This window comes from Nonomuraea rubra, assembly GCF_014207985.1.
Taxonomy (GTDB): Bacteria; Actinomycetota; Actinomycetes; order Streptosporangiales; family Streptosporangiaceae; genus Nonomuraea; species Nonomuraea rubra.
The window spans coordinates 9828090-9885028 of the sequence record NZ_JACHMI010000001.1 but is presented as its reverse complement, the minus strand read 5'-3'; the positions used below and the strand labels follow the sequence as shown (position 1 = coordinate 9885028).

The following is a 56939-nucleotide window of genomic DNA, read 5'->3' as shown; positions in this document are numbered from 1 at the left end:
CCTGGCCGCCTTCCGCGGCAGGGCCCGCTACGACACCTCCTGGCCCGACGCCCGCCCCTGGCTGTACGGGATCGCGACCAAGGTCGTCTCCCAGCACCGCAGGGCGGAGCGGCGGCGTACCGCGGCGACGGCCAGGATGAGCGTGGAGCGCCCCGGAACGTTCGACGACCGCAGCGCCGACCGGGTCACCGCCGAGCAGCTCCAGCCCCGCCTGGCCAGGGCGCTGACCCGGCTCAGCGCGGCGGAGCGGGACCTGCTCCTGCTGGTGGCCTGGGCGGACCTGACGTACGAGGAGGCGGCGCTCGCCCTCGGCGTGCCCGTCGGCACCGTCCGGTCCCGGCTGCACAGGCTCCGCGTCAAGGTACGCAGGGCGCTCGGCGGCACCGACCCCTTCGCAGAGGAGCCCCAGCATGGATGACGAGTTCCGCGTGTTCGCAGAGGGACGGCCGGAGGCGCCGCCGTACGGGGCCGAGGCCAGGGCCCGGGCACGGGAGCGGCTGCTGGCGGAGGCGCGCGGCGGTGGCGGCCGGTTCCGGCTGCCGCGGCTGGGCTGGCAGGCCGCCGCCGCGTTCGGCGTGACGGTCGTGCTCGTCGGCGGTGTCGCCGTGGCCCTGTCGAACCAGGGGGCGGGCCCCGGCCCCGCCACCTCGGCGACGCAGTCGGCCGAGGTGACGCCCGGCGAGCTCGATCCGCGCCCCGGCCAGTTCATCCTGGTCGAGTCCGAGACGATGTACGGCTCGTTCACCATGGGCGCCGACGGCAAGGAGGCGACCCGGCACCTGTACCGCTCGCACAGGAAGATCTGGCAGTCGGTGGACGGCAGCGCGAACGGCCTGCTGATGATGGAGGGCCGCGAGCCGCGGCCGTGGCCGGGCGAGGAGCTGCCCGAGGCCGAGAAGACCGGCTGGCAGGGCACCTCCTGGGACACGCTCGCCGCCTGCCCCGGCAGCCTGGGCGAGTACCGCACCGACTACGCCTACCTGAGCACCCTCCCCGCCGACCCCGCCGCCCTGCGCGAGCGCCTCTACCGGCTGGCCGGTGGCAAGGGCCAGGACCGGGACCTCTCGGCGCTCGACCACGCCCGCGGCCTGTTCACGGAGACCTACCTGCCCAGGGCGCAGCGCCAGGCGCTGTTCGAGGCGATCAAGACCATCCCCGGCGTCCGGGTCAAGGAGGGGGTCGAGGACGCGTCCGGGCGCGAAGGCGTGGCGCTGGCCAGGCAGGGCCTCCGCGGGACCGAGACACAGCTCATCTTCGACCCGGCGACGTTCATGTACCTGGGCGAGCGGGAGGAGGTCGTCACCGAGGGCGGGGACGCGCCGAAGGGCAGCGTCCTGGCGTTGACGGCGCAGCTCAGCGTGACGGTGGTGGACCGGCTGCCGGAGGAGGCCGCTCAGGCGCGGGGGGACGCGACCTGCATGCCGCAGCCCGAGGTCACGGCCAGTACGCCACCGCAGTCCCCGGCCCCCGGAACCCCGACGGCCAGCGCGTCACCGGCGCCCGACGCGCCGGCGGAGACGGCCTCACCGGTCCCCAGCGCGCCGCCGGAGACCGCGTCACCGGTTGCCAGCGCGCCGGCGGAGACCGCGTCACCGGTTGCCAGCGCGCCCGCGGAGATGGCCTCACCGGCTCCCTACGCGCCGACGGTCAGCGCGGTACCGGAGCCTGCTCCCGGCGTCCGGACGGCCAGCCCGGTGCCGACGGTTACGGATTGACCACGGAGACGGTCAAGTTCGCGCCGTAACGGCGCGCGGCCCCGTGAACCGGAGGAGCGTCTCCCTGGACAGGGCCCAGCCACGTGCGGTGGGTGGGCCCTGGTCCGCGGTGCCGTAAAGAATCAGGCGCTCTTGAGCTCGTACAGCGCGTCGGCGAGCTGGGAGATCGCCCAGAGCAGGTCCTCCTCCGAGACCACGATCGGCGGCGCCAGCCGGATCGTCGAGCCGTGCGTGTCCTTGGCCAGCACGCCCCGCTTCATCAGTGCCTTGGACACCTCGCGCCCCGTCCCGATCGACGGGTCGATGTCCACGCCGGCCCACAGCCCGCGCCCGCGCACCTCCAGCACGCCCTGGCCGATCAGCTCGCGCAGCTTCGCGTGCAGCACCTCGCCGAGTTTCGTGGCACGCGCCTGGAACTCGCCGGTGTTGAGGATCTCGATGACCGCGTTCGCCACCGCGCAGGCCAGCGGGTTCCCGCCGAACGTGGACCCGTGCTGCCCCGGATGGATGATCCCGAGCACCTCGCGGTCGGCGGCGATGGCCGACACGGGCACCACCCCGCCGCCCAGCGCCTTGCCCAGCACGTAGATGTCCGGCACGACCCCTTCGTAGTCGCACGCGAACGTCTGCCCCGTACGCCCGAGCCCCGACTGCACCTCGTCGGCGATCATCAGGATGCCCTCGGCCGTGCACAGCGCCCGCAGCTCGCTCAGGTACCCGTCCGGCGGCACCAGCACCCCGGCCTCGCCCTGGATCGGCTCGACCAGCACGGCCACCGTGTTCGCGTCCACGGCCGCCCGCACCGCCTCGATCGAGGCGTAGGGGACGAGCCGGAAGCCCGGCGTGTACGGCCCGAAGTTGTCGTGCGCCTCCGGGTCGGTGGAGAAGCTGACGATCGTGGTGGTGCGGCCGTGGAAGTTGCCCTCCATCACGATGATGTTGGCCTGCTCGGGCTCGACGCCCTTGACCTCGTACCCCCACTTGCGCGCCACCTTGATGGCCGTCTCGACGGCCTCGGCGCCGGTGTTCATGGGCAGGACCATGTCCTTGCCCGTGAGGTCGCCGAGCCCGGTGCAGAACTGCGCGAACTGGTCGTGGTAGAAGGCGCGGCTGGTCAGCGTGAGGCGTTCGAGCTGCTCCTTCGCCGCCTCGATGATCTTCGGATGGCCGTGGCCGAAGTTGAGCGAGGAGTAGCCGGACAGGCAGTCCAGATACCGCTTGCCGTCGACGTCGGTGACCCACGCGCCGTGCGCCTCGTGGATCACCACCGGCAGTGGATGGTAGTTGTGCGCGCTGCGGCGCTCGCTCACTTCGATCAGCTCTGCGCTGGTGGTCATGATCAGTTTTCCCCCCTGATCTCCAGTGTGCAGCACTTGGGGCCGCCACCCGCCTTACGCAGCTCCGACAGATCGACCGGGATGACCTCGTACCCGCGCCGCTTGAGCTCCAGCTGAAGGTCGGACGCCTCGGCGTTGATCACCACGTTCGTGCCGTCGCTGACCGCGTTGAGCCCGAGCACCTCGGCGTCGCGCGCGTTCGCGATCACCGCGTCGGGGAACATGCGGCGCAGCACCGCGAGGCTGCCCGGCGAGAACGCGTCCGGGTAGTAGGCGACGTTGCGCCCGTCGAGCGGGAACAGCGCCGTGTCCAGGTGGTAGAAGCGCGGGTCCACCAGCGTCAGCGAGATCACCGGCCGGCCCAGGTACTCCTGCGCCTCCTGGTGGGCGACCACGTCCGTGCGGAAGCCGGTGCCGGCCAGGATGACGTCGTCGAGCGTGAGGAAGTCGCCCTCGCCCTCGTTCACGTGCGCCGGCTCCAGCGTCGGGTAGCCGCGCTCGGCGAACCAGCGCAGGTAGGCGGGGCCCTCAGGGCCGCGCTGCGGGTAGGCGAAGCGGGCGCCGTACGCGCGGCCGCCCACGACGAGGGCGCCGTTCGCGGCGAAGACCATGTCGGGCAGCCCGTCGATCGGGTCGATCAGGCTGACCTGGTGGCCGAGCTCCTCGTACGCCGCCTTCAGGCCCTCCCACTGCCGGACCGCCAGGTCGCGGTCCGCGCCGGCCTCGGGATGCATCCACGGATTGATGGCGTACTCGACCGTGAAGTACTCAGGACGGCACATGAGGAAGTGTTTGGGCATGCAGCACTCCATCGGCTGTTAAGCAGGGAAATCCCCATCTCAGGGGCTGAGCACAGCCTAAGAAACCGGTGTTTGCGCAGGCCAGGGGTTGACATTGCGTCTTGGCGCGCGTCTGTTGCGTCTCTCAGCCCGGAGTGGCGGATTCGTTGCGCGCCTCCGGCACGGCGGCGCCCGGAGGCGTGTCCACCAGCCTCGACAGCACGATCGAGCTCTTGGTCCGCACCACGAACGCCATCGCCGCGATGCGCTCGATCACCCGCTCCACGTGCCGCACGTCCGTCGCCCTGATGTGCAGCAGCGCGTCCGCCTCGCCCGTGATCGTGGCCGCCGCCACCACCTCGGGGAACCTGTTGACGGCCAGCGCGATGTCCGACGGCTTCGTCTTGCCCTGGCAGAACAGCTCGACGTACGCCTCGGTCGTCCAGCCGAGCGCCTGCGGCGACACCCGCGCGCTGAACCCCGTGATCGCCCCCGTCTCGCGGAGCCGGTCCACCCGCCGCTTCACCGCCGACGCGCTCAGCCCCACCTGCTGGCCGATCTCGGCGTAGGTCTGGCGGGCGTCGTCGACGAGGGCCGCGATGATGTCACGATCGAGCTGGTCCAGTTCCACGGGCTCTGTATACCGCCTGGCCAGTCTGGCGCGCGACGAGCGGCACGCGGGAGACTGGGCGGGACAGCCGTAACCGAAAGGCATTCGCCAGCATGAGCATCACGAGCTTCCCCGAGGGTTTCGTGTGGGGAGTTTCGACGTCGGCATTCCAGATCGAGGGGGCCACGACCGCCGACGGCCGGCTCCCGTCCATCTGGGACGGCTTCTCCGCCGACCGGGCGGAGGCGTGCGACCACTACCACCGCTATCCCGAAGACGTGCGGCTGATGAAAGAGCTGGGGATGGCCGCCTACCGGTTCTCGGTGAGCTGGGCGCGGATCTTCCCGGAAGGGCACGGCAAGCCCAACGCGGCCGGGCTCGACTTCTACGACCGGCTGCTCGACGAGCTGGCCGGCGCGGGCATCACGCCCTACGCCACGCTCTACCACTGGGACCTGCCGCAGGCGCTGGAGGACCGCGGCGGCTGGCCGGCCCGCGACACGGCCGTGCGTTTCGCCGAGTACGCCGCCGCCGTGCACGAGCGGCTCGGCGACCGGGTGGACACCTGGTTCACGCTGAACGAGCCGTGGGTGGCGGCGTTCCTCGGCTACGGGTCGGGCATCCACGCGCCGGGCCGCAAGTCGCCCGCCGACGCCTTCCGCGCCGCCCACCACATGCTGCTCGGCCACGGCCTGGCCGCCCAGGCGCTGCGCGCCGCCGGGGCCGAAAAGGTCGGTATCGTGCTCAACATCTCGCCCGTCATGACGCCCGCCCAGGTGAGCGACTTCGGCAGGGAGCTGTCGGAGGAGGACGCGGCGGCCGTGGCCAGGATCGACGCGCTGGCCAACCGGCAGTTCCTGGAGCCGGCGCTGCGCGGCGCGTACCCGGCCGAGCTGCTGCCCGTCATCGAGCGGCACGCCGGCCTCGACCACGTCCACGACGGCGACCTCGAGACCATCGCCCAGCCCGTGGACCTGCTCGGCGTCAACTACTACACCCCGCTGGTCGTCCAGGCGCAGCCCAGCGAGCCCGCCGACGCGGCCTATCCGGGCAGCGAGGGAATCCTCTTCTGCACCATTCCGACGGCGGTCACCGCCATGGGCTGGCCGATCGTGCCGAACGGCCTCTCCCTGCTCCTCGGCAGCATCTCCCGCGACTATCCCGGCCTCGATCTGATGGTCACCGAGAACGGCGCCGACTTCGTGGACGTGGTTACCGGCGACGGCATCCACGACGTCGAGCGGATCAGTTTCATCGAGGAGCACCTGCGCGCGCTGCGCGCGGCCATCGACGACGGCGCCCGGGTGCGCGGATATCTTGTCTGGACGTTGCTCGACAATCTCGAATGGGCCGACGGCTACCAGCGCAAGTTCGGCCTCGTGCACGTGGACTTCGCCACCCAGCGGCGGCGGATGAAGGACAGCGCGCTGTGGTACCGCGACGTCATCGCCCGCAACGGGCTGGCCGAGACGCGGCCCCGCAGACCCACGCTGGAGACGGTGGCCGCCCGCGCGGGCGTCTCCAGGGCGACGGTCTCCCGGGTCGTCAACGGCGAGTCGTCCGTGAGCGCCGAGGTCAGGGCCGCGGTCATGCGGGCCGTCAAGGAGCTCGGCTACGTGCCCAACCTGGCCGCCCGCAGCCTCGTGACCCGCCGCACCAACGCGATCGCCCTGGTCCTGTCCGTCCCCCGGCAGGGCGGCGACGCGCTCACCGCCGCCGTCGTCCAGTACGTCACGAGCCTCCTGGAGGGCGCCGGCAAGCAGATCACGCTCATGCTCGCCGACACGGCCGAGAGCCACCGGCGCATCGCCGCGCACGTCGAGGCCCGGCTGGCGGACGGGGTCGTGCTGCTGCCGCCCGACCGGGGCGACACGCTGGCCGAGCGCCTCTCCCGCACGGAGGTGCCGCTCGTGCTGCTGGGCAAGCCGCCGATCGCGTCGCTGGTCCCGTACGTGGACGTGGACAACGCGGGCGGCGCCGCGGCGGCCACCGAGCACCTGCTGGCCCGCGGGCGCCGCCGCATCGGCATGGTCTGCGGGCCCATGGACCTGGTCACCGTCCAGGACCGGCTGGCAGGCCACCGGGCGGCGCTCCAGCGGGCCGGCCTGACCCCGCACCTCGCGCCCGCCGACGACCTCACCCGAGCCGCCGGCGCCGCCGCCACCCTCCGCCTCCTGACGGACTCGCCGTCGCTCGACGCCGTCTTCGCCGCCACCGACCAGCTCGCCATCGGCGCCCTGGAGGCGGCCCGCGAGCTGGGCCGGCGGGTGCCCGAGGACCTGGCCGTGGTGGGCTTCGACGACGTGGACGCCGCCTCGGTCACCACCCCGGCGCTCACCACCGTGCGGGTGCCCGTCGCCGAGCAGGCGCTGGCGCTGGCCCGGCTGCTGCTGTCCCGGCTGGAGGGCCGGCACACGACGTCCGTGGTGCTGCCCACCCGGCTCGTCGTGAGGGAGTCGGCCTGACGCCGCACACGACTGTCACCTTGAGTGATCGATGAATCACTCTTAGTGTGGTCTTTGTGGTCGGGGAGAGCGGCGGTGCTCGCAGGGCGTGGTTGCCGGGTCGTTCGGGCACGGTCGCGCAGCTCGCGATGTTCGCGGTGCTGGCGGTCACGTACGGGTCGACGAGCAGCGCCAGGTGCAGGACGCGGCGCGCACCTACCTGCGCCTGGTGATCCACGAGGAGTGGTCGCTGATGGCGCGCGGAGCGTCGAGCACCCGGGCCCACGCCGCGCTGGTGGAGCTGTGGACCGTCTACACGGACATGGAGGCCAAGCAGCGCGCCAGCCCGCTCTACGACCGCTCCGTGACCCGACTCAACGAGCTGGGCGACAACAGGCGGCAGCGGCTCAACGACGCCGGCCAGAGCGTGTCGCCGCTGATGTGGGTCATGCTCTACCTCGGCTCCGTGCTCACGGTCGTCACCCTCTGCCTGTTCGACGCGAACAGCCACAGGCTGCACCTGTTCCTCACGATGACCCTGGCGGGCATGCTGACGCTCGCGCTGATCCTGATCGGGGCGCTGCGCCGTTTCCGGTCTTCCGCACCAGGCGCGAGTGGCTCGACCTGTTGCAGGGCCTCTACACCTCGTGGGGCGGCCGGTGGTTCCGCCCGCCGGGCTGATCCGTGCTCAGAGCCGCTGCTGCTCGAACAGGTGCGGGAAGACCTTGGAGACCTTGGACAGCAGGTACTCGCCGTAGGTGCCGGTGAAGTCCACCTGGCCGTCCCAGCGGCGCCCGGGGGCGTAGGGGAGGGGCGGCACCTCGCTGTCCCAGCCGGGGTCGAAGAAGAACGGGAAGCTGAGGCGTTCGTTGCCGCTGCGGTTGCGTACGCGGTGCGGGGTGGAGCGGTACTGGCCGCCGGTGAGCTTGTCGAGCATGTCGCCGATGTTGCACACGAACGTGCCCGGCACCGGGGGCGCCTCGATCCAGCCCGTGGCCGTACGGACCTGGAGGCCGCCGTTGCCGTCCTGGAGGAGCAGGGTCAGCAGCCCGTAGTCGGTGTGCTCGCCGACGCCCCAGGTGTCGGGGTCGTCGGCCTGCCCGGGCGGATAGTGAAATATCCGGAAAAGGATGGTGGGGTCGGCCGTGTAGCCCGTGCGGAAGTAGTCCTCCGCCAGCCCCAGGCTCAGCGCGATGCCGCCCATCACGGCCTGCCCCACGCCCGTCATCGCGCGCAGGTACTCCAGCACCGCGTCGCGCAGCTCGGGCACCTGGGCGGGGAACAGGTTCGGCCCGTGCAGCGGCACGGCGCCCGGTGGCTCCTCGGCCCCGAAGTAGACGCCCTCCTTCAGGTCGGGCCGCCCCGAGGTCAGCTCGCCGCCGACGGGGAAGTAGCCCCGCCACGCCCGGCCGCCGCGCTCCATGGAGATCTCGTTCTTGACGGGCTCGGGCAGCGCGAAGAAACGCCTGCTCGCGGCGTCGAGCCGCGCGATGAGCGCGGGCGGCACGCCGTGGCCCGAGACGTAGAAGAAGCCGTGCTCCCGGCAGGCGGCGCCGATGGCGCCGGCGACTGCCTGCCTGTCCTGGCCCGCCGTGAGCAGCGGGGCGATGTCGATGACCGGCAATGCGCTCATCGCACCATTGTCGCCCGGAAACGCCCGGGCGAGGGGTTCCCCGCCCGGGCGTGCCGCTGATCAGGAGGTCGCGAACGTGAACCAGTTGACGTTGACGAAGTCGGCCGGCTGGCCCGAGGAGAAGGTCAGGTACACCGTGTGCGTGCCCGTCACCCCGGAGATGTTGGCCGGGATCGTGCGCCAGCTCTGCCAGCCGCCCGTGTTCGCCAGGGCGAAGTCCCCGATGGGCGGGGCCGTCGGGCTGTCGAGGCGGACCTGCACCAGGCCGCTCACCCCGGCCGCCGCGCCGGAGGCCACCCTGGCCCTGAACTGCGTGGCCGGCGTGGAGCCGAAGTTGACGCCGTCGTAGCGCAGCCAGTCGCCGTTGGTGATCGCCCCGACGTTCTGGCCGCCGCCCGAGTCGGTGGTGGTCTCGACGATGGTGCCCGACTGGGCTTGGTAGCGCTCGGCCTGGATGGTGGAGCGGGCGTCGACGCCGCCCGGCGGGGTGGTGGGATCGGTGCCGCCGGTGCCGCTCTGCCAGACGGCCACGTAGTCGACCATCATCGGCCGCCCCGGGACGGTGGCCGCGGTCGGGGTCTGGCCGCCCAGGGCGTTCGGGAAGGCGCCGCCCATGGCCACGTTGAGCAGCAGGAAGTAGCCGGCGTGGCCGGTCATGTTGTTCCAGGTCGTGGCGTCGAACTGGGACTGGTTGACGCCGTGGAACTGCTGCCCGTCCACGTACCAGCGCAGCTGGTTGGGGCTGACGCTGCGGTCCCATTCGAAGCGGTAGGTGTGGTAGGCCGACTGGCAGGTCGAGCCGGGGCAGGCGCGGCTGGCGCCCAGGCCGGTGGTCTCGTTGCAGGGGCCGCCCGGGTTGACGCCGCAGTGCAGCACGCCCCAGACGGAGTTGATGCCGTTGACGTTCTCCATGATGTCGAACTCGCCGATCGCCGGCCAGTTCCAGTAGTTGCCCCGGTACGGCGCCCCGAGCGCCCAGAACGCCGGCCAGTAGCCGAGCGCGGCGCTGCCGGTCACGTTCGGCATCTGCAGGCGGCTCTCGATGCGCAGGATGCGCCCGTCGGCGGGCTTGAAGTCGGCGCGCCTGGTCTCGATGCGGGCGGAGGTCCACTCGCCGGACGAGCTGCGCAGCGGCGTGATGCGCAGGTTGCCGGAGCCGTCGAGGCTCAGGTTGGCGGTGCTGGAGGTGTAGTTCTGGACCTCGCCGGTGCCCCAGTTGGCCGGGCCGCCGGGGTACGAGTGGCCGGTGTCGATGATCCAGTTGTTCGACGAGGGCAGGGTGTTGGCGGCGCCGTTGAAGTCGTCGGACCAGACGAGGGACCAGCCCGACGGGGTGGACGGGACGCTGGCCGAGGCGCTGACGGCCAGATTGACGAGCAGGCCGCTGAGCGCCACGAGTGCCGCGGCGACGGCCGCCAGGCGCCGCCGGTGCCGGATCGCTGTTGTCATACTCTCTCCCGGGGGGTGCCTGAGCGCTGGAGAGAGCGCTCTCTCCAAGATCTGAGCACAGCGTTTACCGGCTGTCAAGAATGTGGCGAAGGCGCTGGAGAGCGCTCTCGAACAGCTTCCCGGAGAAAGAAATACGGCGCCGCACGGGTGTGCGGCGCCGTACGGGGGAGAGGAGGGCTCAGCCCTTCTCCGCCTCTCCTGTCGCCTGCTCCAGGGCGTCTTCGGGGGAGGCCTCCAGGTCCTGCTCGGCGTCGGCGCCCGCCTGGGCGGAGGCCTTGTCGAGGCGCACCCAGCTCGTCACGCTCTCCACCGCGAACAGCACGAACAGGTACGCCGTCAGCACCGCCAGCACCGGCGTCAGCACGCCGAACGCCGCCCCGGCACCGATGACCAGCAGCCGCAGCTCCCAGCCGAGCCCGGCCCGGAACACCCAGGCGGGCGGCCAGATGCTCTGCCGCGTCCGGTAGACGGTGTCGTAGGTGTGGTAGCCCACGACGTACACCAGCACGAACAGCAGCCACTTCGGCGCGTCGGCCGCCAGGCCGATCGCGATGACGGTGAAGAACTCGGCCGCGCGCAGCAGCGGCGGGGTGAGCCAGTCGAACCGGCCCAGGTGGTCGCGGGGCGTCGTGGGCAGCACCAGCAGCAGCACGATCGCCACGGGCAGGAGCAGGATGGGGCCGCCGGAGTCGAGCAGCCCCGCGACCGTGACGGCGACCACGGCGAGCAGGGCCACGAGCGTGGCGGGCACGGGCGGCACGCCGGCGCCGAGCTTGCCGGCCAGGAAGTGGGCGAGCGGCCCGTCGTCGCGGTAGGCGACGAGACGGGCGGTCTGGATGCGGCGGCGCTCCTCGTCGGGGTCCGGCGTGGGGGTGGCCATGGCCTGCGGCTGGGTGATCATACGAGCGACCTCATGAGGCGTCCGGTGAGGGTGTAGGCGGCGGCGACGGAGCCCCAGATCACGAGGGTGATGAAGGTGATCCGGGCGTCGAAGAGGGCGGCGGTGATCGCGATGGCCGCGAAACGCTCGCCGATGGGGAAGACGATCATCTTACGCGCCCAGTGGACCGCACGGTACTTTCCGGCCTTCGTCCACATCTTCAGCACGCCGCGCAGGCCCTGGCTGCGCTCCACCTTGCGGGCGGTCAGCTTCTGGCGCAGGTCACGGTCGTCGGGGGCGTCCAGCGGGGTGGTGGGCAGCGGAGCCGGAGGCTTGCGGCGGTTGGCGACGCCGAAGGAGAAGTCGAGCAGGTGGCGTACGGACTGCAGGCCGAGCGCGGCCAGCGCCAGGATCCAGATCTCGTCGCCGTTGCCGGAGACCACCCAGCCGACGGCCAGGCCCGCGAAGACGACGTACTCCTTGAACCGGTCGAACGTCGCGTCCAGCCAGGCGCCGAGCACGCCGAACTTGCGGGCGTAACGGGCGACCTGCCCGTCGACGCAGTCGAAGACGAAGGCGAAGTAGATCAGCACGCCGCCCAGCACCATCCAGGGACGCTCGCCGGTGGCGAAGCAGGCGGCGGCCGCCACGCCGAGGACGATCGAGATCAGCGTCACCTGGTTGGGCGTCAGCCCGCGGCGGGCGGCCCAGCGGGCGATGTAGCGGGAGTAGGTGGAGACGAAGAACGTGGTGAAGAAGCCGTCGGCGCCCTTGACCGCGTTGTTCAGCCGGGAGCGGTCCTCGTCCATCCCGGCCATCTCGGCGCCGGCCTCGTTGATCTCCTCCTGGGTGGTGACCCGGCGGTAGAACAGGTCGCGGCGGCCCCGGATGCCAACCGACACGCCGTTGCGCACCAGGCCGAACACCACGAGCTGGACGAGGTCGTCGTCGGCGCCGAACCGGTCGGCCATGGCCGCGAGCTCGCGGCAGGTCTCGGCGAGCTTCGGCGCGTTGCGCGCGCTGACGTGCAGCGGGCCGAGCGCCACGGCGTTGGGCCTGGTCACGGCGTGGCTCGCGGTGCCCGCCGAGACCACGCGCGACTTGCCGACCCGTACGCGGACGGGCAGGCCCTCCACGCGGTTCATGCCGATCTCGGGGTCGGCCTCGTCGATGGGGATGCGGTCCTCGGCGGCGTTGTCCTCGGGACCGTTCTCCTCCAGGCCGTTGTCCTCCGTCACCCCCACCCGCGGCTCTTTCGCGACGAGCGCCAGCGCACCGCGCTTGGACTTGGTGATCTGGTAGATCAGCTCGTCATGGACGACAGAGTTCTCAGGGATGATGAACAGGCTCTCCGTTGCTTGCTCGGCGACGTCGGCCAGGGCGCGCAGGGCGGTCGCGACGTTGTCCGTCGGGATCGTGGCGAAACGCGGATCCATGGCGGCGAGCTGGCTGCGCAGCCGTTCGGACACGGTGGGATTGCCGGAAAGCGCGGCCAGCCTCAGGCCGGTCGGAGAGATGTCGGGGCCGGGCGAGGCGCCCAGCAGGACCACGCGGGTCATGACTCCCTTTCGAGGCGGTAGCGGGGGGTTGAACAACGGGTAATGCGGGGACAGACGTCAAAGTCTAGTGAGAGTGACGCAAAGTCGCGTCACAAGAGCATGCCCGTAACGTTTCGTCCACCGGTATACAGGCCGGCCGTAAGATGTCCGAGTGAGTCTCTACCGTGACGAAGGCGTGGTCCTGCGCACCCAGAAACTCGGTGAGGCAGACCGCATCGTCACCATCCTGGCCAAGCGCACGGGCAAGATCCGGGCGGTGGCGCGAGGCGTCCGCCGCACGAAGTCGCGCTTCGGCGCGCGGCTGGAGCCGTTCACGCACGTCGACGTGCAGCTGCACACCGGCCGCACGCTCGACGTCGTCACCCAGGCGGAGACGATCAGGCCCTACGGGGAGGCGCTGGCCGCCGACTACCCCCGCTACACCGCCGGCAGCGCGATGCTGGAGACCGCCGACCGGCTCACCCACGGGGAGAAGGAGCCGGCGCTGCGGCAGTTCCTGCTGCTGGTGGGCGGGCTGCGCACGCTCGCCGACCGCGGCCACGAGGCCAGGCTGGTCCTCGACGCCTACTTCCTGCGCTCCCTGGCCGTGGCGGGCTACGCCCCCGCGCTGGAGGCGTGCGCGAAGTGCCAGGCGCCGGCGATCAGGGCGTTCGCCATCGTGGCCGGTGGCGTGGTGTGCGGGGCGTGCAAGCCGTCCGGCTCGGCCGTGCCCGCGGGAGAGACGATCGGGCTCATGACGGCGCTGCTGCGCGGCGACTGGGTCACCGCGGACGCCTCCGAGCAGCGCCACCGCAGCGAGTGCAGCGGCCTGGTCGCCGCATACCTGCAATGGCACCTCGAACACGGAATACGCTCTCTCCGACACGTCGAAAGGGAGCCCGCGTGAACGTACGACCTCCGTCCCCGCACCCGTCGGGAGCGACCCCGCCGCCCATCCCGCGCGAGCTGGTGCCCCGGCACGTCGCCATCGTCATGGACGGCAACGGCCGCTGGGCCAAGGCCCGTGGCCTGCCCCGCACGGAGGGGCACAAGGCGGGCGAGTCCTCGCTGTTCGACGTCATCGAGGGCGCCATCGAGCTGGGCATCCCCTACCTGAGCGCGTACGCGTTCTCGACGGAGAACTGGAAGCGGTCCCCCGACGAGGTGCGCTTCCTCATGGGGTTCAACCGCGACGTGATCCGGCGGCGGCGCGACGAGCTCAACGCGATGGGCGTGCGCGTACGCTGGGCGGGCCGGCCGGGGCGGCTGTGGAAGAGCGTCATCTCCGAGCTGCAGACGGCCGAGGAGATGACCACGTCCAACCGGACGCTGACATTGCAGTTCTGCGTCAATTACGGCGGGCAGGCCGAGATCGTCGACGCCGCCGTCAAGCTGGCGCAGGACATCGCGGCCGGGCGGGTCAAGCCGTCCAAGGTGAACGAGAAGGTCTTCTCCCGGTACCTGGACGAGCCGGAGATCCCGCCGGTCGACCTGTTCCTGCGCTCGTCGGGGGAGCAGCGCTTCTCCAACTTCCTGCTCTGGCAGTCGGCCTACGCCGAGATGGTCTTCCTCGACCGGCTGTGGCCCGACTTCGACCGGCGGGACCTGTGGGACGCGTGCGAGATCTTCGCCAAGCGCGACCGGCGCTACGGCGGCGCGATCCCCAACCAGGTCTAGCCGGGCCTCCAGCGGCCTACCCGGCGCCGAGCGCCCGGATGCTGTCGAAGCGGTCGAGGGCCTGCTCGAAGGCGGCGGGAGAGACCGAGATGCCGCCGCTGAACGGGAAGTCGAGCTGGTAGACCAGGAACAGCACCAGCCCCACCATGCCCCCCACCGCCGCCGCCATGGTGAGGTGCACCTTGCGGTTGGGGCTGCCGCAGAGGATCGCGGGCAGCAGCGCCACCAGCCCGCAGCCCGCCAGCGCCACCCACAGCAGCGGCGGCACGCCGGTGTCGGCCATCTGGGCGCGCGAGCGGCGGGCGTCCAGGACGGCCTGCATGCGGGACATGGCCTGCCCGTAGCGGGCGGACGGCCCGCCGCCGTCCGGCTGGAGGGTCTGGAAGAAGGCACGCAGCTGCTCGGAGGCTCTCCAGGCGTTCTGCGACAGGCGGTGCTGCCCGGCCATGAGTGGCCACTCCTCGCGGATGACCGTGGTGGTGTAGCCGGCGGCGAGGCTCTGCAGGGCGGCGCGCTGGGGCGCGGGCAGCGTGCGGGAGTACCAGTAGACGTCGGTCAGGTTGCTGGCCTCGGTCGCGCTGGTCTCGGTGGCGGTGTTGACCTGGTTCCACGCGGCGACGACGACCAGGCCGATGCTGACCGCGAAGAGGGTGCCGACGATGCCGGTGACCACCCCGCTGCTGTCGCGGTAGTCCTGGCGGGTCTGTGCGGGGATGACGCGGCTGGCGACGTACGCGGCGAGGCCGGCCAGCGCGGCGACCGTCGCGGCGATGAGCAGGCCGATGGTGGCGATGAACAAAGGGATCCTCACTTTCGGTGCATGAATGATCGCGCAAAGTGAGGATGGAGCGCCAGGGTGTGCGGTGACCCTAGGCGGAGAAGAGCTGGCCCGGCTCGCTCCGGTAGCGGCCGGGGGCCGTGCCGAACTCCCGCTTGAACGCCTTGGCGAAGGCGAACTCCGTGGCGTACCCCGTGCGCTCCGCCACCGCCCGCAGCGGGAGGTCGGTGTCGCGCAGCAGCCGCGCCGCCGTCGTCATCCGCCACCACGTCAGGTACGCCAGCGGCGGCGCCCCCACCTTGCTCGCGAACCGCTGCGCGAACGCCGCCCGCGACAGCCCCGCCCTGGCGGCCAGCGACTGCACCGTCCACGGGGTCGCCGGATGCTGGTGGATGGCCCGCAGCGCCGCCGTGACCGCCGGGTCGCGCAGGGCCGCGCCCCAGCCGGTGGCGGGTTCGTGGCTGTCGTACCAGGCGCGCAGCACGTACACGAGCAGGGCGTCGAGCAGCGCCCGCGTGGCCGTCTCGAAGCCCTGGGCGGGAGCGGTGCCGTCGTGCGGGCCGGGGACGGACGCGAGCTCGCGGCCGAGCAGCTCGATCGCGCCGCTGAGCGAGGGGTGGTGGCCGATCCTGGCCGGGATGTGCATGACGTCGGGCAGCTCGGTCAGCAGCGGGTGCAGCCTGGTCTGGTCGAACCGGTACGCGCCGCACAACATCTCCGTCAGCGGGCCGGGGCCGTCATGGTCGAGGCTGCCGATGGGGGAGCCGTCGTTGAACCGGGGGGTGGCCTCCACCAGCGGCGTCGTGACCGCGTCCGCGAGCCCGTGACCCAGCTCGCGCGGCAGGAACACCACGTCCCCCACCCCCAGCCGGACGGGCTCGCCGGTGGCGGGCAGCAGCCAGCACGACCCTTGCAGGATCACGTGGAAGCCGGCGCCCTGCTGCGGCTGGAAGCGCACGCCCCAGGGGCCGCGCATGCGCGTGCGCGAGGCGTGCGGCAGGCCGGTGCGCATGGCGGTGATGGCGTCACTGAGCACGTCCATGTCCGTACGGTATCCCGCTGGGCCATGACCGTGGACGATCGGACATGGTGAGCGGATCTGCGGACATGGGCGCGTGCCTCGTTTCCTCCTAGCGTGAGCTGCATAAACGAAGGAGGAAGCGATGAGGGTCGCGATTCATGGGGCGAGCGGGTTCACTGGACGGCTCACGGTGGCGGAGGTGCGGCGGCGGGGGTTCACGCCGGTGCTCGTCGGGCGGTCGGAGGAGCGGTTGCGGAGCGTCGCGGATGGCGCGGAGGCCGTCAGGGTGGCCGGGCTCGACGAGCCGGCGGCGCTCGCGGACGCGTTCGGGGACTGCCCGGTGGTGATCAACTGTGCCGGGCCGTTCACGGTGCTCGGGGAGCCGGTCATCAGGGCCGCGATCGCCGCCGGGGCGCACTACCTGGACACCACCGGGGAGCAGCACTACCTCAGGAGGGTGCTCGACGGGCTGGGTGAGGAGGCCGTACGGGCCGGGGTGACGGTCGTGCCCGCCATGGCCGACGACGGCGGGCCGGGGGACCTGATCGCGCACCTGGTGGCCGAGCGCGTGGGCTCCGCCGGGGTGGACGGGGTGGCCGAGGTGGCCGAGGTGCTCGTCGCGGATCTGCGGCGGCCCGGGGCGGCGTCGCGGGGGACGGCCCGGTCGATGGGGGAGGTGTTCGAGCAGGGGGCGCTGGCCTACACGGACGGGCAGTGGCATCCAGCGGAGCTGGAGGTGGAGGCGGAGGCGGCCGGCGGGGGCGCGGAACCTGCCCTGGCTGCCGCCTTGGGTGCCGGCTCTGCCTCGATCGGCGCATCGGGTGCCGGTCCGGCCTCGATCGCCGTGCCGGGGGAGGACGGTGAGGTGCCCGTCGCCGTGTTCGCGTTGCCCGGCGTGGTCACCATCCCCCGGCACGTGCGTGCGCGGCGGGTGCGGAGCGCGATCCGTACCGAGGTGGCGGCCATGTTCTCCGCGCTGACGCCCGACGTCGTGGACAGCGTCCCGGAGATCCCGGACGAGGCGGCCAGGCTGGCCTCGCGCTGGCTGCTGCTGGCCCAGGCGACCGGCGAGGACGGGAAGCGGGCGCGGGGCTGGGTGACGGGTCTCGACCCGTACGGGATGACGGCGGTGATCGCCGTCGAGGGTGCGCGCCGCCTCGTCGCGGACGGCGCGCCGGCGGGGGCGCTGACGCCCGCGCAGGCCTTCGACCCGGCCTCCTTCCTCGACCACCTCACCACGCACGGCGTCACCTGGCAGGTCACCCCGGCCTGATCTGCGGCCTTGCCTCCTAGCTATACGTGGGTATAGCGTCCTGTTCGTAAGAATAGTTCGCTATACCCATGAACAGGAGCTGGTCGCGATGACCATCGGACCGCTCGCCGGCCGGGAACGCCCATGAACGCCGCCCCCGGCACCGGCACCCTCGCCCGCCTCGCCCTGCGCCGCGAGCGGGGCATCGCTCCCTGGTGGATCCTGCTGGTCACGGCCATGGCCCTGACGATGGTCGCCTACATCAACCGGAACATGGCCACGTACCAGGACAAGCTCGCCTACCTGGAGGTCATCGACCGCAGCGCCTTCCTGCACGCGCTCGGCGGCGGCGTCGTCGAGCCCCGGCTGGAGGTGCTCGCCACCTGGCGCAGCGGCGGCTTCCTCTACGTGGCGGCCGCGTTCGCCGCCGTCCTGTCCGTCATCCGCCACACCCGCAGGGAGGAGGACGCGGGCAGGAGCGAGCTGGTCCTGGCGGGCACGGTCGCCCGCCACGCCCCGCTGACCGCCGCCATGCTGGTCGCGGGCGGGATCAGCCTGGCGGGCGGCCTGCTGGCGGCCGTCGCGCTGATCGCGGCGGGCCTCGAACCGGCCGGGTCCCTCACGTACGGGGCCGCCGTCACGGTCGTCGGCTGGATCTTCGGCGGCATCGCGGCCGTCGCCGCCCAGCTCGCCCGCAACGCCCACACCGCCACCACGATCGGCCTGACCGCCCTCGGCCTCTCCTACGTCCTGCGCTTCGCGGGCGACGCGGCCGGGCTGCCGTGGCTGACGTACCTGTCGCCGCTGGGCTGGGGTCACCTGGTGCGGCCGTACCAGGAGGACCGGTGGTGGCTGATCGGCCTCTGCGTCCTGGCCGCGGCCCTCCTGTACGGCGCCGCGTACCGGCTGCTCGCCCGCCGCGACCTCGGCTCCGGCCTGCTGCCCGAGCGCCAGGGCCGCGACTCGGCCCCGGAGCTGCGCGGCCCGGTCAGCCTGGCCTGGCGGCTGCACCGCGGGCTGCTGGTGAAGTGGGCGGCGGGGGTGGTGGCGTTCTCGGTGTTCGCGGGCGCGCTGAGCCCCTTGGCGCGGGACCTGATCTCCCGGCCGAGCGTCATCGTCGACAACATCACCGAGTTCCTCGGCGTCCCCACGGGCGCCACGATGCTCGGCGGGTACGTCTGGTACCTCGTCCTGATCCTCGCCTACGCCGTCGCCCTCTACCCGGTGCTCATGACGTTGCGGCTGCGCGCGGAGGAGGCGTCCGGCCGCGCGGAGGCCCTGCAGTCCACCCCGATGACCCGCCTGCGCTGGGCGGGCGGCCACCTGCTCGTCACCGCCCTCGGCACGGCGGGCCTGATGGCCGTCACCGGGCTCGTGTTCGGCGCGATCTACTCCCTGCTGGTCGGCGACCCGGCCACGGATCTGCCCGCCTTCCTGGCGGGTGCGCTGAGCACCGTCCCGGCGGCCTGGTGCGTGGGGGCGGTGTGCGTGCTGGCGTACGGGCTGGTGCCGCGCGCGAGCGTGGCGATCGGCTGGCTCGCGTGGATCCTGACCACCGGCCTGGGTCAGGTCGTCGGGCCCCTGTACGGCCTGTGGGGCGGCAGCCCGGCGGAGCCGTTCCACTACGTCGGCAACCCGATGCTGGAGCCGGCCCTGCAGCCCGCGCCCACGGCGGGCCTGCTCGCGATCACGACCCTCCTCACGGCCGGCGGCCTGCTCGCCCTGCGCCGCCGCGACTTCGGCGCCGGCTGAGCACCGTCCCCGACGCGTTGCCGGCCGGTGACGCGCTCGACGCGGGGGCGCGCCCCGGCATGCGGGTGTCCCGCGCCCTTGTAGCGTGGTGCCGGTCCAGGTGTTCCACTCAGGGGGCGGCCGCATGCGCTGGCAGGTTCACTCGGAAGAACCGCTGTACACCGATCGCTGGCTCGACGTCCGGGTGGCGGATGTGGAGCTTCCGGACGGACGGCATCTCGATCACCGCCTCATCCGGACCGCGCCCGGGGCGGGTGCCGTCGTCATGGACGATCGGCGGCGCGTACTGCTCATCTGGCGGCATCGGTTCATCACCGACACCTGGGGCTGGGAGATCCCCATCGGCAAGATCGACGAGGGTGAGGAGCCGATCGCGGCCGCCGCCCGCGAGGTCGAGGAGGAGACCGGCTGGCGGCCCGGCCCCTTGCGGCCCCTGCTCTACACCCAGCCGACCAGCGGCATCTCCGACTCCGAGCACCACATCTTCCGCGCCGACAGCGCCCGGTACATCGGACCGCCCACTGAGGCGTGGGAGGCCGAGCGGGTCGAATGGGTGCCGCTCACGGACATCCGCCGGCTGATCGACAAACGTGACCTCGTCAGCGGGACCAGCATGAACGCCCTGCTCTACGTCCTGTCGCAGCCGTAACGCCGGCCGGAGGCCTGGAATCTGATCGACGAAAATCGCAAGAAGCTTGTCGTGATGTCCTGGATCGGCAGGCGGAACTGCTGCTGCAGCACTCCCTGTCTGCGGGCAACGAGGAGATTCGTTGGGAAGCAGGTTCGCGTCCGGGGGTGCGGGGGCCGGCAGGCCACCGCCTGGGGGTGTGGGGGCGTGCCCCCACAGGGCGGAAGCCCCCCGGGCGTACGGCCTCAGGCGCGGCGGCGGGCGCGGTAGGCGGCGACGTGCATGCGGTTGCCGCACGTGCGGCTGTCGCAGTAGACCCGGGACCGGTTGCGGGACTCGTCCACGAAGACGCGGTCGCAGTCGGGGGCCGAGCAGGTGCGCAGGCGTTCCGCCTCGCCTTCCACCAGGAGGTGGGCGAGGGCGACGCCGCAGTCGGCCGCCACGTGCTCGGCGAGGGTGGCGTCGGCGGCGAAGTAGTGGACGTGCAGCGGGTGGCCGTCGTGTTCCGTCAGGCGGGGGGTGATGCGGGTCTCGGACAGCAGCGCGTTGAGGGTGCGGACGGCCGTGGGCTGGTCGGGGGCGGTGAAGACGCGGTGGAAGGCTTCGCGCACCATGCGGACCTGGCCCAGGTCGCGGGCCGTGAGCGTGCTGACGCCGCTGATCTTGCGGGATTCCACGAACGTCTGCAACTCGGGCAGGCCGGACAGGCCCTCGTCGCCGCCGGTGGAGGGCGAGGTGTTGACCAGTTCGACAACGGTGGCCAGAGAATGCACCATGTCATGGCCAAACGGCATGTTGACTCCTGTCCGCGCCGGGTTCTAGCGTGGTCGCAGCGTATCTCCTGTACGGGGTTCGAGGGGTTTCCGTGAGTGCACATCGCCGTATCGTGCTGATCGCGATCGTCGGCGCGCTCATCATCTCCACCTCCGCTCCCCTCGTGCGGTTATCAGGTGTATCGCCTGCGACCTCGGCGTTGTTCCGGTGCGCGTACGCGGTGCCGCCCATGGTGCTGCTGGCCTGGGTGGAGCGGCGCAGGTTCGGGCCGCTGCCGCGCAGGGCGGTGCTGATGTCGTGGGCGGCGGGCGTGGTGTTCGCGCTCGACCTGCTGTTCTGGCATCACGCGATCGAGTACGTGGGCGCGGGGCTGGCGACCGTGCTGGGGAATCTGCAGGTGTTCATCGTGGCGTTCGCCGCGTGGGCGCTGTTCGGGGAGCGGCCGGGCACGCCGTTGATGGTCGGGACGCCGGTGGTGTTCGCCGGGGTGGTGCTGATCTCCGGGGTGTTCGACAGCGCCGCCTACGGGAGCGATCCGATGCTGGGGGTGGCCGCCGGGGTGGCGACGTCCCTGTCGTACGCGGCGTACCTGCTGCTGCTCAAGGGCGGGTCCGACAGGGCCGCGGGGCCGCTCGCCCATGCGACGGTGGTGGCCACGGTGGCCATCGCCCTGCTCAGCCCGCTGTTCGGGGGCGCGGACCTCGTGCCGGACTGGCCGGCGCACGGGTGGCTGCTGCTGCTCGCGCTGGGGCCGCAGGTGCTGGGTTGGTCGCTGATCACGTTCTCGCTGCCGCGCCAGCCCGCCGCGCTCACCTCGCTGCTGCTGCTCGTGCAGCCCATGTCCACGGTGGCGATCTCCACGCTGGCGCTCGGCGAGCGGCCGTCGGTGCTGCAGCTCGCCGGATGCGCGGTGGTCGTGCTGGGGGTGTTGTACGGCTCCCGCCGGCCCGCCAGGGTCCCGGAAAGGGTGGAGGTCTGAGAGAGCTCCCGGAAGGGTGGACCCTTGAGAGGGCTCAGCCCGTCCGGGCCGGCGCCGTGGAGCAGGACGAGCAGGTGCCGAAGACCTCGACCGTGTGGGTGATCTCGGTGAAGCCGTGCTCGCTGCCCACCGCCTCGGCCCACCGCTCGACGGCCGGCCCCGCCACCTCCACGGTGCGGCCGCACCGGCGGCACACCAGGTGGTGGTGATGGGTGTCGGTCGCGCACGCGCGGTAGACCGACTCGCCGTCGTCGGTACGCAGCACGTCGACCTGGCCCTTGTCGGCCAGCGCCTGCAACGCCCGGTAGACGGTGGTAAGCCCGATCTTCGCCCCGTGCAGGCGCATCTCGGCATAGACGTCCTGCGCGCTACGGAAACCCTCGCTCTGGCGAAGGGTGTCGTGCACGGCATCGCGCCTTGTCGTCATGCGATCTCCTCGACGCGCAGCTGTGGTCGCTCGCTCAATGTCGACTCCTGGGTACGGCCTCGCCGTACGAATTTACCGACACCGAGGGCCAGGACGAAGCCGGCGAGCGCAAGAAGCACGATCGCGGCGCCCGGCGGGACCTTGGCGGAGTAGGTGGAGGCGAGCAGCCCGCCCACGGAGGCGATCACGCCGAACAGCATGGCCAGCCCCATCGTGGTACGGAAGCCGCGGGTGAGCTGCTGGCTGGTGGCCACCGGGATCACCATCAGGGCGCTGACGAGCAGCAGGCCGACCACCCGCATGGCGATGACGACGGTGAGGGCGGCGGTGACGGCGATGAGCAGGCTCAGGAAGCGCACCGGCAGGCCGCTGGCCTTGGCCATCTCCTCGTCCTGGCAGAGCACGAACAGCTCCCTGCCGAAGATCAGGACGACCGCGATCACGGCGGCGGCCAGCGCGGCGATGACCCAGATGTCCTCGACGGTGACGCTGGCGATGGCGCCGAACAGGTAGGAGTTCAGCTTGGCGTTGCTGCCGCCGGGCGCGATGCCCATGAGCATGACGCCGCCGGCGATCCCCCCGTAGAACAGCAGCGCGAGCGCCACGTCGCCGCTGGTGCGCCCCCGGGCCCTGACCAGCTCGATGGCCACGGCGCCCGCGATGGACACGAGCACGGCGGTGAGCACGGGCGCGGTGCCGGTCAGGAAGCCGAGCGCCACGCCGGTCAGCGCCACGTGCCCGATGCCGTCGCCCAGCAGCGACAGCCGCCGCTGCACGATGAACGTGCCGACGGCGGGCGCGCAGAGCCCCACCAGCAGCGCCGCGATGAGCGCGAGCTGGAAGAGCTCCTCCTGGAGAAGTTCGAAGATCACCTTGGTTCCCCCTGCCACCCGGTGAGCGGGCCTCCCACGGGCTCCTCACCGTGCGGATGCTGATGCTCGTGCCCCGGCCTGGCGCAGTCGCCCTCCGGGCGGGGCGGCCGGCCGTCGTGGGCGATGCGGCCCTCGCGGATCACCACGCCGCGCGTGATGATCGGCTCCAGCGGGCCCAGCTCGTGCGCCACCAGCACCACGGTCTTGCCGGCCTCGACCAGCCTGGCCAGCGTGTCGGCGAGCAGCTGCTGGGTCTCGGCGTCCACGCCCGCGGTGGGCTCGTCCATCACGTACGTGTCGGGCTCCCCGGCCAGCGCCCTGGCGATGAGCACGCGCTGCTGCTGCCCCCCTGACAGCGACTGCACGGGATCCCCCGCCCGGTCGGCGAGCCTGACGGCCTCCAGGGCGCTCGCCACGGCCGCCCTGTCGGCCGCGCTGGTCCTGCGGAACCTGCTCTGCCTGGCGATCCGGCCCGAGGCGACGACCTCGCGCACGGTCGCGGGCACGCCGCCGCCGACCTGGAGCCGCTGCGGCACGTAGCCGATGCGCCACCAGTCGCGGAACCTGCCGGGCGCTGTGCCGTACACGAGGGTCTGGCCGCCGGTCAGCGGCGTGAGGCCGAGCAGCGTGCGGACCAGCGTCGACTTGCCCGAGCCGTTGGCGCCCAGGAGGGCGACGACCTCCCCGGGACAGACGGTCAGGTCGATCCCTCGAAGGACGGGCTTGCCATCGAAGGAGACCCGGCCGCCGGTCATCGCGAAGGCCGTTTCGCTCATGCCGTACACCCCAGTGCTGTTTGTAGTGTTTTGAGGTTATCGCGCATGGCGGACAGGTAATCCCCGGAGGGCTTGCTCTCCAGCGGGTCCAGGACGGCCGTCTTGGCTCCGACCTGGCTCGCGAGCACCTCGGCCACCTTCGGGCTGACCAGGGACTCGGTGAAGATCGTGGTGACGCCCTCGGCCTTGGCCAGCTTGGCCACCTCCGACAGGCGGGTGGGCGACGGCTCGGTCTCGGGGTCGAGCGTGATGCCGACCTGCTTGAGCTTGTACCGGTCGGCCAGGTAGCCGAACGCCTCGTGCGCGGTGACCAGCGTCTTGGTCTTGCACGTGGTCAGCCCCTGGGTGAACTCCTGGTCGAGCGTCCCCAGCGTGGCGGCCGTACTGGCGGCGCGGTCGCGGTAGCCCTGGGCGTGTGCGGGGTCGGCCGTGGCCAGGCGCTCGCCGAGCTTGGTGGCGACGGTGGCCAGGCGGGAGGGGTCGAGCCAGAGGTGCGGGTCGTAGGAGAGCTCCTCGTGGCCGTGCTCCTCCTCGGCGTGGCCCTCCTCCTCGGCGTGCTCGCCGGCGGGGATGGTGGTGACGGCGGTGGCGGCGTCGAAGCTCTTCTCGGCGTCCACGGCGTCGTCCACGGCCGGCTGGATGCCCTTGATGTAGACGGTGAGCGCGGCGTCCTTGAGCTCGGTGACCTGCTGGATGCTCAGCTCCAGGTCGTGCGGCTCGACGCCGGGCGCGGTCAGGCCGGTCACGGTCGCGTCGGATCCCCCGACCTGCTCGGTCAGCCACTGCAGCGGGTAGAACGCCGCCACGACCTCGGGCTTCGCGCCGGAAGCGTCGGCGGAGCCGGAAGCGGTGGTGGTGGTCTGGGCGGAGCCGGAGCCGCAGGCAGCGGTGGTGAGCAGGGCGGCTGCGGCCAGCATGCCGACAGCGCTCGACCGGGAAAATCCTGACATCATGTGAGTCAGTATGCGTCGGAATGAAAATGGTTGTCAAAATCTGGGATTGTAGTGGGATGCCGAGCGGCGGCTGGGGGCCAGGCGCGCCGCGCGGCATCCCGTCATCACCCCGGTGATCGTGCGCGGGCAGAGCCGTTGCCGGCGCCCGAGGTGACGTCTGCGGGCCACCTTGTGGCGTACGCACAGCGGCTCGCCGCCGGCCGCGAACGGGCCGGCCGCGTGCGGGCCCCCGGTCCTGTCACAGACCCGCCGGGCGGCGCGCAGCCGGTCCGGCGGGTGCCCCTGAGCATGTGCTGGAAGAGGATGACCGCCCGGGCCGCATCCCGCGACGCGTGGCGCGCCGGTGGACGGGCCGGGTGGTCAAGAGTCATGATCCCTCCATTCGGTATGCAATCTACGGTATTCCGAGCTAGACCGCACGAACGAGATTTTCGTTCAGCAGGTCGCTCACCGCGTGGATGGCCCGCAGTGTGGGCACCTCCGCGCCGGTGAGGTCGGCCAGCTCGACCACCGCGGCCAGCAGCACGTCGAGTTCCAGCGGCTTGCCCTTCTCCAGGTCCTGGAGTGTCGAGGTCTTGTGCTCGCCCGCCTTCTCCGCGCCGCGCAGGCGGCGCTCGATGGAGATCCCCGGATCGCAGCCCACCCGCCTGGCCACGTCCACCGTCTCCCGCATCATGGCCACGACCAGCTCCCTGGCGCCGTCGTGGCGGCAGATGCCCGCCATGGTGGCCCTGGCGAGCGCGCTGATCGGGTTGAAGGCGATGTTTCCCATGAGTTTGATCCAGACGTCCCGGCGGAGATCGCGCTCCACCGGGCACTTCAGCCCGCCCTCGACGGCGGCCTGGCTGAAGGCGGTGCACCGCTCCGTCAGCGTGCCGTCAGGCTCGCCGATGGAGAAGCGGGTGCCTTCGAGGTGCCGGATGACGCCAGGCTCCTCGATCTCCGTGGCGGCGTAGACGACGCAGCCGATGGCACGATGCAGGGGCAGCGCGGCCGTCACCGCGCCGCCGGGGTCGACACTCTCGATGCGGTAGCCCTCGTAGGGGCCCTTGAGCCCGTGGAAGTACCACCACGGGATGCCGTTCTGCGCGGCGATGACGCTTGTGGTCTCGTGCAGGAGCGGCTGGATCATGGGGCCCGCGGAGGCGTAGCTGTTCGCCTTGAGGCCCAGGAAGATGTGGTCCACCGGACCGACCTCGGTGGGGTCGTCGGTGGCATGGGGATGGGCGACGAAGTCGCCCCTGGGGGTGAGCACCCGCACACCGGCGCGGCGAATTGCCTGGAGGTGCGCCCCTCTCGCGATGAGGTGCACCTCCACTCCCGCCCTGTGGAGGGCGGCCCCCACGTATGCGCCGATGGCGCCGGCGCCAAGAACAGCGACCTTCATGCTGCGCTCCGTTCTCGCGTCGGATCGTGTATCCCGTATACAGTATGGAAAAACGAGGGTCAAGGAGTGCGCCGGCGGCCTCGGTGGCGCGCGGGACGGTCGCGCGGCGGACGCGAGAGGAGATCGAACTGATCGAGTTGTCCCCTAGGGGGTAGACACACCGTTCGTAGGGGAGTAACCATTGCGTTCATACGGTATGCAGTATGCGGAAGACAGCATTTCGTCGCCGGGAAAGGGTGGCATGATGTCGGAAACGATCTCTGGCGGTCATCTCGTAGCCAAGGCGCTCAAAGCCGAGGGCGTGGACGTGATCTACACGCTCTGCGGTGGCCACATCATCGATATCTACGACGGCTGCGTCGATGAGGGCATCGAGGTCATCGACGTACGCCACGAGCAGGTAGCCGCGCACGCGGCGGACGGGTACGCGCGCATCACCGGCAAGCCCGGCTGCGCCGTGGTCACCGCCGGGCCGGGCACGACCGACGCGGTGACCGGCGTGGCCAACGCCTTCCGCGCGGAGAGCCCGATGTTGCTCATCGGCGGGCAGGGCGCGCTGAGCCAGCACAAGATGGGCTCGCTACAGGACCTGCCGCACGTGGACATGATGACCCCGATCACCAAGTTCGCCGCGACGGTGCCGAGCACGGAACGGGTGGCGGACATCGTGTCGATGGCCTTCCGCGAGTGCTACCACGGCGCGCCGGGGCCGTCCTTCCTGGAGATCCCGCGCGACGTGCTCGACGCGAAGGTGCCGATCGAGAAGGCCCGCATCCCCGCGGCCGGCCACTACCGGGCCTCGACCCGCCAGGCGGGCGACCCCGAGGCCGTCGAGCGGCTGGCCGACATGCTGGCGCACGCCGAGAAGCCGTGCATCCTGCTCGGCAGCCAGGTCTGGACGTGCCGGGCCACCGACGCGGCCATCGACTTCGTACGTTCGCTGAACGTGCCCGCGTACATGAACGGCTCGGGCCGCGGCACGCTCGCCCCTGGCGACCCGCACCACTTCCAGCTCAGCCGCAGGTACGCCTTCACCGAGGCCGACCTCATCATCATCGTCGGCACCCCGTTCGACTTCCGGATGGGCTACGGCAAGCGCCTGTCGCCGACCGCGAAGGTCGTGCAGATCGACCTCGACTACCGCACCGTCGGCAAGAACCGCGACATCGACCTCGGGATCGTCGGTGACGCCGGGCTCATCCTCTCCGCCGCCGCCCAGGCCGCGAGCGGCCGCATCGAGAACGGCGCGGCCCGCCGCAAGGAGTGGCTGGAGGAGCTGCGCAACGTCGAGACCCAGGCCTACGAGAAGCGCCTGCCCAGGCAGCTCTCCGGCGCCCAGCCGATCGACCCGTACCGCCTCGTGCACGAGATCAACGAGTTCCTCACCGAGGACACCATCTACATCGGCGACGGCGGCGACATCGTCACCTTCTCCGGCCAGGTCGTGCAGCCCAAGTCGCCCGGCCACTGGATGGACCCGGGCCCGCTCGGCACGCTCGGCGTCGGCATGGCCTTCGCGATGGCCGCCAAGCAGGCGCGGCGCGACAAGGAGGTGCTCTGCCTGTTCGGCGACGGCGCCTTCAGCCTCACCGGCTGGGACTTCGAGACGATGGTCCGCTTCGACCTGCCGTTCATCGGCGTCATCGGCAACAACTCCTCGATGAACCAGATCAGGTACGGCCAGGCCGCCAAGTACGGCGAGGACCGCGCCCGCGTCGGCAACACCCTCGGCGACATCCGCTACGGCGAGTTCGCCAAGCTGCTGGGCGGCTACGGCGAGGAGGTCCGCGACCCGGCCGAGATCCGCCCGGCGCTGGAGCGGGCCCGCCAGTCGGGCAAGCCCTCACTGATCAACGTCTGGGTCGACCCAGAGGTGTACGCCCCCGGAACCATGAACCAGACCATGTACAAGTAGGGGAAACGCAGAGATGAAGGCTCTCGAAGGTGTCCGCGTCCTCGACATGACCCACGTCCAGTCCGGCCCGTCGGCCACCCAGGTGCTCGCCTGGCTGGGCGCCGACGTGGTCAAGCTGGAGGCCCCCACCGGCGACATCACCCGCCAGCAGCTCCGCGACCTGCCCGACGTGGACAGCCTCTACTTCACGATGCTGAACTGCAACAAGCGCAGCATCACCCTCAACATGAAGAGCGAGCGCGGCAAGGAGATCTTCACCGAGCTGGTGAAGAGCGCCGACGTCCTGGTGGAGAACTTCGGTCCCGGCGCGGTGGACCGCATGGGCTTCCCATGGGAGCGCCTCCAGGAGCTCAACCCCCGCCTCATCTACGCCTCGATCAAGGGCTTCGGCCAGGGCAGGTACGCCAAGTTCAAGGCGTACGAGGTGATCGCCCAGGCCATGGGCGGCTCGATGAGCACGACGGGGTTCGAGGAGGGGCCGCCGCTGGCCACGGGCGCGCAGATCGGCGACTCGGGCACCGGCATCCACGCGGTCGCCGGCATCCTGGCCGCCCTCTACCAGCGCGAGCAGTCGGGGCGCGGGCAGCGCGTACAGGTGGCCATGCAGCACGCCGTGCTGAACCTGTGCCGCGTCAAGCTCCGCGACCAGCAGCGCCTGGCGCACGGGCCGCTGCGCGAGTACCCGAACAAGACGTTCGGCGACGAGGTGCCGCGTTCGGGCAACGCCAGCGGTGGCGGCCAGCCGGGCTGGGCGGTGCGCTGCGCTCCCGGCGGCCCGAACGACTACATCTACGTCATCGTGCAGCCGGTCGGCTGGAAGCCCATCGCGAACATCATCGGCCGTCCCGAGCTGGCCGAGGACCCCGAGTGGGCGACGCCGGAGGCGCGGCTGCCGAAGCTGGACAAGATGTTCCAGCTCATCGAGGAGTGGACGATCCGCCACGACAAGTGGACGGTGCTGGACCGGCTCAACGCCGAGAACATCCCGTGCGGCCCGATCCTGTCCACCAAGGAGCTGGTGGAGGACGAGAGCCTTCAGGACGAGGGCATCGTCGTCAAGGTCGAGCACCCGACGCGCGGCGAGTTCGTGACCGTGGGCAGCCCGCTGCAGCTCTCGGACTCGCCGGTGGACGTACGGACCCCGCCCCTGCTGGGCGAGCACAACCAGGAGATCTACGGCGAGCTCGGCGTGAGCGCGGACGAGCTGGCCGAACTCAAGACGAACGGAGTCATCTGATGGAGCGGCGAGTAGGGCCCGACAGCGGCAGCTCGCGTAACCAGGGCGGGTCCGTAGGGAGCGCGACCATGAGCACAGTGGCCGCCAGGGAAGTCATCGAGAAGGCGCTCGCCGAGGGGCGTAACGCCCTGACGGCCCCGGAGGGCCGCGAGCTGTGCCAGGAGTACGGCATCGCCACCCCCGGCGAGGGCCTGGCCACCTCGGCCGACGAGGCGGCGCGGCTGGCCGGGGAGATCGGCCTCCCGGTCGTGCTGAAGATCGTCTCGCCCGACATCCTGCACAAGACGGACGCCGGCGGCGTGCTGGTCGGGCTGAAGAGCGAGGAGGAGGTGCGGCAGGGCTACGAGACGATCCTGGCCAACGCCCGCGCCTACAATCCCGACGCGAAGATCGACGGCATCCAGGTGCAGCAGCTCGTCGGCGGCGGCCACGAGGTCATCGTGGGCGCGGTCACCGATCCCACCTTCGGGAAGGTCATCGCGTTCGGCCTCGGCGGCGTCCTGGTCGAAGTGCTCAAGGACGTGACCTTCCGACTTGTCCCGGTTTCGGGTGATGATGCCCTCAGGATGCTGGACGACATCAGGGCGGCCGAAGTACTGCGCGGGGCCCGTGGGGCCGAGCCCGCGAACAGGGAGGCGCTGGCGACGCTGATCGAGCGCGTCGGCAGGCTGGTCACGGACATCCCCGAGATCGTCGAGGTGGACCTCAACCCCGTCTTCGCCGACGCGAACGGCGCCGTCGCCGCCGACGTGCGCATCCTCATCGGCGAGCCGCAGCCCGAGGTCGAGCGGCTGCCGCGCGAGGAGATCCTGCGGCAGATGAACCGCATCTTCAAGCCGCGCTCCGTCGCCGTGATCGGCGCCTCCGCCGAGACCGGCAAGATCGGCAACTCGGTCATGAAGAACCTCATCAACGGCGGCTACCAGGGGCAGATCTACCCGATCAACCCCAAGGCCGACGAGATCATGGGGCTCACGGCGTACAAGAGCGTCGCGGACGTGCCCGGCGACGTGGACGTGGCCGTGTTCGCGATCCCCGCCAAGTTCGTCGCGGCCTCGCTGGAGGAGGTCGGCGAGAAGGGCGTCGCGGGCGCGGTGATGATCCCGTCCGGGTTCGCCGAGACCGGGAACGTCGAGGGCCAGAAGGAGATCGTCGAGATCGCCCGCAGGCACGGCGTCCGCATGCTCGGCCCCAACATCTACGGCTACTACTACACGCCCGAGAACCTCTGCGCGACCTTCTGCACCCCGTACGACGTGCGCGGCAGCGTGGCGCTGACCTCCCAGAGCGGCGGCATCGGCATGGCCATCCTGGGCTTCAGCCGCACCACCAAGATGGGCGTCTCGGCCATCGTCGGCGTCGGCAACAAGGCCGACGTGGACGAGGACGACTTGCTGACCTTCTTCGAGCAGGACGACAACACCAAGGCCGTGGCCATGCACCTGGAGGACCTCAAGGACGGGCGCGGCTTCGTCGAGGCCGCCCGCCGCGTGGTCAAGGAGAAGCCGGTCATCGTGCTCAAGGCCGGGCGCACCGCGATGGGCGCGCGGGCCGCGGGCTCGCACACCGGCGCGCTGGCCGGCGACGACAAGGTCTACGACGACATCCTGCGCCAGGCCGGGGTGGTGCGCGCGCCCGGCCTGAACGACATGCTGGAGTACGCCCGCGCGCTGCCGATCCTGCCGGCGCCCAAGGGCGAGAACGTCGTCATCATCACCGGCGCGGGCGGCTCGGGCGTGCTGCTGTCCGACGCCATCGTGGACGCGGGGCTGACCCTCATGGACATCCCCGACGACCTGGACACGGCGTTCCGCGCGTACATCCCGCCGTTCGGCGCGGCGGGCAACCCCATCGACATCACCGGCGGCGAGCCACCCTCGACCTACGAGAACACGGTCCGCCTGGGCCTGTCCGACGACCGCATCCACGCGCTCGTCCTGGGCTACTGGCACACGATCGTGACGCCGCCGATGGTCTTCGCCGAGCTCATCGCCCGCGTGGTGGCGGAGGAGCGGGCGAAGGGCAACGTCAAGCCGGTCGTGGCGTCACTGGCCGGCGACACCGAGGTTGAGGAGGCCAGCGAGTACCTGTTCGAGCACGGCGTGGTCGCGTACCCGTACACGACTGAAAAGCCCGTGGCGGTCCTCGGTGCGAAGTACCGCTGGGCCAGGGCGGCCGGTCTGCTGGGCTAAGAGCCGAGTTCCAGCAGCACCAGGCGAGGGGGCAATTCGGGGCGCAGAGGAAGGCAACAACCCCCCAGGAGGTCCGTAGGTGGACACATCGAACACACCACCGGCGACGGCCACGCCGCCGGTCGAGGATCAACGAGTATGGAAAGCGGGCCGGCTCGAGCCGATGCCCATCAGGAAGCTCCCCGACGCGCCTCCCTCGGTGCACATTCTCGGGCCGACGGTGTTCCTCGTCGCCCTGGGCGTGGGCATGGGCGAGTCGTACATGTGGCCCCGGCTGGTGCTGCTGTTCGGGCCCGAGATCAGGTGGCTGTTCCTGATCGGCGTCACCCTGCAGGCCGTGGTGATGCTGGAGATGGCCCGTTACGCCATGGCCACGGGGGAGAGCATCTTCTCCGGCGCGGCCAGGGTGTTCAAGCCGCTGATGTGGTTCTTCTTCGTCGTGGCGATCGCCGTCTACATCTGGCCGGGACACCTGTCGGCCGGAGCGGCGGCGTTCGAGGAGATCACCGGAATACCCTGGGTGGTGACCGCGATCGCCGGGTTGATCCTCGTCGGCGTGGTCTTCACCCTCGCCAAGGTGATCTACAACCTGCTCGAGAACGTGCTCTCGCTGCTGATCGGGGCGCTCGTGCTCGGCACGGCCGTGGTCGCGGCCATGGTCGGCTCCTGGGGAGACGTGGTCACCACGATCAGCGGCATGTTCTCCATCGGCTACCTGCCGGCGGAGGCCATGACGGCCGCCTGGTTCCCCGTCATCGTCGGCGCCTGTGCCTTCGCCGGCCCCTCGGGCATGCAGCAGATGTGGTACACGCTGCACCTGCGTGACTCCGGGGCCGGCATGGGCGTGCACCAGCCGAAGATCCGCGGGCTGCGCCACGCGGGCGAGGAGGAGGAGCGGCCCAACCGCGGGTTCATGTTCGACACCGACGACCCGGCCGAGATGGCCAAGTGGAAGGGCTGGCGGCGCTGGGTCACCTTCGACGCGCTGCTGCTGTTCTGGGGCATCACCATGCTGGTGACGATCTCCTTCACGGTGATCGCGCAGGCGGCGGTGCGGATCGATCCGGCCGTGCGTACGGCCATTCAGGGCGACGACCGGGAAGTGGCGCTGACCGCGATGTCGAACGCCGTCTCCTCGGCGGGCAGCTCGGTTCTCGGGGTCGTGTTCCTCGGGTTCATCGCGCTGATCGGCCTGAACGCGACGCTGGGCCTGTTCGACTCGTTCTCGCGCGGCCAGGCGGACATGACGTACAACTTCATCCCCGGCACGAAGAAGCTGGGCATGTCGAAGCTGTACGCGATCTTCCTCTGGGGCGTGATCATCTTCGGCATCCTGATCCTGCTGTTCGGCCCGGCCGACGGTCCGAGCGGGATCCTGGACACGCTGGCGTTCCTGTCGACGTTCGCGATGGGCGCGTACTGCGTGACCCTGCTCCTGGTGAACAACCGCATGCTGCCCAAGCCGATCAGGCCCAGGTGGTGGTCGAACGTCATCATCGGCTTCGGCGCGGTGTTCTACCTGGGGATGCTGTTCTACAGCCTGTTCGCCTACGGCGTGGTCGTGGGCTGATGACAGGACGGCACAGCCTCGAACTCGCCCTGCCAGGGGCGTCGATCGGAGCCGTTGCCGGAGCCATGGCCGGTGGACTGACCCTGCTCGCGGGGCAGTCCACCGGGATGGCCGGGTTGGCGGCGCTGGCACTGGCCACGCCGCTGGCCCTCTTCGGCGGCCTCTACAGCGTGCTGCTCGGCCACGGCGTCTTCCGCCCTGGCACCTTCGGTCCCGTCGGCCTGTACTGGATGGCGGCCTTCCCGGTGTCCCGGCTGGCCCAGGAGATCCTGGCCCCGACGGGCGGACTCGTCGAGGGGGTGGGGCCGTTCCTGGCGTACCAGGCGATGATCGCCCTCGGCTTCGCGATCGGCTTCCTGTGGGTGCACGAGCGGGCCATGCCCCACTGGCTCATGCGCAGGGCAGGCGACAACCCGCTCGCCAAGGAACTGCTGGAGAAGTACCTGCGCTTCGCCCGGGTCGTGAGCGCCCGCAAGAGTGCCAGGAAGGGAGGCAGGTAGATGGACCTGCCGTTCTGGGTCTGGGCCGCCACCATCGGCGGCTTCGGCCTGGTGCTCGCCTTCGACTTCTGGCTCGTGGCCCGCAACCCGCACGAGCCCAGCTTCAAGGAGTGCGTGGGCTGGGTCTCGTTCTACGTGGGCCTGGCCGTGGTCTTCGGCGTGGGCCTGCTCCTGCTGTCAGGGCCGGCGCACGGAGGGGAGTTCTTCGCCGGCTGGATCACCGAGTACTCGCTCAGCGTGGACAACCTCTTCGTCTTCCTGCTGATCATGAGCCGGTTCCAGGTGCCGCGGCAGTACCGGCAGAAGGTGCTGCTCATCGGCATCATCCTGGCGCTGGTCATGCGCGGAGGCTTCATCGCCGCCGGCGCGGAGGCCGTCTCCAGGTTCGACTGGCTCTTCTACGTGTTCGGCGCCTTCCTCGTCTACACGGCGTGGAAGCTGATCGGGCACGAGGACGAGGAGGCGGAGTTCTCGGAGAACATCGCCCTGCGCACGGTGCGCCGGGTGCTGCCGACGACGGACACCTACCACGGCGCCCGGCTGACCGTGCACCACGGGCGCAGGATGGTCACCCCGATGCTGATCGTGATGGTCGCGATCGGGACCACCGACCTGCTGTTCGCGCTGGACTCGATCCCGGCCATCTTCGGGCTCACCAAGGAGCCCTACCTGGTGTTCACCGCCAACGCCTTCGCCCTCATGGGGCTGCGGCAGCTCTTCTTCCTCATCGGAGGCCTGCTCGACCGGCTGGTCTACCTGAGCAAGGGGCTGTCGGTGGTGCTGGCGTTCATCGGGGTGAAGCTGATTCTCGAAGCCCTGCACCACGACGGGGTGTCCTGGGCGCCGGAGATCCCGATCATGGTGTCTCTCGGGGTCATCCTCGGCACTCTCGCCGTCACCACGGTGCTCAGCCTGATGAAGTCGTCTCGCGACGCCAAGAAGGTGGTGGAGCCGGAAACCGCCGATCGCTGACTCGGCCGCGCGCGGGGGCCGGTGGCTGCTTGTGGGTGGCCGCCCCCCTGCCGCGGCTCAGTGGCGCGGTTGCTCGCGGATGTCGTGCCGCTGCTGCGCGCTCCACTGGCGCAGGTAGCGGTCCGCGTCGTCTGCTGAGTACTGCTTCCTGAGCGCCGCGCTCAGGCCGACGCCGATGGCTCGGCCGTCCGCCGCCTGGCCCAGGGGATCACCAAGGAGAAAGCGGAACAACGCTTTCACGGTCATACACCTCCTGTCGGTCTGGCTCCCCACCCTCTACCCGAGGTGTTTCGGAGCATGTGGACTTCTGTGAACGTCACGTCAACCGAGCTGACGGGGCCTGCGGCGGCGTACCGGCTTGGGCGCGGGCTCCGCGGGCTCGCTCTCCCGCTGCTCCATGTACGAGGCGCGGGTGTGCTCGGTGTGCTCCCGCATGATCTTCGCGGCCTTGCGCTCGTCGCCGGCCTCGATGGCGTCGATCAGCGCCTTGTGCTCGTCCCACGACGCCATGCCGCGCTGGCGGGCCACCGGCGTGTGGTACCACCGCACCCGCCTGGCCACCTGGGCGGCCAGCTCGGCCAGCACCCTGTTGCCCGACAGGGCCGTCACCAGGGTGTGCAGCTCGGAGTTGGTCGCCACGGCGCCGTCCACATCGTCGGACTGCACGGCGGCGATGCCGCGGGCGCACAGGGCACGCAGCCGCTTCACGCCGTCCTCGCCGGCGTGAAGCGCGGCGAGCCGGGCGGACTCCGTCTCCAGCAGCGTGCGGACCGCGAGGAGCTGGTCGGCCTCCTCCACGGTCGGCACGTGCACGAACGCGCCCTGGCCGGGGTGGAGGTCGACCCAGCCCTCGCCGCTGAGCTGCTGGAGAGCCTCGCGTACGGGCTGCCTGGAGACGCCGAGCAGCTCGGCCAGCTCGCTCTCGACCAGATGCTGGCCGGGCTTGAGCTGGCCCGAGACGATCAGCTCTTGGATAGCCTCGATCACGCTCTCCCTGAGCGTGGCGGGGCGGGGAATCTTGGGGGCCGCCGTCTGACCGGCCTGATCCGACAGCAACATGGTGACGTCTCCAGGTTTGGGTGCTTTACGGTTTTTGGTCGACTGCCTACAGCATACCGTGTGGGGGTTAGCCGCGGCCGTGAGTCTCGTCACAGAGCGTCGCGTCACAGAGCGACTTGTTACAGGGTGTCGAGGTCTGAGCAGGGTCGCTGTCACAGCGGGATCGTGACGGGCAGGCCGGGGATGCGCAGGCGCGGCGTGGCCAGGGCGGGCAGGGCCGCCAGCGCGGCCGCGGCCAGCAGGGCGCCGCCGGGGGCGGTCAGCGCGGTGACGGCCAGGGACACGGCCACCACGCCCGCCACGGCCTTGGCGCTGTAGACGACCGCGTGGATCTCGGTGGCGCGTTCGGTGCCGAACAGCTCGCGTACGAGGCTGGCGAGCAGGGGATAGAACGCCCCGCCGCCCAGCCCGGCCGCCACGGCCCCCAGCCACAGCAGGGGAGTGCCCACCGACGGCCCGGGCATGACCGTGCCCGCTGCCGCGTTCTGGACGGCCACGGCCAGCAGGACCTGGCCGAGCGCGAGCGAGCCGAAGACGCCCGCGAGGACGCGGCGGCGGCCGAACAGCTCCGCCGCGCGCATGGCCACCGACCTGCCGGCCCCGTTCAGCGCCACCAGCAGGGCCAGCGCGCCCCACGCGCCGGTGCTCGCCACCACGATCACGTCGAACAGGGACACCGCTCCCGCGCACACCAGCATCAGCGCGAGCGCCGGCAGCGTACGCGTGCGCAGCGCCTGCGCGAGCCCGAACTGCTTGACCGCCTCGGGGGAGGTGCGCAGCCGGGCCGCGTCCAGCGCGTGCGTACGCGGGTCCACGTCGTCCGGCCACCACTGGGCCGGCGGGAGCCGCAGGTGGCGGGCGGCGGTGGCGAGGACGGCCGTGGCCAGGACGGCGCAGGCCAGGAAGCCGGCCGAGGTCAGGCCGGGCGCGATCCCGGCCCAGAGCAGCAGGGGGACCGCGCCATACCCGAAGGCGCCGGTGATGAGGCCGACGCGGGCGGCAGGGCGTTCCGGGTACCAGGAGGAGACGACCTCGCCGCAGACCCCGTAGACCAGCCCCGCCCCCAGCCCGCCGAGCACGGCGTACCCGGCGAGCGCGAGGAGCCCGCCGGCGGAGAGCAACGCCGCCAGGTCGCCGGCGCCCGGCATGGGCGCGGACGGGTCGATGCCGGGCGCCAGGGCCGCGGTGAGCAGGCCGAGGCCGCTCAGGGCGGCGCCGGCCGACAGGCAGGTGCGCACGCCGAGCCGCCGCCGTCGCACGAGGTGGAGCGCGGGCAGGGCGCCCGCGGCCTGGCAGGCGATCCAGATGGCGAGCAGGGTCAGCCCGGAGGACTGCCTGGCGTGCAGCGCGGCGTAGCCGTACTGGAGCGGGCTGATCACCGCCATCGCGGCCAGTGCCAGCCGGAACATGCGGGTGCGGTCGGCGGGGACCGGCCCGGGACGGTACGACCGCCCCCGCCAATCCTTAATTGCATTCTCCATACTGTATGGAATATCCCGCTACACAGTCCCTGTCGAGACCCTAGACGGAGGATACTCCATACGGTATACCGTCTACAAAGGAGGCTCGAATGGACCTGTACGAATACCAGGCGAAGGAGCTCTTCGGGCGTCACGGGATCCCCGTTCCCGCAGGCCGGACCGCGGCCACCCCGGCCGAGGCCCGCGAGATCGCGGCGGGGCTGGACACGCCCGTTGTCATCAAGGCCCAGGTGAAGACCGGTGGACGGGGCAAGGCAGGCGGGATCAGACCGGCGGCGGGGCCGGTCGCGGCCGAGACGGAGGCCGATCGCGTCATCGGAATGGACATCAAGGGGCATATCGCGCGCCGCGTGCTGGTGGAGGCCGCGACCGTGCCGTTCGAGGAGTACTACGCGGCCTTCCTGGTGGACCGTGCCGAGGGTGGGTTCCTGGCGATGGTGTCGGGGCAGGGCGGCATGGAGATCGAGGAGCTGGCGGCCACGAACCCCGACGCCCTCGTGAAGCTGCCGATCGACCCCGTGGCAGGCGTGGACGCCGACACCGCGAAGCTGCTGGCGGCCAAGGCCGGACTGCCCGAGCAGGCGGGCCCGGTGCTGGAGAAGCTGTGGCGGGTGCTGGTCGAGGAGGACGCGCTGCTCGTCGAGGTGAACCCGCTGATCTGCACCACCGACCAGCGGATCGTGGCGCTCGACGGCAAGGTCACCCTGGACGACAACTCCGGCTTCCGCCACTCCTGGGAGGAGTACGCCGAGCGTACGGACAGCTTGGAGGACCGCGCCAAGGCCAAGGGGCTCAACTACGTCAAGCTGAACGGCACGGTCGGCGTGATCGGCAACGGCGCCGGGCTGGTCATGAGCACGCTCGACGTGGTGGCGGGAGCGGGGGCCGACCCCGCGAACTTCCTCGACATCGGCGGCGGCGCGTCCGCCCAGGTCATGGCCGACGGGCTGGAGATCATCCTGGCCGACCCCGACGTGCGCTCGGTGCTGGTCAACGTCTTCGGCGGCATCACGGCCTGCGACGCGGTGGCGAACGGCATCGTCACCGCGCTGGAGCTGCTCGGCGAGCGCGGCCACGGCACGCCCATCGTCGTACGGCTGGACGGCAACAACGCCGAGGTCGGCCGGCGCATACTCAGCGACGCCCGCCATCCGGCGGTCCGCCAGGTCGCAACCATGGACGGCGCCGCCGAGATGGCGGCCAGACTCGCGGCAGGTGCGTAAATGGCGATCTTTCTGACCAAGGACAGCCGGGTACTCGTCCAGGGCATGACGGGCGCGGAGGGCACCCGCCACACCGCCCGCATGCTCGCCGCCGGCACCGACATCGTGGCCGGCGTGACGCCCGGCAAGGGCGGCCGTTCCGTGGACTTCGGGGAGCGGACGGTGCCGGTCTTCGGCTCGGTCGCCGAGGCCGCGGCGGAGACCGGTGCCGACGTTTCGGTGATCTTCGTGCCGCCGCGCTTCACCGCCTCGGCCGTGGAGGAGGCCGTGACGGCGGAGGTGCCGCTCTGCGTGGTGATCACCGAGGGGGTGCCGGTGCACGACGCCGTGCGCTTCCGCGCCCTGGCGAGCGGCCGCACCAGGATCATCGGGCCCAACTGCCCGGGCCTGATCAGCCCCGGCCAGTCGTCGGCCGGCATCATCCCCGCCGACATCACCTCCGCGGGCCGCATCGGGCTGGTCTCGAAGTCGGGGACGCTGACGTACCAGCTCATGTACGAGCTGCGCGACCTCGGCTTCTCCACGGCCGTCGGCATCGGCGGCGACCCGGTCATCGGCACCACGCACATCGACTGCCTGCAGGCGTTCCAGGACGACCCGGGCACCGACGCCATCGTGATGATCGGCGAGATCGGCGGCGACGCCGAGGAGCGGGCCGCCGCCTACATCGCCGCGAACGTCACCAAGCCCGTCGTGGCCTACGTCGCGGGCTTCACCGCTCCCGAGGGCAAGACGATGGGCCACGCGGGCGCGATCGTGTCCGGCTCGTCCGGCACCGCCCAGGCCAAGAAGGAGGCCCTGGAGGCGGTCGGCGTGCGCGTCGGCAAGACCCCGTCGGAGACCGCCCGCCTCATGCGATCGGTGCTGTCATGAGACCGCAGGCGATCGGTGCGGCCATGAGGTTCGACGTCAACCTCTCCATCCTGTTCACCGGCCTGCCGCTGCTGGAGCGCCCGGCGGCGGCGGCCAAGTGCGGGTTCGACGCGGTCGAGCTGTGGTGGCCGTTCGACGGCCCCGACCCGGGTGCCGCGGCGCTGGCCGAGCTGCGGCAGGCCATCGAGGACGCCGGGGTGCGCCTGGTCGGGCTCAACTTCGACGCCGGCGACATGGCGGCGGGCGAGCGCGGCCTGCTGGCCAGGCCGGAGACCTCGGACCGCTTCCAGGCCAACATCGACGTCGCCGTCCGGTTCGCCGGCGAGCTGGGCTGCCCGGTGCTGAACGCCCTGTACGGCAACGGCCCCGGCACCGACAGGGAGCTGGCCGTGGCGAACCTGCGCCGGGCGGCGGACGCGGCAGCCGGCATCGGCGCGACCGTGGTCGTCGAGGCGCTCAACTCCCACGAGAACCCGCTCTACCCGATCACCTCGGCGGGCGCGGCGTTCGAGCTCATCGACCAGGTGGACAGGGACAACGTGGCCTTCCTGGCCGACCTGTACCACCTGCACCGGATGGGGGAGAACGTGCTGGCGCTCATCGACCGGCACGCGGGCCGGTTCGGGCACGTGCAGATCGCCGACGATCCCGGCAGGGGGCGGCCGGGGAGCGGCGCGATGCCGTACGAGGAGATCTTCGCGCACCTGGAGGCGGCGGGCTACCGCGGCCACGTCGGCCTGGAGTACCGGCACGAGGGGCCGGGCGCGTTCGACTGGAGGCAGGGATGAACATCGGGTTCGTCGGCCTGGGGATCATGGGCAGCCCGATGGCCGCCAACCTCCTCAAGGCCGGATTCGCCGTGACCGGTTACGACGTGAGCGCCGAGCGCATCGAGCAGCTCGTCGCGCTGGGCGGCAAGGCGGCCACGGGCGTGGTGGACGCGGTCGGGGGCGCGGACGTCGTGATCACGATGCTGCCCGACTCGCCGCAGGTGGAGGAGGTCGCACCGCTCGTCATCGAGTACGGCAAGCCCAACCTCCTCTACATCGACATGAGCACGATCAAGCCCGAGACCTCCCGGTGGGTCGCCAGGCGGGCCGCGGAGGCCGGCGTACGGGCCCTGGACGCCCCCGTCAGCGGCGGCGAGCGCGGCGCGATCGACGGCACCCTGTCGATCATGGTCGGCGGCGCGCCGGAGGACGTGGAGGCGGCCAGGCCCGTCCTGGACCGCCTCGGCGTCACCGTCGTGCACGTCGGCCCCGCCGGCGCGGGCCAGACCGTCAAGGCGGCCAACCAGCTCGTCGTCGGCGGCATCTACGGGCTCGTGTCGGAGGCGATCGTGCTGCTGGAGGCCTCGGGCGTGGACCCGGCTCCCGGGCTCGACGTGCTGGCCGGCGGCCTGGCGGGCTCCCGGATCCTGGAGCTCAAGCGGCACACCATGGTCAAGCGGGAGTTCACCCCCGGCTTCCGCATCGACCTGCACCACAAGGACATGGGCATCGCCGTGGCCGCGGCCCGCGAGGCCGGCGTCAGCCTGCCGCTCACCGGGCAGGTCGCCCAGCTCGTGGCCGCGGCCAGGGCGCAGGGCCACGGCTCGCTCGACCACTCCGCCCTGCTCAAGGTGATCGAAAGGCTGAATGCATGAACCGCATGCCCTGCATGGAAGCCGTGGTCCAGGTGCTGGAGTCGGAGGGGGTGGACACCGTCTTCGGCATTCCCGGCGCGGCCATCCTGCCCCTGTACGCCGCACTCCAGAACAGCTCGATCCGGCACATCACCGTACGCCACGAGGAGGGCGGCACCCACGCGGCCGACGGCTGGGCCAGGGTCACAGGGAACGTCGGCGTCTGCATCGGCACCAGCGGCCCCGCCGGCACGAACATGATCACCGGCCTCTACACCGCGCTGGCCGACTCGATCCCGATGATCTGCGTCACCGGGCAGGCCGTGACCTCCAAGCTGCACCAGGAGGCGTTCCAGGCGGTGGACATCGTGGAGATCGCCAAGCCGGTGACCAAGTGGGCGGTGCAGCTCAAGGAGCCCGCGCAGGCGCCGTGGCTGTTCAGGGAGGCGTTCAGGATCGCCCGCTCGGGCCGCCCGGGGCCCGTGCTCATCGACCTCCCGCTCGACGTCCAGCGCGGTTCCTGCCGGTACGACCCCGCGCTGGACGCGCCGCTGCCCGTCGAGGTGCCCAGGCCGCTGCCCAAGGCCGTCCGGGCGGCCATGGACCTCCTGGAGGAGGCCAGCCAGCCGATCATCCTGGCGGGCGGCGGCGTGATCATCGGCGACGCGACCGAGGAGCTGCGGTCGCTGGCCGAGCACCTGCAGATCCCGGTGCAGGTGACGCTCATGGGCAAGGGGGCCTTCCCCGAGGACCACCCGCTGTTCGCCGGGATGGCCGGCACGCAGACGCAGACGCGGTGGGGCAACGCCGCGTTCCTGGAGAGCGACCTGGTGCTGGCCGTGGGCGCGCGCTTCGGCGACCGGCACACCGGTGACCTCGACGTCTACCGGCGGGGGCGCAAGTTCGTGCACGTGGACATCGACCCCATGCAGATCGGGCGGGTCTTCGAGCCCGACCTGGGCGTGCTCGGGCACGCCCGCCCCGTGCTGGCCGACCTGCGCGACGAGGCGCGCCGCCGCGGCGGGCCGAAGGAGCCGGGCAGGTGGCCGCGCCGGGTGGCCGAGCTGCGCGGCACGATGGGCCGCAGGGACGACTTCGAGGACGTGCCGATCAAGCCGCCCAGGGTGTTCAAGGAGATCAACGAGTACTTCCCGCGGGACACCACGTTCGTCACCGCGATCGGGCTGTACCAGATCTGGTCCGGCCAGTTCCAGACCACCTACCTGCCGCGCCGCTACCTGGTCTGCGGGCAGGCCGGGCCGCTGGGCTGGGAGGTGCCCGCCGCCATGGGGGTCAAGCTCGCCCATCCCGAGCGGCAGGTCGTGGCGGTGGTCGGCGACTACTCCTTCCAGTTCCTGATGGAGGAGGTGGCGGTGGCGGCGCAGTACCGGGTGCCGTTCGTCATCGTCATGATCAACAACGAGTACCTGGGGCTGATCAGGCAGGCGGAGCTCCCGTACGGCATGAACTACGCCGTCGACCTGCACTACGGGGAGGGCGGCATCGACCATGTCAAGGCCATGGAGGCGTTCGGCTGCCCGGCGCGGCGGGTGGAGCTGCCCGGCGACATCCGCGACGCGCTGGCCTGGGCCACCGCCGAGGCGGCGGACAAGAGGCTGCCGGTCCTGGTGGAGGTGATGGTGGAGCGCGAGGCGAACGCCGCCATGGGCCCGTCGCTGGAGTCCGTCAAGGAGTTCGAGCCGCTGCCCGAGCTCATCACCGCCGACTGGTCGGACTGAGGAGGATGGACATGCGGCTCAAGCCGGGCACGTCCTGGCGGGACGCCTACGAACAGTGCTGTTCGGTGGCCCCCGAAGCCTTTCACGACGACCGGGTGCTGAACCACTGGGGCGGCATCTGGCACCGCGACGGCCGGCCGGCGCCCGTCTTCTCGCCGCTCGACGGGACCGCCATCGCGGGCCCGCCCAGGCTCGACCGGGCGGGCGCGGGACGGGCGGTGGCGGGCGCGGTCGAGGAGCACAACAGGTGGCGCCACCTGCCGCTCGCCGATCGCAAGGCCATGGTCCTGGCGGCCGTGGACTCCATGGCCGCGCACCGCGACCTGCTGGCCCTGCTGCTGGTCTGGGAGATCGGCAAACCCTGGAAGACGGCCCGCGCCGACGTGGACCGCTGCCTGGACGGCGTGCGCTGGTACGTCGAGGAGATCGACCGCATGGTGGCGGGCCGCACGCCGCTGCCGGGGCCGGTCAGCAACATCGCGAGCTGGAACTACCCGATGAGCGTGCTCATGCACGCCATGCTCGTGCAGGCGCTGGCCGGCAACGCGGTGATCGCCAAGACGCCCACCGACGGCGGCCTGTGCTGCCTCACCCTCGCCTGCGCGCTAGCCGTACGGGAGGGGCTGCCGTTCACGCTGGTCAGCGGGGGAGGGGCGGAGCTGTCGCCGGTGCTCGTCGGCTCGGGCTCGCTGGGCTGCGTGTCGTTCGTGGGCGGCAGGGACGCCGGGGCCAAGGTGGCCACCTCGCTGGCCGACCTCGGGCGGCGCCACGTCCTCGAACAGGAGGGGCTGAACTCCTGGGGCGTCTGGGAGTACGGCGACTGGGACCTGCTCGCCCGGCAGATCCGCGGCTCCTTCGACTACGGCAAGCAGCGCTGCACCGCCTACCCGCGCTTCGTCGTGCAGCGCTCGCTGTTCCACGAGTTCCTGTCGGCCTACCTGGAGGCGGTCGGCTCGCTGCGGTTCGGGCACCCGCTGGCCGTGGCGGACCCGGACGACGACCTGCCCGCGCTCGACTTCGGCCCGCTGATCAACGCCTCGAAGGCCAAGGAACTGGCCGACCAGGTGGACGAGGCGATCACGAGGGGCGGCGTGCCGATCCACCGCGCGTCCCTCGACTCCGGACACTTCCTCCCCGGTCAGGATATTTCCGCTTACTTCGCGCCGACGGCGCTGCTCAACCCGCCGCCCTCCTCACCCCTCCACCACGCGGAGCCGTTCGGCCCCGTGGACACGATCGTGCTGGTGGACACGGAGGCGGAGCTGCTGGCCGCGATGAACGCCAGCAACGGCGCCCTGGTGGCCACCCTGTCCTGCGAGTCGGCCGACACCTTCGCCCGGCTGGCACCCGAGGTGCGGGCCTTCAAGGTCGGTCACAACCGGCCACGCTCGCGCGGGGACCGCGAGGAGCTCTTCGGCGGGCTCGGCGCGTCGTGGCGCGGCGCGTTCGTCGGCGGCGACCTGCTCGTCCGCGCCGCCACCAGCGGCCAGGACGGCGAACGCCTCCCGGGCAACTTCCCCAGCTACACGCTGCTGCCGTAGAAGGCCCTAGAAGGCCCCGAAGCGGGTCGCCACCAGGAGCACCAGGAAGGTGAGCATGGCGACCCGCAACACCTTCCCGCTGACGCTCAGGGACGGCCACGACAGGTAGGCCAGCCACCCCACGAAGGCCAGCACCGGCAGCACGGCGACCCCGCCGAGCGGGTTGGTCACGGCGAACCCCGCCAGCAGGAGGATCACCAGCAGGGCCGGCGCCACCCACCGGGGCACCTGCGTGAACAGGAACGTCATCGGCACCGCGCTGCGCCGCTCGACCGCCTTGCGGAAGCCGGTCGCGCCCGGCGTGAAGAACCGCTCGCCCTGGGGCTGCTTGTTGTCAGGGGCCACTCCCAGAGCCTACGGGAGTCCCGGCGGCCGGCGCTCGTGAAAGTTTTCGGGGACACACGCGCGGCCAGCGCCTTTAGGCTGGTCGCGTGCTCGCCGTGATCCGATACACCGTTCCAGAGTCCCAGTCCCAAGATTTCGTCAAGCAGGGCCACACCATCCTCGACACGTTCGCCAGCCAGCCCGGCTACCAGCGGGGCCGGCTGTCCCGCTCGGTGGACGAGCCCAATCTGTGGGCTCTGGTGACGGAATGGGAGGGCGCCGGCTTCTATCGCAGGGCGTTGTCCGCCGCCCGAATGGTGATGTATCCGCTGATGATTCTGATGCTGAACGAGCCCAGTGCGTTCGAGGACGTCTACACCCGGGACGGGGCGTAGCATTACTCCCGCGCGAGAGCGGGTGCCCGTCCCCTAAGCTGGGATCTCACCAATTTCCCTCGCCGACCTCCAGCCGGAAAGAGAATCAACCAAAATGGCACGACGCACCGACGTCATGGACACCATCGTCAGCCTCGCCAAGCGCCGCGGGCTCGTATACCCGTCGAGCGAGATCTACGGCGGACTGCGCGCGTCGTGGGACTACGGTCCACTGGGCGTCGAGCTGAAGAACAACGTCAAGCGGCAGTGGTGGCTGTCGATGGTCCAGTCGCGCGACGACGTGGTGGGCCTCGACTCCTGCGTCATCCTGGCGCCCGAGGTCTGGCGGGCCAGCGGCCACGTCGACACCTTCACCGACCCGCTGACCGAATGCCTGTCCTGCCACAAGCGCTTCCGCGCCGATCACCTGATCGAGGCGTACGAGGAGAAGAACGCCAAGGCGCCCGAGGCCGGCCTGGCCGACATCACCTGCCCCAACTGCGGCAACAAGGGCACCTTCACCGAGCCCAGGCAGTTCAGCGGCCTGCTCAAGACCTTCCTCGGCCCGGTCGAGGACGAGTCGGGCCTGGCCTACCTGCGGCCGGAGACCGCGCAGGGCATCTTCATCAACTACCTCAACGTGCAGCAGTCGGCGCGCAAGAAGATCCCGTTCGGCATCGGCCAGCAGGGCAAGTCGTTCCGCAACGAGATCACGCCGGGCAACTTCATCTTCCGCACCCGCGAGTTCGAGCAGATGGAGATGGAGTTCTTCGTCAAGCCCGGCACCGACGAGGAGTGGCACCAGTACTGGATCGACGAGCGCTACCGCTGGTACTCCGACCTGGGCATCAACAAGGACAACCTGCGCCTGTACGAGCACCCCAAGGACAAGCTGTCCCACTACTCCAAGCGCACGGTCGACATCGAGTACCGCTTCAACTTCACCGGCTCGGAGTGGGGTGAGCTCGAGGGCATCGCCAACCGCACCGACTTCGACCTGACCGCCCACTCCAAGGCGTCGGGCGTCGACCTCAGCTTCTTCGAGCAGGAGAGCGGGGAGCGTTACGTCCCCTACGTCATCGAGCCGGCGGCCGGTGTCGACCGGGCCACGCTGACGTTCCTGCTCGACGCGTACACCGAGGACGAGGCGCCCAACGCCAAGGGCGTCATGGAGAAGCGCACGGTCATGCGGCTCGACCACCGGCTCGCGCCGGTCAAGGCCGCGGTGCTGCCGCTCTCGCGCAACGCCGACCTGTCGCCGAAGGCCCGCGACCTGGCGGCCCAGCTCCGGCGGCGGTGGAACGTCGAGTTCGACGACGCGGGCGCGATCGGCCGCCGGTACCGCCGGCAGGACGAGATCGGCACGCCGTTCTGCATCACGGTCGACTTCGACACGCTGGAGGACCAGGCCGTGACGATCCGCGAGCGCGACACGATGGCCCAGGAGCGCATCCCGATCGAGGGCGTCGAGTCCTACCTGCGCCAGCACCTGAACGACTAGGGGTTCCTTTACGGGCTGCTCCTTTGGGCAGCCCTTCTTGGACGGGCTGCTCCTTTGGGCAGCCCGTTTTTTCTTTACGGCAAGCCCACCACACCCCACCCGCCGACCCGCGCCGGCGGCCTTCCAGGGGGACGCTCCGCCGCCTCACCGCCACCTCGCCGTGACGCGCGCATGCTTGGCCGTTCGCGTGGTCATACGCCTGCGATCGCTATCTGGTTGAACTTTGACCGGATGTGGCCGCAGTGATTGACAAGCCCGCCACATACACGGACATTGCGGGCATCCCTAGCGGCATTCGGGGGCTTCTTCTCGGAGGCGCGATGAAGCGCATACTGATCATGCTCGCCGGCACGCTCCTGTTACTCGGCTCGTTCACGATCTCGCCCGCCTCGGCGGTGCCGAAGCCCCCGGCGGGGCCGGACGGGGTCTTCGTCTATACCGGCGAGCTCACCTCGGACCAGCTGGCCACGCTCGTGGCCGCCGGCGTGGACCGCGAGGAGATGCGGATCGTCAAGCGGGCGGACGGCAAGGTCACCGTCGAGGTCATCCTGGCCGCCGCGCTGGCCGACAGGCTCGCCGGGCAGGGTGTCACCCTCAGGACCCAGGCCGCCAGCGCCCGGGCGGCCCGGCAGGCCGACGGGGTGTTCAAGAGGTACGCGGGGGCCGGCGGCATCCGCGAGGAGATCATTGCCGCGGCCGACGCCAAGCCCGGCATCGCCAAGGTCGTCAACCTCGGCAACAGCCTCAACGGCACGCCGATCACCGCGATCAAGGTGACCAAGGACGCCCGCAAGCTGCGTGACGGCAGCCGCCGGGCCATCCTCTACTCGGCCACCCAGCACGCCCGCGAGTGGATCACCCCCGAGATGGTGCGGCGGCTGCTGCACCACTTCCTCGACGGCTACGGGAGCAACGCCGAGCTGACCCAGCTCGTCAACACCACCGAGCTGTGGTTCCTGCCGGTCGCCAATCCCGACGGCTACGACTACACGTTCACCGACGGCAACCGCCTGTGGCGCAAGAACCTGCGCGACAACGACGGCGACGGGCAGATCACCAGCAACGACGGGGTCGACCTCAACCGCAACTTCCCCTACAAGTGGCGCTACGACGACGAGGGCTCCTCCAGCCTGTTCTCCAGCCAGACCTACCGCGGCGCGGCGGCGCGCTCGGAGCCGGAGACCGCGGCGTACGACGACCTGACCAGGCGGGTGAAGTTCACCTACCTGATCAACTACCACTCGGCCGCCATGCTGCTGCTGTACGGGATCAGCTGGCAGCAGGCCACCCCCGCGCCCGACGACCTGATCTTCGAGGCCCTGCTGGGCGACGACGCCACCCCGGCCGTGCCGACGTACGACCCGGACATCGGCGCCGAGCTCTACACCACCAACGGCGACACCGACGGGCACACGACGAACGTACGCGGCGCCCTGTCCATCACGCCCGAGATGTCCACGTGTGAGGCGGCGGCGGCGAAGTACCCGGACGACGAGTGGACGGCGGAGACCTGCGCCGGCGGCCTCGGCTTCACCTTCCCCGACGACGAGCGGCTGATCCAGGAGGAGTTCCTGATGAACGTCCCCCTGGCCGTCGCCACCGCCAAGTCCGTGCACACGCCGGACAAGCCGGTCTCCGTGGTCGGGCGCACCGTGCCGGACTTCCGGCCGGACTCCTTCAGCGTCTCCTACGGCGACCCGCAGCCGGTGGCGGTCATCGCGCGCCGGTCCCTGGGCGCCAAGGCGCTGCGTTACCGCATCAACGGCGGCCCGACCCGGACCAGGTCCGTGAGCGAGTGGAAGGGCGGCGAGCGGTACGGCGACGAGAACGACCTGTACTTCGCCGAGTACCGGGGCACCGTGAGCGGCGCGAAACCCGGTGACAGGGTGGAGGTCTGGTTCACCGGCTTCAAGGCGGGCACCGGCACCGTCTCCAGCAGCCGCTTCACCTACACGCTGGCCAAGGACTCCAAGGCCAAGGTGCTGGTGATGGCCAACGAGGACTACACGGGCTTCAACCCCGACTACCCGGCGTCGGTGACCGCGCCCAAGTACACCGCCACGTACCAGCAGGCGCTGAAGGCGGCCGGGTACGGCTCCGAGACGTGGGACGTGGACGCCCAGGGCGTGCCGCACCACCTCGGAGTGCTCTCGCACTTCAAGGGCCTGGTGTGGGAGCTGGGCGACAACCGGCTGTCCATGGACCAGCAGGACGTGGTCACGGTGACCCCGCTCGGCAACCTGCCCGACGCCGACGTCAAGCGGTCCCAGCAGGACCTGACCATCTCCGTCCGCGACTACCTGAACGAGGGCGGCAAGCTCCTCTACACCGGCGAGACCGCCGCGTACTACGGCATTCTCGACACCATCGTCGGCGGCATCTACTACGGCATCGACGGCAACCCCGACGGCGACTGCGTGGTCACCACCATCGAGGGCCTGTTCGACGAGTGCCTGCTGCTGGCCGACGACTTCACCCAGTACTACCTGGGCGTCGCCGGGCGCATCCCGCGCGCCGACCCCAGCGGCTTCACCGGCACGGGCCCGCTGGCCGGGGTCGGCGGCACGTTCGGCGGGCCGGCTACGGCGGACAACCCGCTGGACGAGGCCGGGGTCCTGCTCCCCATGGGGACGGACTTCCCGAGGTTCACCGGTACGCCGGCGGCCGACTACCAGCTCGGCACGCCGGGGCCGTTCGACCCGGTCGAGGGCGAGTGGTACGTCGCCGGGCCGCACGCCGACGACTCGTACATGCGGCTGACCAGGACGATCGACCTGGGCTCCGTGACGGCCGCGCAGCAGCCGCAGCTGGCCTTCCAGCTCTCCTTCGACACCGAGGAGAGCTACGACAACGTCATCGTCGAGGCCCACACCGTCGGCCAGGACAACTGGACGACGCTGCCGGACCTCAACGGCGGCACCGACACCGGCGTGCCGGCCGAGTGCGAGGCCGGGTTCCTGCTGGAGGAGCACCCGTGGTTGCTGCACTACCTGACCCCGGGCAACCCCTGCACGCCGACCGGCACCACGGGCCAGTGGAACCGGTTCACCACCGGCCCTGACACGGGCGGCTGGCACCAGGTCGCCTTCGACCTGTCCGCGTACGCCGGGCAGCAGGTCGAGGTGTCGATCAGCTACGTGACCGACCCCGGCACCGGCGGGGTGGGCGCGTTCGTGGACGACACCCGCGTCGTCGTGGGCGGCACCGCCGTCGAGTCCGAGGGCTTCGAGACGGGGCTCGGGCCGTGGGCCATCCCCGGCCCGCCGCCGGGCAGCCCGACCGGCGCCGGCGACTTCGCCCGCGACCAGGCCGACACCACGGCCGCCGTGGCCACCAGGGACACGGTGCTGCTGGGGTTCGGGGTGGAGCAGCTGGGGAGCGCGGCCGAGCAGGCGGCGGCGCTCAGGAAGGTGATGAGGCACCTTCTCGACTGATCACCTGACCGGCTGAGGACGGTCATCCCTCAGGGGGTGGCCGTCCTCTCGCGTCAGGTCAGGCGGAGGCTTTCTGGTCAGGCCAGGTGGCGGCCGAACCAGTCCAGGACGCGTTCGTACGCCTGCGCCGCCGCCTCGGCGTTGTAACGCTGCCCGGTGTCGTTGAAGAACGCGTGCCCGACCCCGGGGAACGTCACCAGCTCGTGCGTGAGCTTCGCCCCGGTCAGCGCGGCCTCGGCGGCGTCCCTGGTGGCGTTGACCCGGTCGTCCTGCTCGGCGTACACCCCGAGGACGGCCGCCTTGGTGCCGGTCATGTCGGCGTTCTCCGGCAGCGGCCCGTAGAAGGGCACGGCGGCCGACAGCCGCGGCTCGGCCGACGACAGCAGCAGCCCATCATGCCGAGCTTCGCCCCATCGGCGCGCCTGGCGAGCTCGCCCACCGCCGCCTTCATGTCGGCCACGAACCGCGCGTCGTCGATCTCCCCGAGCCTGGCCGTGGCCTGGGCGCTGTCGGCGAACGTCGCGGTGCCGCCCTCGCGGGAGAGCAGGTCGAGCGCCAGGGCCGAGTAGCCGCTGGCGGCCAGGCGGCCGGCGACCGAGCGGATGTGGTCGGTCAGGCCGCGGTTCTCGTGGATCACCAGCACCGCGCCCTTCGGGTCCTCTGCGGCGGCCCAGGCGGCCTGCAGCGTGGTGCCCTCGGGCCCGGCGAACGTGATCGGCTCCGTCGGCAGCGGCGACGGCCCGGGCGGGCTGCCCGACGGGGACGGCGTGGCTGACGCGGCAGGGGAGGAGGGGGCGGGGGACTCCGGGGCCGCGGACTCCGGCGGGGCACCGCAGGCCGTGAGGAGGGCCGTGGCCGCGGGGAGGCCCAGACCGAGCAGGGCGAGCCGCCGCAGCGCTTCGCGGCGGGGGATCAGGCCGTCCACGTGGTCGAGGGCGACCTCTTCTGCGAGGTAGCGCTGGATGGGCGTCATGTCGGAGGTCTAACCCCAACGACCGAAAAATCGTGTAAAGGCGGCGGTTACGCCGGTTTTCGCGGTCGCTTGATGACATATGGCGTAAGCCGATACGAGGGACGAGGAATTCATGCGTACATCACGTTTCGCTCTTGTTTTGCTCGCCGCCGGCGGGCTGCTCATGACCGCGAGCGCCGCGTTCGCCGACCCGGAACCGACCGCTCTGGAGCTACGCGTGGTCGTGGACGACTGCTACAAGGGGAGCGTGCAGCCGTGACCGACCCCGCACTGCTGGAGCGGGCCCTGTTCGAGGTCAAGCGAGTGATCGTCGGGCAGGACCAGATGGTCGAGCGGCTGCTCGTGGCGGTGCTCGCCAAGGGTCACTGCCTGCTCGAAGGTGTCCCCGGGATCGCCAAGACGCTGGCCGCCGAGACCATGGCCACGGTGGTCGGGGGGACGTTCGCCCGCATCCAGTTCACGCCGGACCTGGTGCCCTCCGACATCGTCGGCACCAGGATCTACCGGCCGTCCACCGAGTCGTTCGACGTCGAGCTCGGGCCCGTCATGGTGAACCTGCTGCTCGCCGACGAGATCAACCGGGCGCCCGCCAAGGTGCAGTCGGCGCTGCTGGAGATCATGGCCGAGCGCCAGGTCAGCATCGGCGGCGTCACGTACAAGGTGCCGACGCCGTTCCTGGTGCTGGCCACCCAGAACCCGATCGAGTCGGAAGGCGTCTACCACCTGCCCGAGGCGCAGCGCGACCGCTTCCTCATGAAGATCGACGTCGACTATCCCAGCGAATCGGAGGAGCTGGCGATCGTCTACCGCATGAGCGTGGACCCGCCGTCGCCCCAGCCCGTGCTCGACCCGGCCCACGTCGTCGCGCTGCAGCGCAGGGCCCAGGAGGTCTTCGTGCACCACGCGGTCGCCGAGTACGCCGTCCGCCTCGTCTACGCCACCCGGGACCCGGAGCGGTACGGGGTGCGGGACGTCGGGCGGCTGCTGGCGTTCGGCGCCAGCCCCAGGGCCACGCTGGGCCTGCTGGCGGCCGGCCGGGCGCTGGCGCTGCTGCGGGGGCGCGACTACGTGCTGCCGGAGGACGTACGGGACCTGGCGCACGACGTCATGGCGCACCGGCTCGTGCTCTCCTTCGACGCGCTGGCCGACGGGGTGACGCCCAGGGAGATCGTGGACCGGGTGCTGGCGGCCGTACCGCTGCCGGTTATCGCGCCGAGCCAGGAGACCCAGGGGTACGACGTGCGTCAGGACGCGGTGGCATGAAGCCGTACCTGATCGCCGAGCCCGCGCTGCGGAGGCTCGAACTGACCATCACCAGGAGGCTGGATGGACTGCTCCAGGGCGAACACCTCGGCCTGGTGCCAGGTCCGGGCAGCGAACCGGCGGAGTCCCGGCCGTACACGGCGGGCGACGACGTGCGGCGGATGGACTGGAACGTCACCGCACGCACGAACGAGCCGCACGTCCGCGACCTGGTCGCCGACCGGGAGCTGGAGATCTGGGCGCTGCTGGACGCCACCGCCAGCATGGACTTCGGGACCGCGGCGATGGAGAAGCGGGAGCTGGCCCTGTCCGCCCTGGCCTCCGTCGGCTTCCTCACCCAGCGGACGGGCAACCGCATCGGCGCCCACCTGCTGCACGGCGGCGGCGTCAGGACGCTGCCCGCCAGGACGGGCCGGCCGCACCTGATGGCGCTGCTGCAGGCGGCGTTCGCGCTGCCCCGCACCCCGCCGGGGGTGGCCGAGCCGCTGCTCGGCGTGGCGGCCGAGCAGCTCGGCCGGGTGGTACGGCGCCGCGGCCTGGTCGTGGTCGTGTCGGACTTCCTCGACACCCCCGAGACCTGGGAACTGCCGCTGCGCCGGCTCACCGCCCGGCACCAGGTGCTGGCCGTGGAGGTGCTCGACCCGCGCGAGCTCACGCTGCCGGACGTGGGCATCCTCACGCTGGTCGACCCGGAGACGGGGCGGCGGCGCGAGGTGGCCACCGGCAGTGCCCGGCTGCGCCGCCGCTACGCCGAGGCCGCGGCCGGGCAGCGCGACGCCATCGCGCAGGCGCTGCGCCGGGCCGGGGCCACCCACATGCGGCTGCGTACGGACCGGGACTGGGTGCGCGACCTGGTCAAGCACGTCATGCGCCAGCGCCGCTTCGCTTCGCTCGCGGCCACCCCGATGGGCGCGGCCGGCCCGCCCGGCCGGGGACTACCCCCGGACCGGTTGTCCCGCCGGAGCAGCGGGACCCAGGAGTCGCCGCCGTCCGGGGGGCGGCGACCACCAGAGGGAGGAGGTGACGCGGCGTGACGCTTCTCGCGCCCGTCTGGCTGCTGCTGCTCATCCCGGTGGCCCTGCTCGCGCTCACCTACGTGATCATGGCGCTGCGCAGCAGGACCGCCTACGCCGTCCGCTTCACCAACCTCGACCTGCTCGACAAGGTGGCACCGCGGCGGCCGGGATGGCGCAGGCACGTGCCCGCGGCGGCACTGCTGCTGATGTTCGCACTGCTCGTGGTGGGCTTCGCCCGGCCGACGGCCGAGGTGCAGGTGCCACGGGAACGGGCGACGATCATGGTGGCGTTCGACGTGTCGGCGTCCATGGGAGCCACCGACGTCTCCCCGAACCGGTTCGAGGCGGCCAAGCAGGCTGCCAGGCAGTTCGTCCAGGGGCTGCCCGAGCGGTTCAACCTGGGGCTGGTGGCGTTCTCCTCGGCGGCGTCCGTCGCCGTGCCGCCCACCACGGACCGGCCGGCGGTGCTCAGCGCGCTCGACCGGCTCAGCATGGACTCGGGCACGGCCATCGGCGAGGCCGTCTTCTCCTCGCTGGAGGCCATCGCCGCGCTCGACTCGGAGGAGGAGGCGCCGCCCGCGCACATCGTCCTGCTGTCCGACGGCGCCAACACCAGCGGCCGCACGGTGAACGACGCGGCCACCGAGGCGACCACGCGCGGCGTCCCGGTCACCACCATCGCGTACGGCACGCCGGACGGCACCATCAGCCTGTCGGGCCGCGAGGTCCCGGTGCCGGTGGACGGGCCCGCGCTGCGCGGCCTGGCCGAGTCGGCGGGCGGCGGCTTCTACGAGGCGGCCAGCGGCGACGAGCTCCAGGCCGTCTACGAGGACATCGGCACGTCGGTCGGCTACCGCACCGAGCAGCAGGAGGTCTGGCAGTGGTTCGTGGGAGCGGGGCTGATCTTCGCGTTGATCGCGGCGGCGACGTCGATGTTGTGGTTCTCGAGGCTGCCATGAGAGGTCTGGGCAGCCCGCGCGGGCCGGAGTTCCGTACGCTCCCGGTGGGCGCACGGCCGGAGACACCACCCAACGGCGCCCCCACCACGCCCCCGCCGGCCGCGCCGCCACTCATCGGTCCCCCACTCATCGGTCCCCCGCTCATCGGGCCGCCAGCGGTCGCCCGGCCGCCGGTCGGGCCGCCGGGGCGGCAGGCCGTACAGGAGACTCCCGTGACGCCGCCGCCCAGGGGTGGTCGCATCCTGGTGGCCGCCGCGCTCGTCGCGGCGCTCGCCGGGGCGGCGGCGGGCGCGGCGGGGGCCAGGCTCTTCGAAGGGTCCGGGCCTGCCCCCGCCGCCGCCCTGCCGAGGGTGGCCCCCGCGCCGTCGGCGAGCCTGACCGGCCTGAGCGCGACGGCGGCCCGCGTGCTGCCCAGCGTCGTCTCCGTGGAGACGCGCAGCTCGGGCGGGTCAGGCTTCGTGATCGACGACCGCGGCCACATCCTCACCAACGCCCACGTCGTCAGCGGCAACAGCACGGTGACGGTGGTGCTGCACGACGGCAGCCGGCTGACCGCCCGGGTGGCCGGCGCGGACGACGACGAGGACCTGGCCGTGCTGGAAGTGGACTATCCGGACGAGCTCACCCCGGCCACGCTCGGCCGCTCGGCGGACCTGGCCGTCGGCGACCAGGTGCTGGCCATCGGCTCGCCGCTGGGCCTGTCCGGCACGGTCACCTCGGGCATCGTCAGCGCCCTGGACAGGGAGGTACGCCTGGGCGGCTCCCGCCGCACGGCCGTGCAGACCGACGCCTCCATCAACCCCGGCAACTCGGGCGGCCCGCTCGTGAACGGCCGGGGCGAGGTGGTGGGCGTGAACACCGCGATCGCGGCCTCCCGGGGAGGCGGGAACATCGGCATCGGCTTCGCCATCCCCATCGACAGGGCCGCGCCCATCGCGGAACGCATCATCCGAAACTAGGGTCCAGGGCATGCGACTGCTTGTGGTTGAGGACGAGGAGGACCTGGTCGACGCGCTGCGCGTCGGCCTGGTCCGGGCCGGTTACGCGGTGGACGTCGCCTACGACGCGCCCGCCGCGCACGAGAAGTTGCAGGTCAACACGTACGACCTGGTCCTGCTCGACCTGAACCTGCCGGGCGGTGACGGCTTCCAGCTCTGCCGGAGCGTGCGCGCGGCGGGCCAGGGGGCGCGGATCATCATGGTGACCGCCCGCGACCGGCTGGACGACCGCGTCCGCGGCCTCGACGAGGGCGCGGACGACTACCTGGTCAAGCCGTTCGCGTTCCCCGAGCTGCTGGCCAGGGTGCGGGCGCTGCTGCGCAGGGATTCGGGAGGCGGCACCGCCGTGCTGGAGGTGGGCGGCCTGCGGATCGACACGGCCCGGCTGGAGGTGTCGCTGGACGGCAGGTCCCTGGCGCTCACCCCCAAGGAGTACGGCGTGCTGCACTACCTGATGACCCGCCCGGGCCACGTCGTGTCCACCGAGGAGCTGCTGGAGCACGTCTGGGACGAGCACGCCGACCCGTTCACCAGCACCGTCCGCGTCACGGTCGGCAACCTGCGCCGCAAGCTGCAGGAGGAGGGCCTGATCGAAACCGTGATCAGCCGGGGTTACCGGCTCAGGGAGCCGTCATCGTGATCCACACCATCCGCTTCCGGATCACGGTCCTGTACTCGGGACTGCTGTTCGTGCTGGCCACGCTGGTGCTCGGCGGCATCTACTACGCCGTGTCCAAGACCACCGAGCAGCGCCCGATCACGACCGAGTACGCCAAGACGTACAGCGGCAACCAGTACCTCGGCAAGCGCGAGGTGGTCTTCGTGGAGGAGGTGGAGAACGCCGTCAACGTGCGCACGATGTCCACGCTGCGCGACTTCTCGCTGCTCACGCTGGCCGGCCTGTACGTGGCGAGCCTGGGCATCGGCTGGGTGCTCGCGGGCCGGGTGCTGCGGCCGGTGCGGTCGATCACCCGTACGACGGAGGAGATCCAGGCCACCGACCTGAAGCGGCGCATCAAGCTGCACGGCCCGCGCGACGAGCTGAAGGACCTGGCCGACACCATCGACACCATGCTCGCCCGGCTGGAGGAGGCGTTCAGCGCGCAGCGGCAGCTCATCGACGACGCCTCGCACGAGCTGCGCAGCCCGCTGACCATCATCAGGGCCAACGTGGACGCCGTGCTGGCCGCCCCCGACGCCACCGAGGACGAGCGGGCCAGGGCCGTGGCCATCGTGGACCGGGCGACGACCCGGATGACCAGGTTGGTCGAGGACCTGCTGGCCAGCGCCAGGCGGCAGGGCACCGCGTTCGCCGACGCCGATCTCGACCTGGCCAGGGTGGTGCGGGAGGCGTGCGACGAGTACGCCACGCCGGCCGCCGAGCGCGACCTGAGCCTCGAGCTCGCGGTGGGTTCGGAGCTGGAGATGACGGGCGACGCCGACGCGCTGCGCCGCGCGGTGTCCAACCTGCTGTCCAACGCCGTGCGCTTCTCGCCGCCGGGCGGCACGATCAACGTCGGGGCGGGCAGGAGCGACGGCATGTTGTGGGTGGCGGTCCGCGACGACGGTCCCGGCCTGCGGGAGTCGGACCAGGCGCGGGTGTTCGACCGCTTCTGGCGCGGCGAGGCCAGCCGCAGGGACCGTCACACGGGGCTGGGGCTGGCGATCGTCCGGCAGATCGTGGAGTCGCACGGGGGCCGCGTGGAGGTGAGGTCGCAGCTCGGGCGGGGGGCGACGTTCATGCTCTGGCTGCCGCCGCGGGACGACCTGCCCGGCGCCGGGCTACGCTGACCGCCTCCGGCAGATCGCCCGCGTGAGGAGGAAGGCCACGACGGGCAGCACGAACACGGCCGCCCGCAGCCCGCCGACGATCAGCGCGTACGTGTCGGGCGGCACGGTGAGCAGCGCCGGAGGGGCGGGCGGGGGCGGCGGCAGCCCGGGCGCGGAGTGCATCGCGGGCGGCGCCGCCGACACCCACGTGGCCGCCCAGAGCGTGGCGAAGAACGTGATCACCGCGACGCCCAGCGCCGTACGCACCGGGGCCTGCGACGGCCGGTCCAGCAGGTGGTGGACGCCGCGGTCGCCGGTGTAGCGGCGCTCGAGGAACGGGTACACGAGCAGCACGCCGAAGAAGGCCAGCAGGACCAGCGGCGGGATCCAGAGCCCGACCTGCAGCACGAACCCGCCGACCGGGATCTCCCACGCCGGCACCAGCCGTTGCGCGCCGTCGAGCACCCCGGCGTACCAGAACGGCTGAGCCGAGGGCGGGTGGGCGCCCGGCCGGTACGCCCCGTGCTCCCACACCGGGTTGACCCGCACGAACGTGGCCAGCAACGCGATGGCGGCGATCGTGAACAGCGCCGTCGCGCCGTTCTTGACCGCGAAGTACGGGAAGAACGGCCCGCCGGTGACCTGGTGCTCGCCGGCGGCCGTGGCGCGGCGTTCGGTGTGCTTCTGCCGCCAGGTGAGGATGAGGGCGTGCAGCGGCACCACGGCCAGCAGGATGCCGG

Annotated in this window: 51 protein-coding genes and 2 pseudogenes (2 of these 53 cut by a window edge); 32 read left to right on the top strand and 21 right to left on the bottom strand. The window is 71.4% G+C overall.

Going from position 1 to position 56939, the window contains the following annotated elements:
• Together HD593_RS44975 and HD593_RS44970 are read left to right on the top strand one after the other, a co-directional pair.
• A protein-coding gene (locus HD593_RS44975) for an RNA polymerase sigma factor (RefSeq protein ID WP_312904176.1) crosses the window boundary here: on the top strand, positions 1-418 show its 3' portion. The gene continues 158 nt to the left of window position 1, outside the view; the window shows 418 of its 576 coding nt (coding positions 159-576); the start codon falls outside the window, past its left edge; the stop codon is at positions 416-418.
• The gene (locus tag HD593_RS44970) at positions 411-1715 is read left to right on the top strand and encodes a CU044_5270 family protein (protein ID WP_185109031.1); all 1305 of its coding nucleotides are present in this window, start codon (positions 411-413) and stop codon (positions 1713-1715) included. The genes HD593_RS44975 and HD593_RS44970 overlap by 8 nt, the downstream gene beginning before the upstream one ends.
• A 122-nt stretch (positions 1716-1837) precedes the next feature.
• Here the strand turns inward: HD593_RS44970 and rocD are convergent, their stop codons facing one another.
• The 3 genes from rocD to HD593_RS44955 all read right to left on the bottom strand — a co-directional run bounded on the left by rocD (position 1838) and on the right by HD593_RS44955 (position 4462).
• The gene (rocD, locus tag HD593_RS44965) at positions 1838-3052 is read right to left on the bottom strand and encodes an ornithine--oxo-acid transaminase (protein ID WP_185109030.1); all 1215 of its coding nucleotides are present in this window, start codon (positions 3050-3052) and stop codon (positions 1838-1840) included.
• A gap of 2 nt (positions 3053-3054) precedes the next feature.
• On the bottom strand, positions 3055-3852 hold the full coding sequence (gene ddaH, locus HD593_RS44960; RefSeq protein WP_185109029.1) for a dimethylargininase: 798 nt from the start codon (positions 3850-3852) through the stop codon (positions 3055-3057).
• 124 nt (positions 3853-3976) lie between these two features.
• Positions 3977-4462: an Lrp/AsnC family transcriptional regulator gene (locus HD593_RS44955; protein ID WP_185109028.1), complete on the bottom strand. Its 486-nt coding sequence runs from the start codon at positions 4460-4462 to the stop codon at positions 3977-3979.
• A 92-nt stretch (positions 4463-4554) separates the two neighbouring features.
• On the opposite strand from HD593_RS44955, the gene HD593_RS64790 reads away from it, so the two are divergent.
• Positions 4555-6906: a GH1 family beta-glucosidase gene (locus HD593_RS64790; RefSeq protein WP_185109027.1), complete on the top strand. Its 2352-nt coding sequence runs from the start codon at positions 4555-4557 to the stop codon at positions 6904-6906.
• A gap of 88 nt (positions 6907-6994) precedes the next feature.
• Positions 6995-7456, top strand: a pseudogene (locus tag HD593_RS65605) (bestrophin-like domain); the annotation flags it as partial.
• Between the two features lie 117 nt (positions 7457-7573).
• Here HD593_RS65605 and HD593_RS44940 read toward each other — a convergent pair.
• The 4 genes from HD593_RS44940 to HD593_RS63950 form a co-directional block, all read right to left on the bottom strand.
• Positions 7574-8518, bottom strand: a complete 945-nt coding sequence (locus tag HD593_RS44940; protein ID WP_185109026.1) for an isopenicillin N synthase family dioxygenase — start codon at positions 8516-8518, stop codon at positions 7574-7576.
• Positions 8519-8578: 60 nt separating this feature from the next.
• Complete coding sequence (locus HD593_RS44935; RefSeq protein WP_185109025.1) at positions 8579-9967, bottom strand: glycoside hydrolase family 16 protein; 1389 nt, start codon at positions 9965-9967, stop codon at positions 8579-8581.
• A 178-nt stretch (positions 9968-10145) separates the two neighbouring features.
• On the bottom strand, positions 10146-10868 hold the full coding sequence (locus HD593_RS63955; protein ID WP_185109024.1) for a DUF5941 domain-containing protein: 723 nt from the start codon (positions 10866-10868) through the stop codon (positions 10146-10148).
• The gene (locus HD593_RS63950) at positions 10865-12406 is read right to left on the bottom strand and encodes a CDP-alcohol phosphatidyltransferase family protein (protein ID WP_185109023.1); all 1542 of its coding nucleotides are present in this window, start codon (positions 12404-12406) and stop codon (positions 10865-10867) included. The genes HD593_RS63955 and HD593_RS63950 overlap by 4 nt, the downstream gene beginning before the upstream one ends.
• Positions 12407-12557: 151 nt before the next feature.
• Between HD593_RS63950 and recO the strand changes: the two genes are divergently transcribed.
• Positions 12558-13292, top strand: a complete 735-nt coding sequence (recO, locus tag HD593_RS44920) for a DNA repair protein RecO (protein WP_185109022.1) — start codon at positions 12558-12560, stop codon at positions 13290-13292.
• On the top strand, positions 13235-14062 hold the full coding sequence (locus tag HD593_RS44915) for an isoprenyl transferase (RefSeq protein WP_221525310.1): 828 nt from the start codon (positions 13235-13237) through the stop codon (positions 14060-14062). Before recO ends, HD593_RS44915 begins: the two co-directional genes overlap by 58 nt.
• Positions 14063-14078: 16 nt before the next feature.
• Here the strand turns inward: HD593_RS44915 and HD593_RS44910 are convergent, their stop codons facing one another.
• Together HD593_RS44910 and HD593_RS44905 are read right to left on the bottom strand one after the other, a co-directional pair.
• A complete protein-coding gene (locus tag HD593_RS44910) occupies positions 14079-14873 on the bottom strand; it encodes a bestrophin-like domain (protein WP_185109020.1) in 795 nt (264 codons plus the stop codon).
• Positions 14874-14931: 58 nt separating this feature from the next.
• Positions 14932-15882, bottom strand: a complete 951-nt coding sequence (locus HD593_RS44905) for an AraC family transcriptional regulator (protein ID WP_185109019.1) — start codon at positions 15880-15882, stop codon at positions 14932-14934.
• Between the two features lie 121 nt (positions 15883-16003).
• Here HD593_RS44905 and HD593_RS44900 point away from each other — a divergent pair, with 121 nt between their 5' ends.
• From HD593_RS44900 to HD593_RS44890, 3 genes are all read left to right on the top strand, one after another.
• Positions 16004-17134: a saccharopine dehydrogenase family protein gene (locus tag HD593_RS44900; RefSeq protein WP_185109018.1), complete on the top strand. Its 1131-nt coding sequence runs from the start codon at positions 16004-16006 to the stop codon at positions 17132-17134.
• Positions 17135-17257: 123 nt separating this feature from the next.
• Positions 17258-18865 carry an ABC transporter permease gene (locus HD593_RS44895; RefSeq protein WP_185109017.1) on the top strand — a complete coding sequence of 536 codons (1608 nt, stop codon included), beginning with the start codon at positions 17258-17260 and terminating at the stop codon, positions 18863-18865.
• Between the two features lie 124 nt (positions 18866-18989).
• On the top strand, positions 18990-19514 hold the full coding sequence (locus tag HD593_RS44890) for an NUDIX domain-containing protein (protein WP_185109015.1): 525 nt from the start codon (positions 18990-18992) through the stop codon (positions 19512-19514).
• A gap of 224 nt (positions 19515-19738) precedes the next feature.
• Here HD593_RS44890 and HD593_RS44885 read toward each other — a convergent pair whose 3' ends face one another.
• A complete protein-coding gene (locus tag HD593_RS44885; protein WP_185109014.1) occupies positions 19739-20287 on the bottom strand; it encodes a CGNR zinc finger domain-containing protein in 549 nt (182 codons plus the stop codon).
• A 71-nt stretch (positions 20288-20358) separates the two neighbouring features.
• Here HD593_RS44885 and HD593_RS44880 point away from each other — a divergent pair, with 71 nt between their 5' ends.
• On the top strand, positions 20359-21246 hold the full coding sequence (locus HD593_RS44880) for a DMT family transporter (RefSeq protein WP_312904168.1): 888 nt from the start codon (positions 20359-20361) through the stop codon (positions 21244-21246).
• Positions 21247-21280: 34 nt separating this feature from the next.
• Here the strand turns inward: HD593_RS44880 and HD593_RS44875 are convergent, their stop codons facing one another.
• The 5 genes from HD593_RS44875 to HD593_RS44855 all read right to left on the bottom strand — a co-directional run bounded on the left by HD593_RS44875 (position 21281) and on the right by HD593_RS44855 (position 25661).
• A complete protein-coding gene (locus HD593_RS44875) occupies positions 21281-21673 on the bottom strand; it encodes a Fur family transcriptional regulator (protein WP_185109010.1) in 393 nt (130 codons plus the stop codon).
• Complete coding sequence (locus tag HD593_RS44870) at positions 21670-22542, bottom strand: metal ABC transporter permease (RefSeq protein WP_185112516.1); 873 nt, start codon at positions 22540-22542, stop codon at positions 21670-21672. Before HD593_RS44870 ends, HD593_RS44875 begins: the two co-directional genes overlap by 4 nt.
• On the bottom strand, positions 22542-23321 hold the full coding sequence (locus tag HD593_RS44865; protein WP_185109008.1) for a metal ABC transporter ATP-binding protein: 780 nt from the start codon (positions 23319-23321) through the stop codon (positions 22542-22544). Before HD593_RS44865 ends, HD593_RS44870 begins: the two co-directional genes overlap by 1 nt.
• Complete coding sequence (locus HD593_RS44860) at positions 23318-24274, bottom strand: metal ABC transporter substrate-binding protein (protein WP_246547061.1); 957 nt, start codon at positions 24272-24274, stop codon at positions 23318-23320. Before HD593_RS44860 ends, HD593_RS44865 begins: the two co-directional genes overlap by 4 nt.
• Before the next feature lie 409 nt (positions 24275-24683).
• Positions 24684-25661: a 2-dehydropantoate 2-reductase gene (locus HD593_RS44855; protein WP_185109006.1), complete on the bottom strand. Its 978-nt coding sequence runs from the start codon at positions 25659-25661 to the stop codon at positions 24684-24686.
• A gap of 241 nt (positions 25662-25902) precedes the next feature.
• Here HD593_RS44855 and HD593_RS44850 point away from each other — a divergent pair, with 241 nt between their 5' ends.
• The 6 genes from HD593_RS44850 (at position 25903) to HD593_RS44825 (ending at position 34047) form a co-directional block, all read left to right on the top strand.
• Complete coding sequence (locus HD593_RS44850) at positions 25903-27576, top strand: thiamine pyrophosphate-binding protein (protein ID WP_185109004.1); 1674 nt, start codon at positions 25903-25905, stop codon at positions 27574-27576.
• Positions 27577-27589: 13 nt separating this feature from the next.
• Positions 27590-28813 carry a formyl-CoA transferase gene (frc, locus tag HD593_RS44845; protein ID WP_185109001.1) on the top strand — a complete coding sequence of 408 codons (1224 nt, stop codon included), beginning with the start codon at positions 27590-27592 and terminating at the stop codon, positions 28811-28813.
• Positions 28814-28881: 68 nt separating this feature from the next.
• Positions 28882-31005, top strand: coding sequence for an acetate--CoA ligase family protein (locus tag HD593_RS44840; RefSeq protein WP_185108999.1), 2124 nt, complete (start codon positions 28882-28884; stop codon positions 31003-31005).
• Between the two features lie 79 nt (positions 31006-31084).
• The gene (locus HD593_RS44835; RefSeq protein ID WP_312904166.1) at positions 31085-32575 is read left to right on the top strand and encodes an Nramp family divalent metal transporter; all 1491 of its coding nucleotides are present in this window, start codon (positions 31085-31087) and stop codon (positions 32573-32575) included.
• Positions 32576-32640: 65 nt separating this feature from the next.
• Positions 32641-33075, top strand: a complete 435-nt coding sequence (locus tag HD593_RS44830) for a hypothetical protein (RefSeq protein WP_185108997.1) — start codon at positions 32641-32643, stop codon at positions 33073-33075.
• Positions 33076-34047 carry a TerC family protein gene (locus tag HD593_RS44825; protein ID WP_185108995.1) on the top strand — a complete coding sequence of 324 codons (972 nt, stop codon included), beginning with the start codon at positions 33076-33078 and terminating at the stop codon, positions 34045-34047.
• A gap of 57 nt (positions 34048-34104) precedes the next feature.
• Here HD593_RS44825 and HD593_RS44820 read toward each other — a convergent pair whose 3' ends face one another.
• From HD593_RS44820 to HD593_RS44810, 3 genes are all read right to left on the bottom strand, one after another.
• Positions 34105-34293, bottom strand: coding sequence for a hypothetical protein (locus HD593_RS44820; RefSeq protein ID WP_185108993.1), 189 nt, complete (start codon positions 34291-34293; stop codon positions 34105-34107).
• Between the two features lie 75 nt (positions 34294-34368).
• Entirely contained in the window at positions 34369-35106 is a 738-nt protein-coding gene (locus HD593_RS44815; RefSeq protein WP_185108991.1) for a GntR family transcriptional regulator, read from the bottom strand.
• A gap of 152 nt (positions 35107-35258) precedes the next feature.
• The gene (locus HD593_RS44810; protein ID WP_185108989.1) at positions 35259-36587 is read right to left on the bottom strand and encodes an MFS transporter; all 1329 of its coding nucleotides are present in this window, start codon (positions 36585-36587) and stop codon (positions 35259-35261) included.
• Positions 36588-36676: 89 nt separating this feature from the next.
• Between HD593_RS44810 and sucC the strand changes: the two genes are divergently transcribed.
• Genes sucC through HD593_RS44780 form a run of 6 tightly spaced genes read left to right on the top strand, consistent with a single transcriptional unit; the run spans position 36677 to position 43587 of the window.
• Positions 36677-37810 (top strand): ADP-forming succinate--CoA ligase subunit beta, encoded by a 1134-nt coding sequence (gene sucC, locus HD593_RS44805; RefSeq protein ID WP_185108987.1) that lies wholly within the window; start codon positions 36677-36679, stop codon positions 37808-37810.
• Positions 37811-38683: a succinate--CoA ligase subunit alpha gene (sucD, locus tag HD593_RS44800; protein WP_185108985.1), complete on the top strand. Its 873-nt coding sequence runs from the start codon at positions 37811-37813 to the stop codon at positions 38681-38683. It abuts the gene before it with no gap.
• Entirely contained in the window at positions 38680-39471 is a 792-nt protein-coding gene (locus HD593_RS44795; RefSeq protein WP_246547058.1) for a hydroxypyruvate isomerase family protein, read from the top strand. Before sucD ends, HD593_RS44795 begins: the two co-directional genes overlap by 4 nt.
• A complete protein-coding gene (locus HD593_RS44790; protein WP_185108983.1) occupies positions 39468-40328 on the top strand; it encodes an NAD(P)-dependent oxidoreductase in 861 nt (286 codons plus the stop codon). The genes HD593_RS44795 and HD593_RS44790 overlap by 4 nt, the downstream gene beginning before the upstream one ends.
• A complete protein-coding gene (gene gcl / locus HD593_RS44785) occupies positions 40325-42046 on the top strand; it encodes a glyoxylate carboligase (protein WP_185108981.1) in 1722 nt (573 codons plus the stop codon). The genes HD593_RS44790 and gcl overlap by 4 nt, the downstream gene beginning before the upstream one ends.
• 5 nt (positions 42047-42051) lie before the next feature.
• Positions 42052-43587: an aldehyde dehydrogenase family protein gene (locus tag HD593_RS44780; RefSeq protein ID WP_185108979.1), complete on the top strand. Its 1536-nt coding sequence runs from the start codon at positions 42052-42054 to the stop codon at positions 43585-43587.
• A gap of 6 nt (positions 43588-43593) precedes the next feature.
• Here the strand turns inward: HD593_RS44780 and HD593_RS44775 are convergent, their stop codons facing one another.
• Complete coding sequence (locus HD593_RS44775) at positions 43594-43932, bottom strand: DUF6703 family protein (RefSeq protein ID WP_185108977.1); 339 nt, start codon at positions 43930-43932, stop codon at positions 43594-43596.
• An 86-nt stretch (positions 43933-44018) separates the two neighbouring features.
• On the opposite strand from HD593_RS44775, the gene HD593_RS44770 reads away from it, so the two are divergent.
• The 3 genes from HD593_RS44770 to HD593_RS44760 all read left to right on the top strand — a co-directional run bounded on the left by HD593_RS44770 (position 44019) and on the right by HD593_RS44760 (position 49220).
• A complete protein-coding gene (locus tag HD593_RS44770) occupies positions 44019-44306 on the top strand; it encodes an antibiotic biosynthesis monooxygenase family protein (protein ID WP_185108975.1) in 288 nt (95 codons plus the stop codon).
• Positions 44307-44400: 94 nt separating this feature from the next.
• The gene (locus tag HD593_RS44765) at positions 44401-45786 is read left to right on the top strand and encodes a glycine--tRNA ligase (protein ID WP_185108973.1); all 1386 of its coding nucleotides are present in this window, start codon (positions 44401-44403) and stop codon (positions 45784-45786) included.
• A gap of 320 nt (positions 45787-46106) precedes the next feature.
• Positions 46107-49220 (top strand): M14 family metallopeptidase, encoded by a 3114-nt coding sequence (locus HD593_RS44760; RefSeq protein WP_185108971.1) that lies wholly within the window; start codon positions 46107-46109, stop codon positions 49218-49220.
• A 77-nt stretch (positions 49221-49297) separates the two neighbouring features.
• Here HD593_RS44760 and HD593_RS44755 read toward each other — a convergent pair.
• Positions 49298-50193 (bottom strand): annotated as a pseudogene (locus HD593_RS44755) (dienelactone hydrolase family protein).
• Positions 50194-50305: 112 nt separating this feature from the next.
• Here HD593_RS44755 and HD593_RS62655 point away from each other — a divergent pair.
• The 7 genes from HD593_RS62655 (at position 50306) to HD593_RS44725 (ending at position 56220) form a co-directional block, all read left to right on the top strand.
• On the top strand, positions 50306-50452 hold the full coding sequence (locus tag HD593_RS62655) for a hypothetical protein (RefSeq protein ID WP_246549839.1): 147 nt from the start codon (positions 50306-50308) through the stop codon (positions 50450-50452).
• Positions 50449-51456 (top strand): AAA family ATPase, encoded by a 1008-nt coding sequence (locus HD593_RS44750; RefSeq protein ID WP_312904161.1) that lies wholly within the window; start codon positions 50449-50451, stop codon positions 51454-51456. The genes HD593_RS62655 and HD593_RS44750 overlap by 4 nt, the downstream gene beginning before the upstream one ends.
• On the top strand, positions 51453-52490 hold the full coding sequence (locus tag HD593_RS44745) for a DUF58 domain-containing protein (RefSeq protein WP_185108967.1): 1038 nt from the start codon (positions 51453-51455) through the stop codon (positions 52488-52490). The genes HD593_RS44750 and HD593_RS44745 overlap by 4 nt, the downstream gene beginning before the upstream one ends.
• Positions 52487-53431, top strand: coding sequence for a VWA domain-containing protein (locus tag HD593_RS44740; RefSeq protein WP_185108965.1), 945 nt, complete (start codon positions 52487-52489; stop codon positions 53429-53431). The genes HD593_RS44745 and HD593_RS44740 overlap by 4 nt, the downstream gene beginning before the upstream one ends.
• A 212-nt stretch (positions 53432-53643) precedes the next feature.
• Positions 53644-54390 carry a S1C family serine protease gene (locus HD593_RS44735; protein ID WP_221525307.1) on the top strand — a complete coding sequence of 249 codons (747 nt, stop codon included), beginning with the start codon at positions 53644-53646 and terminating at the stop codon, positions 54388-54390.
• A gap of 10 nt (positions 54391-54400) precedes the next feature.
• Positions 54401-55069 carry a response regulator transcription factor gene (locus tag HD593_RS44730; protein ID WP_185108961.1) on the top strand — a complete coding sequence of 223 codons (669 nt, stop codon included), beginning with the start codon at positions 54401-54403 and terminating at the stop codon, positions 55067-55069.
• On the top strand, positions 55066-56220 hold the full coding sequence (locus HD593_RS44725; protein WP_221525306.1) for a sensor histidine kinase: 1155 nt from the start codon (positions 55066-55068) through the stop codon (positions 56218-56220). Before HD593_RS44730 ends, HD593_RS44725 begins: the two co-directional genes overlap by 4 nt.
• On the opposite strand, the gene HD593_RS44720 is transcribed toward HD593_RS44725, so the two are convergent.
• A protein-coding gene (locus tag HD593_RS44720) for a cytochrome b (protein ID WP_185108959.1) crosses the window boundary here: on the bottom strand, positions 56212-56939 show its 3' portion. 625 nt of this gene lie beyond the right edge of the window; the window shows 728 of its 1353 coding nt (coding positions 626-1353); its start codon lies beyond the right edge, outside the window; it ends in the stop codon at positions 56212-56214. The genes HD593_RS44725 and HD593_RS44720 overlap by 9 nt on opposite strands.

Coding starts and splice junctions, on each gene's coding strand:
- HD593_RS44825 (WP_185108995.1), top strand. CDS start 33,076: ATGGACCTGCCGTTCTGGGTCTGGGCCGCCACCATCGGCGGCTTCGGC.
- HD593_RS44890 (WP_185109015.1), top strand. CDS start 18,990: ATGCGCTGGCAGGTTCACTCGGAAGAACCGCTGTACACCGATCGCTGG.
- sucD (WP_185108985.1), top strand. CDS start 37,811: ATGGCGATCTTTCTGACCAAGGACAGCCGGGTACTCGTCCAGGGCATG.
- HD593_RS44780 (WP_185108979.1), top strand. CDS start 42,052: ATGGACATGCGGCTCAAGCCGGGCACGTCCTGGCGGGACGCCTACGAA.
- HD593_RS44840 (WP_185108999.1), top strand. CDS start 28,882: ATGAGCACAGTGGCCGCCAGGGAAGTCATCGAGAAGGCGCTCGCCGAG.
- HD593_RS63950 (WP_185109023.1), bottom strand. CDS start 12,406: ATGACCCGCGTGGTCCTGCTGGGCGCCTCGCCCGGCCCCGACATCTCT.
- HD593_RS44820 (WP_185108993.1), bottom strand. CDS start 34,293: ATGACCGTGAAAGCGTTGTTCCGCTTTCTCCTTGGTGATCCCCTGGGC.
- HD593_RS44900 (WP_185109018.1), top strand. CDS start 16,004: ATGAGGGTCGCGATTCATGGGGCGAGCGGGTTCACTGGACGGCTCACG.
- HD593_RS44875 (WP_185109010.1), bottom strand. CDS start 21,673: ATGACGACAAGGCGCGATGCCGTGCACGACACCCTTCGCCAGAGCGAG.
- HD593_RS44860 (WP_246547061.1), bottom strand. CDS start 24,274: ATGATGTCAGGATTTTCCCGGTCGAGCGCTGTCGGCATGCTGGCCGCA.
- HD593_RS44855 (WP_185109006.1), bottom strand. CDS start 25,661: ATGAAGGTCGCTGTTCTTGGCGCCGGCGCCATCGGCGCATACGTGGGG.
- HD593_RS44935 (WP_185109025.1), bottom strand. CDS start 9,967: ATGACAACAGCGATCCGGCACCGGCGGCGCCTGGCGGCCGTCGCCGCG.
- HD593_RS44815 (WP_185108991.1), bottom strand. CDS start 35,106: ATGTTGCTGTCGGATCAGGCCGGTCAGACGGCGGCCCCCAAGATTCCC.
- ddaH (WP_185109029.1), bottom strand. CDS start 3,852: ATGCCCAAACACTTCCTCATGTGCCGTCCTGAGTACTTCACGGTCGAG.
- HD593_RS44885 (WP_185109014.1), bottom strand. CDS start 20,287: ATGCCGTTTGGCCATGACATGGTGCATTCTCTGGCCACCGTTGTCGAA.
- gcl (WP_185108981.1), top strand. CDS start 40,325: ATGAACCGCATGCCCTGCATGGAAGCCGTGGTCCAGGTGCTGGAGTCG.
- rocD (WP_185109030.1), bottom strand. CDS start 3,052: ATGACCACCAGCGCAGAGCTGATCGAAGTGAGCGAGCGCCGCAGCGCG.
- HD593_RS44810 (WP_185108989.1), bottom strand. CDS start 36,587: ATGGAGAATGCAATTAAGGATTGGCGGGGGCGGTCGTACCGTCCCGGG.
- HD593_RS44895 (WP_185109017.1), top strand. CDS start 17,258: ATGAACGCCGCCCCCGGCACCGGCACCCTCGCCCGCCTCGCCCTGCGC.
- HD593_RS44830 (WP_185108997.1), top strand. CDS start 32,641: ATGGCCGGTGGACTGACCCTGCTCGCGGGGCAGTCCACCGGGATGGCC.
- HD593_RS44905 (WP_185109019.1), bottom strand. CDS start 15,882: ATGGACGTGCTCAGTGACGCCATCACCGCCATGCGCACCGGCCTGCCG.
- HD593_RS44765 (WP_185108973.1), top strand. CDS start 44,401: ATGGCACGACGCACCGACGTCATGGACACCATCGTCAGCCTCGCCAAG.
- HD593_RS63955 (WP_185109024.1), bottom strand. CDS start 10,868: ATGATCACCCAGCCGCAGGCCATGGCCACCCCCACGCCGGACCCCGAC.
- frc (WP_185109001.1), top strand. CDS start 27,590: ATGAAGGCTCTCGAAGGTGTCCGCGTCCTCGACATGACCCACGTCCAG.
- HD593_RS64790 (WP_185109027.1), top strand. CDS start 4,555: ATGAGCATCACGAGCTTCCCCGAGGGTTTCGTGTGGGGAGTTTCGACG.
- HD593_RS44790 (WP_185108983.1), top strand. CDS start 39,468: ATGAACATCGGGTTCGTCGGCCTGGGGATCATGGGCAGCCCGATGGCC.
- HD593_RS44865 (WP_185109008.1), bottom strand. CDS start 23,321: ATGAGCGAAACGGCCTTCGCGATGACCGGCGGCCGGGTCTCCTTCGAT.
- HD593_RS44915 (WP_221525310.1), top strand. CDS start 13,235: ATGGCACCTCGAACACGGAATACGCTCTCTCCGACACGTCGAAAGGGA.
- HD593_RS44970 (WP_185109031.1), top strand. CDS start 411: ATGGATGACGAGTTCCGCGTGTTCGCAGAGGGACGGCCGGAGGCGCCG.
- HD593_RS44940 (WP_185109026.1), bottom strand. CDS start 8,518: ATGAGCGCATTGCCGGTCATCGACATCGCCCCGCTGCTCACGGCGGGC.
- HD593_RS44760 (WP_185108971.1), top strand. CDS start 46,107: ATGAAGCGCATACTGATCATGCTCGCCGGCACGCTCCTGTTACTCGGC.
- HD593_RS44850 (WP_185109004.1), top strand. CDS start 25,903: ATGATGTCGGAAACGATCTCTGGCGGTCATCTCGTAGCCAAGGCGCTC.
- sucC (WP_185108987.1), top strand. CDS start 36,677: ATGGACCTGTACGAATACCAGGCGAAGGAGCTCTTCGGGCGTCACGGG.
- HD593_RS44730 (WP_185108961.1), top strand. CDS start 54,401: ATGCGACTGCTTGTGGTTGAGGACGAGGAGGACCTGGTCGACGCGCTG.
- HD593_RS44795 (WP_246547058.1), top strand. CDS start 38,680: ATGAGACCGCAGGCGATCGGTGCGGCCATGAGGTTCGACGTCAACCTC.
- HD593_RS62655 (WP_246549839.1), top strand. CDS start 50,306: ATGCGTACATCACGTTTCGCTCTTGTTTTGCTCGCCGCCGGCGGGCTG.
- HD593_RS44745 (WP_185108967.1), top strand. CDS start 51,453: ATGAAGCCGTACCTGATCGCCGAGCCCGCGCTGCGGAGGCTCGAACTG.